This is a genomic window from Methylorubrum rhodinum, assembly GCF_014199935.1.
In the GTDB taxonomy this organism is placed as follows: domain Bacteria; phylum Pseudomonadota; class Alphaproteobacteria; order Rhizobiales; family Beijerinckiaceae; genus Methylobacterium; species Methylobacterium rhodinum.
Window position 1 is genome coordinate 1 of record NZ_JACHOP010000006.1, and the last position, 57,671, is coordinate 57,671.

The following is a 57,671-nucleotide window of genomic DNA, read 5'->3' on the forward strand; positions in this document are numbered from 1 at the left end:
TCCGCACTCGTTTTCTGACCTCGCCGCATGTCCGACTCCTTCGGTCCTGGCTGATCCTCTCAATCAGCCCGGTCCAAAGCCAGCCGGTCAGGTCAGCTGCCGAAGGATCGACGACCCAGCGGTGGCGGCCAAGCTTCTCGCTGCTTTCGATGCCCTTGCGGGCGATGCGCGGGACGATCCCTCGCGCCCAGCACTCCTGCCGACGTGCCTTGGCATCGTAGGCCTTGTCGGCGTGCAGCTTGTCGGGGCGTCGGCGCGGCCGTCCGCGCCGGCCTGTCCTCACGGGCGGGATGGCATCGAGGGTCGGGGCCATCTGCGGGCTGTCGTGCCGGTTGGCGTCCGTAACCGCAGCCCATCTCGGCCGGCAGCATTTCCCAGGGCAGGCCCGAGCGCAGCACGAACAGAATGCCGGTCAGCGCGGCACGGTTTTCGATCGGAGGCCGGCCCCCTTTCGGGCGCGGACGGGGCGGCGGCAGAAGCGGAGCGATCTCGGTCCAGAGATCGTCGGGAAGCAGAGGTCGAGCCATACCTCACCGACGCAACACCGACCGCTTCGTGCCGTTCCGTTAGGCGCTCTTAGCTGCGTCCAGCCTGACGCATTGACGATTCTGCAAGCTTGACCATTCATAACGATCATGCGCGTGAAATCGGACAGACTGGACAGTCTACCGCGCGGTCATCGCCATGGCCACGCTGTACGCGCTCGCGCTCCAGGTTTTGCTCGGCAGTCTCCTCAGTCAGGCTGCAGTAGATCCACTTCATACCCTCTGCCTGGCAGACGCGGCGCAGAGTGACGCCCCAGTCAAAATCCCTCCCGCGCATCGCTAGCTGTGAGCTTTCAGGAGGTTGCCGTTCATGCGCTGGAGCGCGGCTGGATCGAGGAGGGTGACGTCGCGTCCGTGCGTGGCGATCATCCCGTCGCGGCGTAGGATGGTGAACGCGCGGCTCACGGTCTCGCTCGAGAGGCCGAGGTAGTCCCCGATGTCGGTGCGCGACATCGGCAACGCGATCGATCGACCGGCCGAACCCCGGTCCATGAGGTCGATCAGGAAATACGCGAGCTTCTGCGTGGCGCTGGCGCGGCCGAGCGCCGCGAGATCCTGGGCGCGCTCCGTCATCCGCAGCAGCCACGACAGGAGTTCGTGCGCGACCTGTGCGTCCGATGCCGCAAGCGCGTCCAACCGGGAGCGGGAACAGCAAACGGCCCGTGTCTCGCTGACCGCCTCGGCCGACGAGGCACGCAGCGGGCCCCGCTCCAGCCCGAAGAATTCCCCGGATCGATAGAACCCACGCACGATTCGATTACCATCGCGACCGACGTTGACGGTACGGACCGTCCCGGCAGCGACCCAGTAGACGGAATGTCCGACATCGCCTTCGGCGTAGAGGGTCATGCCGGGCGAGACGTGTTCGACGCGCCCGAGGGCGGCGATGCGAGCGAGCGGAGGGTCGACGGCGGCCCGAGTTATGGCGGGTGGCCACGTCGGGAGAGCGCCGGGAGCGGGCACGACGCGACCATACTGCAGCATGATGCTCTCCTCTCGCGAGCCTCATAGATCGAGCATCGCGGCCCTTCGGACCATTCGGACGGCACCTAGGGAGTGTCCCTGACTCATCGCGCCATCCGCGCGGGACTCTTGCCCAAGACACCGCCCGATATCGGCCAACGGGCCCGAACGCGACGCCGGCCGTCGATCCGGGCGCGACCGAATCTGCCGGAACTGATGCGCGTCAGTGCTGCGATGCCCTGTCCGATACTCAGATGGGCCAGGACCGCTCCGCCGACTTTCCGGGAGATCCAGGATGGGACAGATCTTAGCGCCAGGTGTCACGGCGCCCGATTTCACGCTTCACGTCACGCCGGACCAGACTCTCTCGCTCGGAGATCTGCGCGGACGGTCCGTGATCCTGGCGTTCTATCCCGCGGATTGGAGCCCCGTCTGTGGCGATCAGATGGCGGTCTACAATCAAGTCTTACCTGAATTTCGGAAGTACGACGCGGACGTCATCGGGATTTCCGTCGACAGTGCCTGGTGCCATCAGGCTTTTGCCGAGGCGCGCCATCTTCATTTTCCGCTGCTCGCGGACTTCGAGCCGAAGGGTGCGGTCGCCCGGCAATACGGGGCCTACCGCGACGGCGACGGTGTCTGCGAGCGGGCGCTGTTCGTCGTGGATCGCGAGGGACGCGTCTTCTGGAGCTACCGCTCCCCGATCGCCGTCAACCCCGGTGCAGACGGCATCCTCGATGCGCTGGATCGGCTTGAAACTCAGGAGACAAGCGATGGCCGAACTCAGAGTGCCGGTTTCGGCGGCTGACCATGTCCGGGGTGGTGCCTTCGGGCGGGTGGTGCTCGTCGAGTACGGCGATTACGAGTGCCCCTATTGCCGCCTCGCGCATGTCGAGGTCCTGCAACTCGGCAGGCACTTCGGCGACGACCTCACCTACGTGTTCCGCCATTTCCCGCTTACCGAAATCCACCCGCTCGCGGAGCCGGCGGCCGAGACCGCTGAGTTCGCGGGGGCCCAAGGTCGGTTCTGGGAGATGCACGACGCGATCTACGCGCATCAGGATGAGTTGAGCTTGCCGCTCCTCTTACGCGCAACCCGGGCCCTCGGCCTGCCGGAGCGTGATGTCGAGGTCGCCCTCGAGGCGAAGACTTACGCCCCGAGGGTCGCGCAGGACTTTCTGAGCGGCGTTCGGAGTGGCGTCAACGGGACGCCGACCTTCTTCATTAACGGCCGCCGGCACGATGGTCCGTTCGACTACCAGCACCTGGCGGCGGCCATTCAGTCGGTGCGTTCCAGGCCGTAGCGCGCGGGGCGGTGACGGTCAGGCGCCTCGCCGTGCCGGCGTCTGCCGGCTCCACACGCTGTCGCGCGAAGGTCTCAAGCGCCCGATCAACGCGAACACGGATGCGTCCCGGCAAAACTGATCCGCGTCATGTCCACGGATGACGCGGGCGGTAGCATCGGCACCACGCAACCTGCCGCCCACCGTGAGCGACAGCGAGCCGGCCTCGATCTCGATCGGTCTGCACTGCGTAGACAGGAAGGAATGGCTCCCATGGCGAAGGCGATCGGTATTGATCTCGGCACGACGAATTCATGCGTCGCCGTGATGGACGGCAGCAAGGCCAATGTCATCGAGAACGCCGAGGGCGGCCGCACGACCCCGTCGGTGGTGGCCTTCACGGAGTCCGGCGACGTTCTGGTCGGCCAGCCGGCCAAGCGACAGATGATCACGAATCCGGAGAACACCGTCTTCGCCATCAAGCGGCTGATCGGGCGGCGTTTCGACGACCCGGTCACCGAGAAGGATATTGGGATGGTGCCCTACAGGATCGTCTCCGGGCGGAACGGCGACGCCTGGGTCGCGATCAAGGGCAAGACGTACAGCCCGAGCCAGATCTCCGCCTATATCCTGCAGCGCATGCGGGAGACCGCCGAGCTGAAGCTCGGTCAATCCGTGACGCAGGCGGTCATCACGGTTCCGGCCTACTTCAACGACGCCCAGCGTCAGGCCACCAAGGATGCCGGCAGGATCGCCGGCCTCGAAGTGATGCGCATCATCAACGAGCCGACGGCGGCCGCGCTCGCCTACGGCCTCGACAAGAAGGGCAGCGGCCGCGTCGCGGTCTACGACCTCGGCGGCGGCACCTTCGACGTCTCGATCCTCGAGATCGGCGACGGCGTCTTCGAGGTGAAATCCACCAACGGCGACACCTTCCTCGGCGGCGAGGACTTCGACAACCGCGTGGTCGAATACCTGAGTGCCGAGTTCAGGAAGGAGCAGGGCATCGACCTGACCAAGGACAAGCTTGCGCTCCAGCGCCTCAAGGATGCCGCCGAGAAGGCCAAGATCGAGCTGTCCTCGGCGACCCAGACCGAGGTCAACCTGCCCTTCATCACGGCCGATCAGGCCGGGCCGAAACATCTGAACATCAAGCTCTCCCGCGCCAAGCTCGAAGCCTTGGTCGACGACCTGATCAAGCGCACGATCGGTCCGTGCCAGGCCGCGCTGAAGGATGCCGGGCTGCAACCGTCCGACATCGCGGAGGTCGTCCTCGTCGGCGGCCAGACGCGGATGCCGAAGGTGCAGGAGGTGGTCCAGACCCTGTTCGGGCGCGAGCCCCATCGGGGCGTCAATCCCGACGAGGTCGTGGCCATCGGTGCCGCGATCCAGGCGGGCGTCCTCCAGGGCGACGTCAAGGACGTGCTGCTCCTCGACGTGACCCCCCTGTCGCTCGGCCTCGAAACGCTCGGCGGCGTGATGACCAAGCTGATCGAGCGCAACACCACCATCCCGACGAAGCGCAGCCAGACCTTCTCGACGGCGGAGGACAACCAGAGCGCCGTCACGGTCCGGGTCTTCCAGGGCGAGCGCGAGATGGCGGCCGACAACAAGCTGCTCGGCCAGTTCGACCTCGTCGGCATCCCGCCGGCGCCCCGCGGCACGCCGCAGATCGAGGTGACCTTCGACATCGATGCCAACGGCATCGTCAACGTGGCCGCCAAGGACAAGGCCAGCGGCAAGGAACAGCAGATCCGCATCCAGGCCTCGGGCGGGCTGGATCAGAGCGAGATCCAGCGCATGGTGCGGGAGGCCGAGGCCCACGCGGAGGAGGACAGGCGCCGCCGGGACCTGGCCGATGCCCGCAACCAGGCCGATGCCGCGATCTACACCGCCGAGCGCAGCCAGGAGGAGGCGGGCGAGCGCGTGCCGGGCGACCTGAAGACCGAGCTGCAACAGGCGATCGCGGCTCTGCGCGAGGCGATCGGCGGCGAGGCCGTCGACCGCATCAGGCAGGCGACCGAGCGCCTGTCGCAAATGGCGCAGCGGCTGGCCCAGGTCATGAGCGTGCCGCCCGAAGGACCCGGTGCCGAAGCGAACGGCGGCGGGAGCGGCCCGCGGCCGGATGTCGTCGACGCGGAATTCGAGGAGCACGGCCGCCAGGACCAGGGTGCGCGCTAGCACAGCTTCGTACGAGGCGTCGCGGCGCGAGGTCACCACGCCCGAACAGATCAAGTGACCTCGCTTGGCTGTCAGCGTCCATCATCCGAGGTGAGCGATGCAGATCGACACGTACACCGATCAACTCACGGGCGCGATCCAGGCCGCCCAGAGCCTGGCTCAGCGCAGGGGCCATCAACGGCTCACGCCGCTCCACCTCCTGAAGGCGCTGCTCGACGACGCGGACGGCTTGGGGCAGCGGTTGGTCCGGTCCGCGGGCGGCCGCCCCGAGGCCCTCGCGTCGGCTCTGGAGCGCGATTTGGCGAAGCTTCCGAGCGTCGGGGGCTCTGGTGCCGGCCAGATCTTCATGGCGCCCGAAACCGCGCGCCTGTTCGAGCGAGCCGAGGCGCGGGCGCGGGCGGCCGGGGACGGGTTCGTCACGGTCGAAACCCTGCTGCTTACCCTCGCCGAGACCCCGGACGGTCCGGGCGCGCTCATCCGAGAGGCGGGCGCGACGCCGGAAGCCCTCGAGGGCGCCATCGCCGAGCTTCGGAAGGGGCGCCGGGCCGACAGCGCGTCGGCCGAGGACAGCTACGAGGCTCTGCGGAAATACACGCGGGATTTCACCGAGGATGCTCGCCAGGGCAAGCTCGATCCGGTGATCGGACGCGACGGGGAGATCCGGCGCAGCGTCGAGGTTCTCTCGCGCCGGACGAAGAACAATCCCGTGCTGATCGGCGAGCCGGGCGTCGGCAAGACCGCGATCGTCGAAGGGCTCGCCCAGCGCATGGTCAACGGCGACGTGCCCGATACCCTGAAGGATCGCCGTCTCCTGTCCCTCGATCTCGGGGCTCTTCTGGCCGGCGCGAAGTATCGGGGCGAATTCGAGGAGCGGTTGAAGGCCGTCCTTCAGGAGGTCTCGGCGTCCGGCGACGTCATCCTGTTCATCGACGAGTTGCACACACTCGTCGGCGCCGGAAAGGCCGAGGGGGCGATGGATGCCTCCAACATGCTCAAACCGGCGCTCGCCCGAGGCGAGCTGCACTGCATCGGCGCCACCACCCTGGATGAGTATCGCAAGAACATCGAGAAGGATGCCGCGCTCGCCCGCCGCTTCCAGCCCGTGTTCGTGGGCGAACCCTCCGTCGAGGAGACGATCTCCATCCTGCGCGGGCTGAAGGAGAAGTACGAACTCCATCACGGCGTGCGAATCACCGACAGCGCGATCGTCGCGGCCGCCACTTTGTCCCACCGCTACATCGCGGACCGGTTCCTGCCCGACAAGGCAATCGACCTCGTCGACGAAGCCGCGAGCCGGCTCCGGATCGCGGCGGAGTCCAAACCCCGCGAACTCGACGAGATCGACCGCCGGGTGATCCAGCTCAAGATCGAGCGGGAGGCCCTGAGGAAGGAGACCGATCCGGCCGCTCGGGAGCGCCTGAAGACGGTCGAGAACGATCTGGCCGCGCGGGAAGCGAAGCAGGCCGAGCTGACGGCCGAATGGGAAGCCGAGAAGGCGACCCTCGCGGAGATGAAGCAGATCAAGGAACAGGCCGAGCAGGCCCGGATCGAACTCGAGCAGGTGGAGCGGCGCGGCGACCTGACCCGCGCGGGCGAACTCCTCTACGCCGTGATCCCGCAACTGGAGAAGCGCCTCGCGGACGCGATGCAGGCGGGCCGGGGCCGGCTGATCAAGCAGGAGGTCACGGCCGAGGACATCGCCGCCGTGGTCTCGCGCTGGACGGGCATTCCCGTCACGCGGATGCTCGAAGGCGAGCGCGACAAACTGATGGCGATGGACGACAAGCTGGGCCAACGCGTGGTCGGCCAGGAACCGGCGGTCGTGGCCGTGTCCGACGCGGTTCGGCGGGCCCGCGCGGGCCTGCAGGACCCGAACCGGCCGATCGGGTCCTTCCTGTTCCTCGGACCGACCGGCGTCGGCAAGACCGAACTGTGCAAGGCGCTGGCCGAATTCCTGTTCGACGACGACAGGGCGATGCTGCGCGTCGACATGTCCGAATTCATGGAGAAGCACGCGGTCTCGCGGCTCGTCGGCGCTCCGCCCGGCTATGTCGGTTATGAGGAGGGCGGTGTCCTGACGGAGGCGGTCCGGCGGCGGCCCTATCAGGTGATCCTGTTCGACGAGGTCGAGAAGGCGCACCCGGATGTGTTCAACATCCTGCTGCAGGTGCTCGACGACGGGCGGCTGACCGACGGACAGGGCAACACGGTCGACTTCCGCAACACGATCATCGTCCTGACCTCGAACCTCGGCGCCGAGTTCCTGGCCGCCCTGATGGAAGGCCAGCCGGCCGAGGCGGCCCGCGAGCAGGTCATGGAGGTCGTGCGCCGCGCGTTCCGGCCCGAATTCCTCAACCGCCTCGACGAGATCATCCTGTTCAACCGGCTGGGCCGCGGCGACATGCGCCGGATCGTCGACATCCAGCTCGAAGGCCTCGAACGGCGGCTGGCCGAGCGGACGATCGCCCTGCAGGTCGACGCGGCGGCCAAGGACTGGCTCGCCGATGCCGGCTACGATCCGGTCTACGGCGCGCGGCCCCTCAAGCGCGTGATCCAGCGCCACCTCCAGAACCCGCTGGCCAGGATGCTGCTGACGGGAGCGATCAAGGACGGCGAGCCGGTCCCGGTTTCGGTCCTCGACGGCCAGCTCGCCGTCGGGAGCACGAGCCTGGCTCAGGCGGCCTGACATCCCCCGTGGCGACAGGAGGCCTGGAATGGCCGAGAAGTCCTTGGATCAAGCGAGTGCTTCGCCCGCCTCCGGCCCCTCACCGCCGCCGGATGCCGGCGCGGCGAGCGCGACTCCGCAGTCGGGAACCGACGCGACCGCAGCCCTGCAGGCCGAGAACGCGGCCCTGCAGGACCGCGTCCTGCGGGCCCTGGCCGAGGCCGACAACACCCGGCGTCGGGCGGCGCGCGACGTGGCGGATGAACGCCTTTTCGCCGTGACGGGCCTCGCCCGAGCGCTCCTGCCGGTGCTGGACAACCTGCGCCGGGCCATCGCCGCGTCGGAGCAGCCGGCGTCGCAGGGCGCCTCGCTCATCGAGGGGGTGCGCGCCACGGAACGTCTCCTGATCGGGGCGCTCGAAGGCGTCGGCGTGCAGCGGGTCGATGCCCGCGGTGCTGCGTTCGACCCGTCGCGGCATGAGGCCATGATGGAGGTCGATGATCCGGCGACCGTGCCCGGGACCGTCCGTGACGTCATGGAGGACGGCTACCTCCTCCACGATCGGCTGCTGCGCCCCGCCCGGGTGACCGTGACTCGTCGCGGCCCGGCCCGGGACGATCACGTCGAGGCCAATCCCTAGGACGGCGTCCGCAACGGGTGCGGGCTTCGCCACGCGACGGCGCAGGGAGGAAGCGTTGAGCGACGATCCCTATGCGATTCTGGGTGTGGAGCGCGATGCCTCCCCGGAGCAGATCCGGAAAACCTACCGGAAGCTTGCGCGCAAACTGCATCCGGACCTGAACCCGGGCAATACGGAGGCGGAAGAGCAGTTCAAGAACGTGTCGCGGGCCTACGACCTGTTGAACGATCCGGAGAAGCGCGCGCGCTTCGATCGCGGCGAGATCGACATCTCCGGCGTCGAGCGGCCCCGACAGCGCTACTATCGCGACGTCTCGGAGCCATCCGCCGACCATGCCTATGCGAGCGACGCGGGCTTTGCGGATTTCGATACCGACGACCTCCTCGCCGAGATCTTCGGAGGCCGGGGTCGGTCGAATGTCCGGCGGCGGGGCGCCGATGTCCATTACCAACTCGACCTCGATTTCCTCGATGCGGTCAACGGCGCCACCCGCCCGCTCACCCTGCCGGACGGCACGACGCTCGATGTCCGCATCCCGCCGGGCACGCGCGAGGGCCAGACGCTGCGCCTGCGCGGCAAGGGTGAACCGGGTCGGAACGGCGCGCCGCCGGGCGATGCGCTGATCGCGATCGGCGTCCGCCCGCACCCGGTCTTCCGGCGCGCGGGCGACGACATCCATTTCGAACAGGGCGTTCCTCTGCACACGGCGGTGCTCGGCGGCCGGATCGCCGTGTCGGCCCCGGCCGGGCCCCTGACCCTGACGATCCCGAAATGGAGCACGTCCGGCACGGTGCTTCGCCTCAAGGGCAAGGGCGTCCCGCGGTCGGGCGGGACCGCGGGGGATGCCTACGTCACGCTGCTGATCGCGCTTCCGGACAAGCCCGATCCGGAACTCGAACGCGCGATCGCCGCGTGGCATCGGCCGGTGTGAAGAGGGGGGACGGTATGGACACGCGCGAATTCCAGGCTCGGTCGGACCTCAACGCCGACACGCTTCAGATCTGGCTCGAGAGCGGCTGGCTCCGGCCGGCGTTCCGGGAGGGCGTCCGGCACTACGTCGAGATCGACGTGGCCAGGGCCCAATTGATCGGGGATCTGCGGCACGATCTCGGGATCAATGACGACGGCATCGCGGTCGTGCTCGACCTCGTCGATCAGGTCGGCGGCTTGCGGCACGTGCTGCAGGCGATTCTCCGGGCCTTGCGGGCGCAGCCCGACGTCGTCCGTCGGCAGATCATCGAGGCTTGCGCGGTGCGGGGCCGATCCTGACGCCGAACTGACCGGCGTCAGGGCCGCGATGCGGCTGACCGGCCAATCCTACGCGACCGACGTTGCGAGCCGACCGGATCCGGAACGGCGGTCACGTCCGCGTTCTCTGGGACTCTCCGGAAGGAACAGGCAGATGGTCAAGTTCGCACTTCTCGTCGTCCTGAACGCCAAGCCCGGAAAGGAAGCGGCGGTCGAGGCGTTCCTGAGGGCAAGCCAACCCGTCGTTCAGGACGAGCCCGGAACCGTCGCATGGTTCGGCCTGCGCATGGGCCCGTCGACCTTCGCAATCTTCGACGCTTTTCCCGACGAAGAGGGACGGCAGGCCCACCTGTCCGGCCGCGTCGCGGCGGCCCTGATGGAGCGAGCCCCCGATCTGTTCGCCTCGACCCCGCAAATCGAGAAGCTCGACGTGCTCGCGGCCAAAATGCCTTGAGGCGCTCCGACGAGGAGATCGTCGGAGAGGATCGAGCGATCAGGACATCGAGCGAGGCCTTGGCGCCGGGCGATCGCACCGCGCCTCACGCGCCTGTCGGCGCAAGCACCCGAGGACACACCGCCATGGCACGGGTCGTGAGGTTTCATCGGACCGGGGGACCGGACGTGATGCAGTTCGACGATCTCCCGGTCGGTGATCCGCAGCGCGGGGAGCTGCGGGTCCGCATCGAGGCGATCGGTCTCAACCGCGCCGAAGCGATGTTCCGGTCGGGTGCCTATCTCGAAACGCCGCGCCTGCCCGCGCGCCTCGGCTACGAAGCCTCCGCCACGGTCGAGGCCGTGGGCGAGGGCGTCGACGGCTTCGCGCCGGGCGATGCCGTCAGCGTCATCCCGGCCTTTTCCATGAACGATTACGGCGTCTACGCCGACACGGCCATCGTGCCGGCTTATAGCGTCGTCCAGCGCCCGGCCGGCGTCTCGGTGATCGAGTCGGCGGCGGTATGGATGGCCTACCTCACGGCCTGGGGGGCGCTCGTCGACATCGGTCGTCTCGGGCGGGGCGACGCGGTCATCATCCCGGCAGCGTCCTCGAGTGTCGGGCTCGCCGCGATCCAGATGGCCAACTGCGTCGGCGCGATCCCGATCGCGACGACCCGAACGCGTGCCAAAGCGGCGGCGTTGCAGGAGGCAGGCGCCGCCCACGTCGTCGTCACCTCCGAGCGGGATCTCGTCGCCGAGGTCGCCCACGTGACCGGCGGCAAGGGCGCGCGCCTCGCGTTCGACCCGGTCGGTGGACCCCAGGTCGAGACGCTCGCCCAGGCGATGAGCCGCGACGGCGTCATCGTCGTCTATGGCGCCCTCGCGACCGCGCCGACACCGTTTCCGGTCATCGCCGCCATGCAGAAGGCCCTGACGCTGCGCGGCTACACCCTGTTCGAATTCATCCGCGACCGGGAGCGGCTGGCCCGCGCCTCGGCCTTCATCGAAGATGGGCTCGCCGGCGGAGGCCTCAAGCCGATCGTCGCGAAGACATTCCCGCTCGACGCGATCGTTCAGGCTCACGTCTACATGGAGTCGAACGAGCAGTTCGGGAAGATCGTCGTCACAGTCCCGCACTGACGCCGCGCTCCTCTCATCAGCCTGAGATTCGCTGCACGGGAGCGCTGCTCGCCGTCCTGCGGTGCGGCGCGCGATGCCCCGAGCACGGCTTCTGTTGAAACCAGCCGCCGACGATGGCTCGCACCCGCCGTAACGCGAAATGGGTTGGCGGCACCCGGCGTCCCTACTTGTCCGGCAGAGAGGTGCGTCCCGACCTCGTTGGGACGCACCTCTCGGCTCTTGTTGTGTTGCGCTCTTTATCGCCGACCCGGCATCCGCTCCGGCGGCGAGCGCATCGGCCCCTGCACGAGCAAGATCCATCGCTAAGATCTTGCTCCTTGATGTTTTAGTTTGAAGCTGAGGGCTGGCAGGTATAACGTATGCCGATGCGTTTCCGAGCGTATAGACGGGCCGTGACGATGAAGTTCCAGCGAACGAATTAAATCTGTCTTCTCATCCAACTTTCGATTGTTGGGAGAATTGATCTTCAACCTATCCGCTGGCGCAAATCGCTTTGCAGAAAGAGGCCCTGAACGACTTCTGGACGGCGTGCGAGGATGGCATGCGATCCCTGTGCGGCGGATGGAAGGGCTATGACTCCCAGAGCGTCGGCATTGCCTTCCGGAACCCCGCTCGCTTTCCTTAACGGCGGCGGCGAACTCGGCGCCCTGATGCGTGCGAAGGACTGGTCGGAGACGCCGCTCGGATCACCCGAAACTTGGTCAGGAAGCATCAAAACAGCCATCAGCATTTGCTTGAACTCGCGATTCCCGATTCTGATTTGGATCGGTAAAGATCTCAGAATTGTCTATAACGATGCTTACATTCCATTTTTTGGGGGAGCCAAGCATCCGGCCATGCTCGGTGAACCGGGTCGAATCGCCTGGGGCGAGATCTGGCCGGCGATTGCTTCGATGCACGACGAGGTGGGGGCCGGTCGGGCAACGTGGGTCGAACATTACCAGATGTTCTTCGCCCGAACGGTGCCGCACGAGGAGGTCTACGTCACCTTTGGATACAGCCCGATCCTCGATGAAAACGGCCGTCGGATCGAGGGCGTCTTCTGCGCTTGCTACGAAACGACCGAAGAAGTCGTTCGAGAGAGGCGGCTTTCGACCTTGCGTCACCTGGGCGCGCGGAGTGCCGAGCATCGGACCGTCGAGATCGCTTGCCGCGAGGCGGCCGAGGTTCTGGACGGCAATCCCCTCGATATCCCGTTCGCGGCCCTCTATCTCTCGAACGAAGAGGGAGGCGGAGCACGCAGGGTCGCCGGCACACGACGGCTCGGCGAGCGCGCGGCATTTCCGGCGGTCCACCCGATCCGCGATGTGGTTGCGGCGGATGGCCCCTGGCCGCTCGGCCTCGTCGCCGAGACGGCTCGAGCGGCGGAAGTGACCGATCTTCCGAGCCGCGGCTGCCAAGTCACGACGCCTCTCTGGTCCGACCCGGTCGAAACGGCGTTCGTCCTGCCGTTGAAGAACGCCAACCACCAGAGGCCGGCGGGCTTCCTCATCGTCGGGGTCAGTCCGCGGCGGATCATCGATGCGGGCTACCGCAGTTTTCTCGACCTCGTGGCCGGACATATCGCGACGACCATCGCGGACGCCCGCGTCCTGGAGGAGGAACGCCGGCAGGCCGAGACGTTGGCGCAGCTCGACCGGGCCAAGACGGCGTTCTTCTCCAACGTCAGCCACGAGTTCCGCACCCCTCTCACGCTGATGCTGGGTCCACTCGGGGAACTTCTGGCCAAGCCCGAGGGTGCGCTCGCCCCCGATGCCCGCGTGCTGGCGACGGTGGCGCATCGCAACAGCCTCCGCCTGCTCAAGCTCGTCAATACGCTGCTCGACTTCTCGCGCATCGAAGCGGGCCGGGCCCAGGCCTGCTACGAACCTTGCGACCTCGCACGGTACACGGCGGAACTGGCCTCGAGCTTCGGTTCGGCCTGCGATCGCGCCGGCCTGCGGCTCGACATCGTCTGCGATCCGCTCCCGGAGCCGGTCTACGTGGATCACGACATGTGGGAGAAGATCGTTCTCAATCTTCTTTCCAATGCCTTCAAGTTCACCTTCGACGGCGGCATCGCCGTTCGTCTGGAGGCCGCGCCGGGAGGCGCCGCGTTGCGGGTCAGCGATACAGGTGTGGGGATACCCGCTGCCGAACTGCCGCGCGTGTTCGAGCGCTTCCACCGGGTCGACAACCGAAAAGGCCGATCGCACGAGGGGAGCGGCATCGGCCTCGCGCTGGTGCAGGAGTTGGTGCGCCTGCACGGGGGCACCATCACGATGGAGAGCCGAGAGGATCACGGCACGTCCCTGACGGTCCTGGTGCCGTTCGGGACGGATCATCTCCCCGCCGAGTGGATCGGCGGATCGCGCAGCCTGTCCTCGACAGCGAGCCGAGCGGAGGCTTTCGTCGAGGAAGCGCGGCGCTGGCTTCCGGGGCCGGCCGAGGAGCCGGCCGAGGATCGGTCGCCCGTGGTGGAGGACGCGCAGGCCGCCGCTCCGCCGACCGAGGCGTTGGACGCCCGCATTCTGCTGGCCGACGACAATGCCGACATGCGCAGCTACCTCGTTCGCTTGCTGACGGGACAAGGTTGGGTGGTCGAGGCGGTCGCCGACGGCGAGGCCGCGCTGGCGGCGGCAAGGCGGCACCGACCCGATCTCGTCCTGTCGGACGTCATGATGCCCGGGCTGAGCGGGCTCGGGCTCGCGGCCGCCCTGCGGCGGGATCCACACTTCACCGAGGTGCCGATCCTCCTGCTGTCCGCTCGGGCGGCCGAGGATGCGCGCGTCGAGGGGCTCGGGATGGGGGTCGACGACTACCTCGTCAAACCCTTCTCCGCGCGCGAGCTTCTGGCGCGGGTGAAGACGCACCTCGTCCTGGCGGGGTTGCGCCGTACGGCGGCCGCGCGGGTGCGCCGGAGCGAGGCGCGCCTGCAGGCTGCCATCGATCTCGTCGGCCTTTCGCCCTACAGCTGGGATCCTGCCACGGGCGCCCTGGAATGGGATGCGCGGCTCAAGGCCATGTGGGGCCTGCCGCCGGACGCCCATGTCGATCAGGACGTGTGGTGGTCCGCCATCCATCCCGAGGATCGGCCGCTGGTCGAGGAGGCCGTCGGCCGCTGCATCGACCCTGCCGGGGATGGTGTCTACCACGTCGAGTATCGCGCGATCGGAATCGAGGATTCGGTCGAACGCTGGGTCTCCACCTACGGACGAACCACGTTCGAGAACGGCCGACCCGTGGAGTTCACCGGTGCCGCGCTCGAGGTGACCGAGCGCAAGCGTGCCGAGGCGGCCCTGCGCGAGAGCGAGGAGCGCTTCCGGCGCTTCGCCGAGCATACGGCCGACGTGCTCTGGCTCGCCGATCTGGAGAGCGGAGGCATCGACTACCTCAGCCCGGCTTTCGCGCAGGTCTGGGGCATGCCGGCCGACGACATGCCGGATATCGCGAGCTGGCTGATGAGCGTTCACCCCGAGGACCGCGACGCCGCCGCGCAGGCGGTGGAGCGCGTCGGCGGCGGCGAGACGCTCGTGCTGGAGTACCGCATCCAGCGCGCCTCCGACCGAGCCGTGCGCCGCATCCGCGACACCTTCTTCCCGATTCCGGACCTCGACGGACGGATCCGGTCCGCGGGTGGGATCGCGCAGGACGTCACCGTCGACACGGGCCTGCGCGCCTACGTGGTCGCGGACGGGGACGACGCCCGGCGTGGCCTCGTCGGCACCTTGCAGGCCGCCGGTTACGAAGTCCGCGCCTTTGCCAGTGGGCAGGCCTTCCTGAAGATGGCGGGTTCGCTGATACCGGGCTGTGTCGTCTTCAACCTCGGCGACGCGGGCGGTCTGGCCGTCCTGAGCGAGTTGAGGGCGGCCCGCGCACATCTCCCCGTGGTGGCGCTCGGTACGAGCGGGGGCGATGTCGGTTTCGGGGTCCGCGTCATGAAGGCGGGCGCGGCCGACTTCCTCGAACTCCCCTGGACACCGGAGAGCCTGCTGTTCGCGGTGAGAACGGCGCTCGCCGCGCTCCGCGCCGAGGCCGATCGGGCGCGCGGGGGCGACGAGGCCCGGAGCCGGATCGCGGGGCTTTCGGGGCGCGAGCGCGAGGTGCTGGAGGGCTTGCTTGCCGGTGGGACCAACAAGACCATCGCCCGGACGCTGGGCCTGAGCCCCCGCACCGTGGAGATCCACCGCGCCCGGGTCATGGAAGCGCTCGGCGCCCGCACGCTGCCCGAGGCCGTTCTCCTCGCGACCGCCGCCGGCGTGCGTCCCGCCGATCACGGCGGCAACGCGCGCGAAGCCCGGCACCCCAGCGGGAAACCGGCCGCCAGAGGCCCACCGATCACGGGCGAACGCTAAAGGTATCCGGCCTCGAACTCCGCAAGCTCGCGCAGCCGCCGCGGCGCGAGGATCCGCAGACGGCGGTCCCGCAGCGAGATCAGGCCGTCGCGCCGCAGGGTCTGCAGCACGCGATTCACGTGCACACTGGAGAGGCCGAGCGTGTCGGCCAGATCCACCTGGGTCAGAGGCAGATCGAATTGGCCGTCCGAGACCTGGCCGATCGATCCCAGACGTTCCAGAAGCTCGCACAGGAGATGGGCCGTTCGCTCGAGACCCGAGCGCATGCCGATATTCGCGATCCATTCGTGGGCCGTGGCCTCCTCGGCGAGCCTTGCGTGCTGCAAAGCGAGCGCGATGCGGGGATGGAGGCCGAGCAGATCGAGGTAGACCGCCCGCGGGACCTTGGCGATCCGGCATCGGGTCAGTGTCTCGATCGCGTGGTCGAGTGGGTAACCGTGGAGCGCACCGCGATCGCAGAGGTCGCCGGGGACGAGGTAGGCGATGATCTGCCGCTGGCCGGACATCCGGCGCTTGCACCGGCTGGCGAACCCGGCGAAGACGATGAGCGCGTGGTCGGCCACGCCTGCCTGCTCCAACAGGACGGTATGCCGCTCGACCGGCCGGGCATAGCCGGTCAGGCCCGCGAGCGCCGCCCGATCCTGCTCGGTCAGCGGGGCGACGGCATCGAGCTTGCGCGCCAGCGCAGAGGCGAGGCCGTCGTCTCCCGGCGCCGGGGCCGGATGGGGCCGCAGGCGAGCGCCCCCGGACACGGTGGGATTGATCTCGCAGATCGGGGCGGTCATCTCCATCTGGCTTCTCCTTCAGGATGATGGACCATTCTCCCGGCGGCGCGCGGCGGGTGCATCCGGTTCGTTTCTAAGGAACGCTCCAATCCGCGTGCCGCGATGGCCCCGCTGGGGTCGGTCGCCCGACGGGCTTCCGCCCGGAAGAAGGCCTTCCTCGATCCCGATCGCCTCGGCCAGTTCCGGCCGAATGCGTCCCTGAAAGAAGTTCCCATCGCGCTACGGAGAAGACCGTAGGCATCGACCGGATAGTGCGATGGCCGGCAGCGTGTACTCCTTTGGCCTGGCAAACGACTTCAGGTCAGGAGAGCGCGATGCGAGCAGTCGTCTACAATGGTCCGCGCGATGTGGCAGTGCAGAACGTGCCCGATGCGCGGACCGAGCGGCCGACCGACGTGCTGGTGCGGATCACGAGCACCAACATCTGCGGCTCCGACCTGCACATGTACGAGGGCCGGACCGACTTCCCGCGCGGCGGCGTCTTCGGGCACGAGAATCTCGGCCAGGTGACCGAGGTGGGCAGCGCCGTCGATCGGGTGAAGGTCGGGGACTGGGTCGCCATCCCCTTCAACATCGGCTGCGGTTTCTGCAAGAACTGCGAGCGCGGCTTGAGCGCGTACTGCCTGACCACGGCCGATCGCAGCGTCCTGCCGAACATGGCCGGCGCCGCGTACGGCTTCGCCGACATGGGGCCGTATCGGGGCGGCCAGGCCGACCTGCTGCGTGTCCCCTACGGCGACTACAATTGCCTGAAGCTGCCGCCGGACGCGGAGGAACGGCAGAACGACTACGTGATGCTGGCCGACATTTTCCCGACCGGCTGGCACGCCACCGAACTCGCAGGACTCCGTCCCGGCGAGTCGATCGTCATCTACGGGGCCGGCCCGGTCGGCCTGATGGCGGCCCTCTCGGCGATGATCAAGGGCGCCTGCATGGTGATGGTGGTCGATCGACATCCCGACCGCCTGCGCCTCGCGGATTCGATCGGGGCCGTGCCCATCGACGATTCGAAGGGCTCCCCGGTGGACCAAGTGCTGGCCTTGACGAACGGCGTCGGGGCCGACCGTGGCTGCGAGTGCGTCGGCTACCAAGCCCACGATCCGCAAGGTCACGAGCATCCCAACATGACCATGAACGACTTGGTCAGCTCGGTGAAATTCACCGGCGGCATCGGCGTGGTCGGCGTTTTCACGCCCCAGGATCCGGCCCCGCAGGATCCGCTCTACAAGGAGGGCGAGATCGTGTTCGACCACGGCCTCTTCTGGTTCAAGGGGCAGACGATCGGCGTCGGCCAATGCAACGTGAAAGCCTATAACCGGCAACTGCGCGACCTCATCTCGACCGGCCGCGCGAAGCCGTCCTTCATCGTCTCCCACGAGTTGCCGCTGGGAGAGGCGCCGAAGGCCTACCGGCACTTCGACGCGCGCGACGATGGCTGGACGAAGGTGATCCTCAAGCCGGCCGCCTGATCGGCCAGGTCGACTTGCCGGCCGGGCGGGCATCCGTTCGCCCGTCCCATCCGCCATCGCGCCGGACGGGCGCGCACGCGAGGATGCCATGCCGATCTACGACTACGCGTGCGACGCGTGCGGCCCGTTCACGGCCATGCGGCCCATGGCGCGTTTCCGCGACCCCTGTGCCTGCCCGGAATGCGGCGTCGGGGCCTCGCGGACGGTTCTGAGCGCGCCGGCCCTCGTCCGCGGCAACGCAGGCCGCATCGCCTGCGCGGCGACAGAGCCGCGTGCGAATCCCGCGCCCCGGGCTTCGTCGGCCCACCCCGCGGGCTGCGGCTGTTGCGTGCGCCGCTTGCCGCTCCCGGGCGCCCTGTCCGCGGGCGGACGGGTCTTCACGGCACACGGACCGATCCGGCGCGGCGGTCCGTGACGGCGCCCGCACGCGGGTGCCCCGCATCGCGCGCAACCCCAGTCTTCCCGAGGAACGATCATGGCTTCCGACACCCTCAACGGCCTGACGGTCGCAATCCTGATCACCGACGGTTTCGAGCAGGTCGAGATGACCGAGCCGCGCAAGGCGCTCGATCTGGCCGGTGCCGAGACGCAGATCGTGTCGCCGAAGGACGGCGCGGTGAGAGCCTGGAACTTCACGGAATGGGGCGACCAATTCCGGGTGGACAGGTTGCTGAACGAGGCTCGCCCCGATGAATACGACGCGCTGCTGCTGCCCGGCGGCGTGATCAACCCCGACACGCTTCGAACGATCCCTGCAGCCGTCGCGTTCGCGAAGGGCTTCTTCGACGCGAGCAAGCCCGTGGCCTCGATCTGTCACGGTCCCTGGACCATCATCGAGGCGGGCGCCGCGCGCGGGCGCCGCCTGACCTCCTGGCCGTCGCTCCGAACCGATCTCGAGAACGCGGGGGCCGATTGGGTGGATGAACAGGTGGTCGTGGACCTGAACTTGGTCACCAGCCGCATGCCCGACGATATACCGGCGTTCAATCGGGCGGTGACCACGCTGTTTTCAGGCGCATGCGGGGGCGTTCGGCCCGCGTGAGCCGAGACGACCGCGCTCGATCGCTCGACGACGGGTCGATTTGGATCATCATCGAATCGATCGAGCGCTCGACCTCGGCGAAAGGCGTCCGACGTCGAGGATGCTCTTACGCGTGCCGGAGGGATCGAGCTGGAGCGTTCGGCCCCTCGACGTCCGCGTCGAGAGGCTCCGAAACCAGCCAAGAAGGCGTGCGCCCCATCCGGTCATCGATTGTCGAGATACGCTTTCAGGCGCTCGGCCGTCGGACCGGACGAGGCCGGGTTCTGGCCGGTGATAAGCAAGCCGTCCCCGACCACGTACGGCGCCCAGTCGCCGGCCTTGGAGAACACGCCCCCCTTCCGCTTGAGCTCGTCCTCGACGAGGAAGGGGACGATCGCGGTCAGGCCCACGGCTTCCTCCTCGGTGTTCGTGAAGCCGGTGACGGCCTTGCCCGCGACGAGCGGCTTGCCGTCGGGGGCCTCGGCGTGACGCAGCACGCCGGGGGCGTGGCAGACGAGGGCGACAGGCTTGCCGGCCCGGAGCGTCGTCTCGATCAGCCGGATCGAGGCGGGGTCCTCGGCCAGATCCCAGAGCGGACCGTGTCCGCCGGGATAGAACACCGCATCGAAGCCCTCGTGGGTGACGCCGTCCAGCCGGACCGTGTTCGACAGGGCGGCGTCGGCTTCGCCGTCCGCCTCGAAGCGTCGGGTCAGGTCGGTCTGAAAGTCCGGCTCGCTGCTCTTGGGATCGAGCGGCGGTCGCCCCCCCTTCGGCGAGGCAAGGACCACCTCCGCACCGGCATCCTTGAACACGTAGTAGGGTGCGGCCAACTCCTCCAGCCAGAAGCCGGTCTTGCGGCCGGTGTCACCGAGCCGGTCATGCGAGGTCAGCACCATCAGCAACTTCATCGTCATTCTCCTGGGTCAGCCTGGATCTGTCGTTCGTCCGCTTGCGAGCGGGTCGGGCGCGGCGGGCGGCCATCCCTTCGGTGGAACGCTCGGCGGTTGTCTCGTGCACTCGGTTGGTTTCGGTTCTGCGCTGCCACCCTCGGAGCGGGGAAGCGAGGCTGGCAGCCCGCGCAGCGTCCGCTCCCGGCTTTGGAGTTGACGCTCGAAGTGGTGCCGCACGAAATCGACAAGAGGTCACCCGCAATGCTAGGGTAACGCGCCCTATTCCGGGTCGGCATCGAGCGCCTCCCTCAAATACGGCGCCGTGCGGCTCGCCTTGGCTTCCGCCACCCGCTCGGGCCGTCCGGCCGCCACGATGGTGCCGCCGCGGTTTCCGGCGCCGGGCCCGACATCGATGACGTGGTCGGCACCGGCCATGACGCGCATGTCGTGTTCGACCACGACGACCGTGTTGCCGGCATCGACCAGACCGTCGAGCTGGAGCATCAGGCGGTCCACGTCGGTCGGGTGAAGCCCGGTCGTCGGCTCGTCGAGGACGTAGAGCGTGCCGCCGCGCTGGCCCCGCTGCAGCTCGGTCGCGAGCTTGATGCGCTGGGCCTCGCCGCCGGAGAGTTCGGTCGCGGGCTGGCCCAGGCGCAGGTAGCCGAGGCCGAGATCGCGCAGCACGGCGAGCGGGCGCAGCACCGAGGGCTCGTCCGCGAAGGCCGCGCAGGCGCGCTCGACGGTGAGCCCGAGGACGTCCGCGATGGAGAGCCCGTTCCACGTCACCTCCAGCGTCTCCGGCGCATAGCGCGTGCCGTGGCAGGTCGGGCAGGGGGCGTAGACGCTCGGCATGAACAGCAGTTCGACGCTGACGAACCCCTCGCCCTCGCAGGCCGGGCAGCGGCCCTTGGCGACGTTGAAGGAGAAGCGGCCGGCGTCGTAGCGGCGCCGCCGCGCCTCGGGGGTGGCGGCGAACAGCTTGCGGACGGCGTCGAACAGGCCGGTATAGGTTGCGAGGTTCGAGCGCGGCGTGCGCCCGATCGGCTTCTGATCGACCTTCACGAGGCGCCGGACCGCCTCCATGCCGCCGACGATGCGCCCCTCGGTCGGACCGGGCGCCTCGTCGAGCGGGTCTTCCGGCTCGTCGTCGGTCTCGACCGCCCGCCCGAGGCGGTCGCCGACGAGTTCGAGCAGGGCTTGGGACACGAGGCTCGACTTGCCGGAGCCCGAGATGCCGGTCACGGCGGTGAGGCATCCGAGCGGGAACGCGGCCGAGACCCCGTTCAGGTTGTTGCGGACGATGCCTTCCAGGCGCAGCCAGCCCGTGGGCGCGCGCCGCGGGCGCCGGTGCGGCTCGGCGAGCCCGAACAGGTGTTTTCGCGTGCGCGAGGCCTCAATGTCGCGCAGGCCTTCGGGCGGGCCGCTGTAGAGCACGGTGCCGCCATGCTCGCCCGCGGCCGGGCCGACATCGACGAGCCAGTCGGCCCGGCGCATCGTGCCGATGTCGTGCTCGACCACGAACAGCGAGTTGCCCGCGGCGAGCAGCCCGGCCAGCGCCTCGTGCATCGCGTCGCCGTCGGCCGGATGCAGCCCGGCGGTCGGCTCGTCCAGCACGTAGGCGACGCCGAAGAGCTGCGAGCGCAGTTGCGTGGCCAGCCGCAGGCGCTGCAGCTCGCCCGAGGACAGGGTGGTGGTGACCCGGTCGAGCGACAGGTAGCCGAGGCCGAGTTCCGTCAGCGTCCCGATCCGGTCGATCAGGTCGGCGGCCAGCCGCTGGGCGGCGAGTCGCTTCTCGATCGAGAGGTTGGGCGTCACCCGCACGTCCGGCGCGCCCGCATGGGCCGAGGCGCCCGCGGCGGCGCGCCGGGCGCGGTCCTGCCGGCCCGCATCGCGGTCGAGCGTCGCCGGGATCGTGTCCTCGTCGGGCAGCCGGTCCTCGGCCGCCGGGCGCATCGCCTCCGCCAGGTCGGACAGCGTCATGCGCGACAGCTCGCCGATGTCGTAGCCGGCGAAGGTGACCGAGAGCGCCTCGGGCTTCAGGCGCTTGCCGTGGCAGGCCGGGCAATCCTCGCTCACGAGGTAGCGCGCGGCGCGGCGGCGCATGAGGGCGCTCTGCGAGTTGGTGAAGGTGCCGAGCACGTGGCGGCGGGCGCTCGTGAAGGTGCCCATGTAGCTCGGCTCCAGCCGCCGTCGGCGGGCGGCCTGCGTCTGTTCCGGGCTGAGCCCGGCATAGACCGGCTCCTGCGGCTGCTCGTCGGTGAACAGGATCCAGTCCCGCAGCGCCCGCGGCAGGTCCTTCCAGGGCGTGTCGACATCGACGCCCCGGCTGACCAGGATGTCGCGCAGGTTCTGCCCGCCCCAGGCCTGCGGCCAGGCCGCGACCGCCCGCTCGCGGATCGTCAGCGACGGATCGGGCACCATCGAGGCTTCGGTGGCCCGGTAGACCCGCCCGAGCCCGCCGCAGGACGGGCAGGCACCCTGGGGCGTGTTGGGCGAGAAGTCCTCCGCGTAGAGCATCGGCTGGCCCGGCGGGTAGGTGCCGGCGCGCGAGTACATCATCCGCACGAGGCTCGACAGGGTGGTGACGCTGCCGACGGAGGAGCGGGCGCTCGGCGTGCCGCGCTGCTGCTGAAGGGCGACGGCCGGAGGAAGCCCTTCGATCGCGTCGACATCGGGCACGCCGACCTGATCGATCATCCGCCGCGCGTAGGGCGCGACCGACTCGAAGTAGCGGCGCTGCGCCTCGGCGTAGAGGGTGCCGAAGGCCAGCGAGGACTTGCCCGAGCCGGACACGCCGGTGAACACCACGAGGGCGTCGCGCGGCAGCTCCACATCGACGTCGCGCAGGTTGTGCTCCCTGGCGCCCCTCACCGTGACGTAGCCCGGCCGTCCCGCGCCGGATCGAGCGATCCTGACCGGTTCTCTGGGCTTCGGCTGGTCCATCAAACCTTCCCCTTGCTGCGTCCTCTCCCGAGGGACACCGGATTTCGCCACCCCGGCTGGGGGTACAGGCGCACGGATACGACCCACCGCACGCTCATCGGAGAATCGCTTCCCCGGACGAAGTCATGCGGGGCGTCAATCGCGCGAAGGAGACTCGGATCCGCACCGCTCTCAGAGCCTCCTGCCCGCGCGCGTGAACAGCGCCAGCAGATGGTGTCGGCTGGCCGGCCAGGGTAGCGGGATGCATCCTAAGTGAGATGCCGGAGGGGCAAGCGCTCGCGTCGTTGTTGCGGGAGCCGCCCCGATCGTCGCCGGCAGCGCCACGGCCATCCCCGGGAGAACGCGAAGCCCGCGCCATCGTCGCGCAAAGTGAGAAATCGGCGGGATGCATTCGGCGGATCGCCGAAAGCTCGCCGGCTGGCGCAGCCGGCGAGACCATCCTTAGGGACACCCCCTATCAACCAGGGGGCTCCAGCCGACGTTTGCCCATCGCGACCATGTCAGGAAACGGTGGGTCTGTTCGGAGCCGGTCGCTCCGCATCATCATCATGCGAGCCCGCCCGTCGCAGCACTCTGACCAAGGGGGTGACCCATGGCCGATCGACACTGCTATGGCGGAACACGCGACCGAACGGGGCCTCATCGCAGTTCGGCCGGCTCGCATGAGCACGCCGGGCCCGGCTTCGGCGGAGTCGGATGGGCGCTGGCCGGTGCCGCTGGCGTGGCGGCACTTGCCGTCCTCGGCGCCCAGCGGCTCGATCCGGCGCATCGAGGGCGCGCGCGAAAGGCCGACGCTGCAAACGGCAGAAGCGAGGAGCCCGAGGTCGAATATTCCATCACGATCGAGCGTCCCGCCGACGAACTCTCTCGGGCTTGGCGCGATCCGGCGACCCTCCCGCGCATCATGGCGTTCCTGGCCGAGATTCGCCCGACGGGAGACGGACGGAGCGAGTGGCGCGCCGAAGGCCCGCTCGGCCGGAGCCATGCCTGGAGCATGCAGCAGATCACCGAGGAGCGGCCCGGCGAACGGATCCGCGCGAGCGCGGAGGGCGGCGGCGCCCTGGTCACCGAATGCGACGTCCGCTTCCGCCCCGCTCCGGGCGATCGCGGCACGGTCGCCACGTTGCGCGTCCGCTTCGATCCGCCCGGAGGCATGCTCGGCGACGTGGCGGCGCGCCTCTTCAAGGGCGTCGTGCCGAAAGAAATCGCGTCGAAAGCCCTGCACGCTTTCAAGAGCCTTGTCCTGACCGGCGAGATCCCCACCACCGATCGCCAGCCGGCCGCCCGGCGCGACTCCCACTAGAGCTGCGCCCGACCACGTTGGGTCGGGACGCAACTCTCGGTCTTTGTTGTGTCGCGCATTCTTTCGACGAACCGGTGTCCACTTCGTCGGAATGCGCTCTGAGGAGCATGGCCCATGCGCGCGCTCTACTGGAACGGCGTCAACGACCTGCGCGTCGGAACCGTCAAGGATCCCGAGATCGTCAATCCCCGCGACGCCATCCTGAAGGTCAGGTTGTCGACCACCTGCGGCTCGGACCTGCACTTCATCGACGGCTACATTCCGACCATGAAGGCCGGCGACGTGATCGGTCACGAGTTCATGGGCGAAGTCGTCGAGGTCGGCCCGGAGGTGAAACAGGTGAAGAAAGGCGATCGGGTCGTCGTCCCCTCGTTCATCGCCTGCGGGGAATGCTGGTATTGCCGGGAAAAGCTGTTTTCGCTCTGCGACTGCACGCACCCGAAGCCGGAACTGCAGGAGCCGCTGCTCGGATACCCGACCGCCGGCATCTATGGTTACACGCATGCCTTCGGGGGATATGCGGGATCTCACGCCGAGTATATCCGCGTGCCGCATGCCGACGTGGACTGCTTCAAGGTGCCCAACGGCGTCGCGGACGAGACGGCCCTGTTTCTCTCCGATGCCGCACCGACGGGCTACATGGGCGCCGATTTCTGCGGCATCCGGCCGGGCGATACGGTCGCGGTCTGGGGCTGCGGCGGCGTCGGCCTGATGGCCCAGCAGAGTGCGCGGCTGATGGGCGCCGAGCGGGTGATCGCGATCGACCGCTTTCCCGAGCGGCTGCGGATGGCACGCGAGCACGCCGGGTCCGAAACGATCGACTACACGCACGTGCACAGCGTCCTGGAGGCGTTGAAGGAGATGACGGGCGGGCGCGGGCCGGATGCCTGCATCGACGCCGTCGGGATGGAGGCGCATGGGACCGGATCGCCATACGCCTACGACCGCGTGAAGCAGGCGCTGCGTCTGGAGACGGACCGAGGCCAGGCCTTGCGCGAGGCCGTGATGGCCTGCCGCAAGGGCGGCACGCTGTCGGTGCTCGGCGTCTACGGGCTGATCGACAAGTTCCCGATGGGCGTCATCATGAACAAGGGCCTGACCGTGCGGACCGCCCAGCAGCACGGGCAGGCCTACATGGACCGGCTGCTGGCGCACGCCGAGAGGGGCGAACTCAACCCGGCCTACCTCGCCACCCACCGCTTCTCGCTCGAGGACGGACCGCGCGGCTACGACATGTTCAAGCACAAGACTGACGGCTGCGTACGCGCGGTGTTCGCGCCGTAGGATGGGCAACTCGGCTCAAATCCGTTTGTGGCGAGCTTCGAGCAATGGGTCACGGGGTAACGGTCGCAGCGGACGGACGAATTTTCTCGAATGTCCGCGCTGGCGCGGAGACGCGCCCGCTCCCGTCGCCGACATCACGGGGAATGGGATGGGCATCGGCTCGGAAGGTGGGAACCGGCTTTCGGAAAAAGCCGATGCGGCACACGAATTCAGAGCATCGTGCCGGATCCGCTATCCGGCACGATGCTCTCGGATCGAGCCTTCGAGGCCTGCCGGCGCCGCGGGGTCGGCGCCTTGTTCACAGGAGGGAAAAGCATGGAGCGGCGCCCGTTCGGTCCCGTGCCGCGCGACGTTGCGGTGATCGGTCAGGGGACTTGGTACATCGACGACGCGCACCGGCCTACCGCCGTCGCTGCGCTACGCCGCGGTCTCGACCTCGGCATGAGCCACTTCGACACCGCCGAGATGTACGGCGACGCCGAAATCGTGGTCGGCGAGGCGATCGCTGGCCGACGCGACGCGGTGTTCCTCGTCTCCAAGGTCCTTCCGGGCAACGCTTCGCGGGCCGGGACCGTGGCGGCCTGCGAGCGCTCGCTCGCACGCCTGCGCACCGACAGGCTGGACTGCTATCTCCTGCACTGGCCTGGTCCGCACCCGCTCGAGGACACCTTCGCGGCCTTCGAGCGACTCCGCGATCAGGGCAAGATCCTGTCCTGGGGGGTGAGCAACTTCGACGTGCCCGACCTCGAGGCCGCATGGAAAGCCGGTGGCAAGGGCCGGATCGCCTGCAATCAAGTCCTATACCATCTGGAGGAGCGCGCGATCGAGCACGCCGTGCAGCCCTGGTGCGAAGCGCACGGCGTCGCCGTGGTCGCCTACAGCCCCTTCGGTCACGACACCTTCCCCGACCCAGGCACGCCGGGCGGCCGCCTGTTGAAGAGTATCGCAGCCAACCACGGCGCGACCGCGCGCCAAGTCGCGCTCCGGTTCCTGGTGCGGCGGCCGTCCGTCTTCGCGATCCCCAAGGCGTCCAGCCCCGAGCACGCCGCCGACAATGCGGGCGCCGGCGCGCTCTCGTTGACGGACGCCGAGCTCGCCCGGCTCGACGCGGCCTTCCCGCTGGGGAAACGGCCGCGCCGGCTTCCCATGCTGTAGGCCCGCGATGACCGTTGGACGGGAGCAGGCGCTCATGCGTGGCCCGTCCTGGCCATCGGGCTGCCCGCCCTGGTCCGAAGGACGACGCTCGTGAGGACGTCTCGCTCGCCAGGATTTCAGTGCGGCGACAAGGAGCGCATCGCGATGCATCCTCAAGTTCGGGTCTTCGGGTCGGTACTGATGCTGGCAATCGTCCTGGACGTAGTCCTGACGCTGCTCCTCGTCCGCAGTGGACGAGGCCTCCTCGGCCCCAAACGCCCACGGTGGCGTCGATCGCGCGAGGAAGAACGAGACATCGCCTTGCCGCCCATCCGGCGGCGGGTCCTGGGGGCTGCCAAGATCGATCGGATCGCGGAGACGGACGGCGATGCCTGCGCGCGCGAAGCCGCTGCGGCGATCGAAGCGGTCCTCGACCGGCGGTGTCCGGAGTTGAAGCGCTCGTTCTGGAAGGCCGTCGAGAAGCACTATCGACTGGACAACGAGCCCCGTCGGCGGCTCCCGGCGGCACCGGGGCCGAGCCCGGAGGCTCGGACGCCGGGCTCATCCCGACAAGGGCTGCCCTCCGGACGAATCTCAGGAGCCGGGGCGGCGACGGCCGGTTCGCGGTCGGCGGGCTCCTCGCGGTGCACGGAGGCTTGGACAGGATGATCACGGTATCCGTCCTCGAACGCGCGTTGGGCGCCCTCGTGATGGGGGTCGTCCTCCTCGACGTCTTCATCACCGTTCTCTACGCCCGCATCGGGACCGGTCTGATCGCCGGGCGGGCGGCGCATCTCGCCTGGCTGGCCTTCCACCGCGCTGCGGAGGCGGCCGGGACGCACCGCGGGGCGGTCCTGTCGTTCTGCGGACCGGTCATCCTCCTCCTCTTCGTCCTGCTCTGGGCCCTCGCCCTGACGCTCGGCGCCGGGCTCATCATCCATCCCGGTCTCGGGACGGGCGTGCAGGCGGGCAACGGCCCAACCCCCACGGATCTCGTGACCGCGCTCTATGCCGGAGGCAGCAGCATGGCGATCGTCGGGGCCAGCGATTTCAAGCCTACGACCGATGCCTATCGGCTCGTCTACCTGGCGAATTCGCTGATCGGGATGTCGGTAACCTCGTTGGTCCTGACCTACGTCATGCAGGTCTACGGCGCCCTGCGACAGCGCAACACGCTCGGCCTTCGGCTCCGCATCCTCTCGGCGGAAACCTCCGACGCGGGCGAGTTGCTGGCCCGGCTCGGCCCCGGCGGGCAGTTCAGCGCAGGCCACAGTCACCTCACCTCGCTCGGCGATGCGATGGCCGAGATGAAGGAAACCCACCACTTCTACCCGGTGCTGTTCTATTTCCGTTTTCAGGAATCCTACTATTCGGTCTCGGCGCAGGCCCACCTCGCTCTCGACACCGTATCGCTGATCCGCAGCACGCTCGCGGGCAAGGATACGGTATGGTTGCAGGAATCTGCGGCGGTCGAGTCGCTCTGGCGCGTGGCCCAGATGCTGGTCGTCACTCTCGAAACGACCTTCCTGCCGGGGGATCCGCCGCTCGCGAAGACCGTGAATCCGGATGAGCGGCAGTGCTGGCACGCCCATTGGGAGGCGGCCGTGTCCCGACTTGCCGAGGCGGGCATCGCAGTCGCCCGCGAGGAGGCGGCAGCGCAGGCCTACATCGACCTGCGCGCGCAGTGGTGGCCGCACATTGCCCGGCTCGCCCCCGCCATGGCCTATCGAAGAGAAGACATCGAAGCGCACGGACTGGCGGTTTCTTAGCATTACAGTTGCGTTTTTGTTGAGGTTCTGACTCGCTGCGGCACCATGATTTGCGCATCATGGATGTCGACGACGTCGATCGAGACGACACTGGAACTGTGGGCCTCGTCCCTGCGTGAGGTGAAGGGTCGTATGCGGCCCCTGTCCACGCAGGAGCGGGTTGCCGCCTCGGCCGGGGCGTTCCTGGATGGGCTGCTCGGCCCGGAGCGGCGCAAGACCGGCTGGATGCGGGCCGAAGCTGCGGGGGATCCCGGCCCCTGGCGTCAGCAGGCCGTGCTCGGTCGCGGGCGCTGGGATGCCGATGCTTTGCGCGATGTGGTGCGGGCCTACGCCTTGGATCCTGACCCGCAGGCCTGGCCTTGCCGCATGTCCGACTGTTTCAGTCCCGGCTGATCCACTCAATCAGCCCGGTCCAAAGCCGGCCGGTCAGGTCAAGTCGATATGAGGGGCGTATCGTCCCGGCGGGCGTGGATGTCCTTCCAGCCCAGCCCGGATTTGCATAGGGCGCGGAACATGTCGTCGGCGTTGAGCCAAGGGCCTTCGATGTCGTCACCGAACGGGCCGGCGGAGTGGAACGGGAAGGGGTAGGTGGCGGGACCGCTCAAGGTCTCGATCGTATGGTTCGCGTATTTCACATTGACCGAACGCCCATCGACCAGCTTGAACGACTGGTATGCAGGCTCGGCAACGAGGATGCCGAAAACTTCAGCATGATGTATCTCGGCGGAGATGTAAGGCGGCTTCACCGAGGCAGCGAACAGCTCGCGCAGGATCTGGGCATCGAAGTGCTCGATATCGACTTTTATGTAATAGGGATCGCCATGTTGCTCAACAATGTTTGACGGTGTTCGTGGGTGAAGCTCGATTTGTTGGTACTGATCGACCGTTTCCGCGCTCGGGCGCGGAAACGTACTGAGAACATGATTTTTCTTGTGAACATAGAACGGCACTTTGTCGGTGCCTGGCACGTCCGATAGCACGCAGTTCTCGACGGCAAGCCGGCCACCGGCAATTTCCCCGGCAAATCGCGCTTTGATTTTATCTGTGAGAACGGGGTTTGCCTCTACGGCCACGACGAAATCAGCCTTCAGCAGGTAATATGGCAGATCGTCTCCGTTGTTTGAGCCGAAGTCATAAATAACCTTGCGTTTCGACATGGCATCGCCCCTATTTTTCGAGATGCGGCTCGCTGCGGACGGCCGTCGGAGCGGCGTAAGGCGAGCCGGACCCCACGAAGCCTGCCCCTGGTTACCTAGCAACATGGCGGAATCCTAGGCCAGATTCATGCCTCGAACTCATAACCGGGCTTCGAACCACCGACGTTCGATCCTGATCCAGGCAAGGAACCAGGGGCGACACGCCCCTGCAACTGGCCTTTCCCCTGAATAGTGGTCCTCCCTGAGATATGGGTTCGAGCCATGTGGAGGATGTTTCCATGTGACGAAAGAAGCATACGGTTGAAGCGATTGTTGCAAAGCTGCGCAAAGTCGATGTTGAAAGCGCCAATCAGTTCATAACATATTATAGCTTTATTTTGTATTGAGGCATGTCTGCCTATTTATGCACATTTAAGGAAATTCAGTCGGAGTCAAGTGCGATCTCAAATTGGTTCCATCGTAGCACTCATTCTGTTCCCGGCCTGCTTCTGGATGTGTCTACGGTGGCCTCGGATCGAGTTGCCAAAGTAATGCTTGGCCAGCGGGTCGCGTACAAGGTCGCCGTCCGCCCCCTTCTGGATCAGGTCGATCAGGGTCATCCTGTCGTCGGTCATCGTCGTCTCCGGTCAGGTTCAAGCTTCGCAACTCGAACCCTATCCGAAGTCCGGCGATGGCCACCTCTGCGGTGGGCCGCTCCTCCACCGCTCATGGGGACACGACCGAGGTCTGGTCCGGACGCTGCAGACGCAGCACCAGCTCGATCAACGCCTCGCGGCTGAGACGCTCACGATCGGCCCGTCCCATCCTGCGAGGACATCAGCCAAATCCAGCCCGCGCAGGGGGCAAGACCCGTCCCGGCAAGAGGCGCCTCCCCGCGCGCAACTGCCAACCAACACAACCCTTGGGTCATTTCCTCGGGGCCTTTTTGTCGTTCTTTCGGTCGTCGCCGCTGCAACGAAAAAATCGCTGTATCGCTTGACGGCGCGGCAAGCCGGAGCTTTGTCCCGGAGCAGAGCTTCACCCCCGCCGCCATCCCTGTGAGATCGTTTGCCATGACGCCGCCCCGCGACGGTTCGGCCAAGCCGACGGGATCGAAGCCGTCGGGATTTCGGCCGCGCCGGCCCGGCCCGCCCCGGCCGCCGAGCCATACGCCGCGAGAGGGGAGGGACCATGTCGTGCTCTACGGCTGGCATCCGGTCTCGCAGGCGCTCGCCAATGCCGGGCGCCGCTTCCACCGCCTGCTCGCGACCGAGAACGCCCTGATCCGGCTGAACGAGGTGCTGCCGAGCCTGCCGGTCGAGCCCGAGATCGTCCGCCCCGGGGCGATCGACCGCCTGCTCGGACCCGACGCCGTGCATCAGGGGCTCTATGCCGAGGCCGATCCGCTCGAGGCGCCCGCCCTCGACGCCATGCCGGACGATGCGCTGCTCCTGGCCTTCGACCAGATCACCGATCCGCACAATGTCGGCGCGATCGTGCGCACCGCCGCGGCCTTCGGCGTCACCGCCATCGTGACGACGGCGCGTCACTCGCCGAACGCCACCGGCGTGATGGCGAAATCCGCCTCCGGCGGCCTGGAGCACGTGCCGCTCGTCGTGGTGCGCAACCTCGCCGAGGCGCTGATCGAACTGGGCGAGCGCGGCTTCACCCGGATCGGCCTCGATTCGGATGCCGGCACGTCCCTCGACGGCGTCCGGCCGCGCCGCCCCGCGGTGCTGGTGCTCGGGGCCGAGGGCAAGGGCCTGCGCCAGCGCACCCGCGAATGCTGCGATGTCCTCGTGCGCATCGATGCGGTCGGCGCGATCCGCAGTCTCAACGTCTCGAACGCGGCGGCGATCACCCTCTACGCCCTGACCCGTCCGGCCTGAGGCCGGCCGCGTTCCGGATCCCCCTCGGACCCGGTCAGAGGATCTGCGGCAGCGAGGTGAGCAGGCGCAGGAGGTCGCGCAGGTTCCTCGCCCCGGTGCGGGCCAGGATCAGCGCGAAGTAGGAGCGGGCCGTCGAGGTCGCGATGCCGCGCTCGGCTGCCGCCTCCTCGAAGGTGCGGCCGGCGAGCAGCAGGAGGCAGAGTTCGGCCTGGGCCGGGCTGACGCCGAAGAGGCGCACCAGCGTCCCGGCATCGAGGCCGGGCGGGGTGTCGTCGCGGGTGAGGCAGACCAGGGCGTGGCTGCGCTCCTCGTGGCGGGTCGGCGTGACCAGGATCGACAGCCCGGTGCCGTCGGGGCAACGGGCCCGCATCGCGCCGGGCTGGCCCTGGAGCGCGGAACGCACGAGCGCCTGAAGGGTGCGCCCGTCCTGCGGGGCGCCGACCGTCAGGCCGCCGCCGCGCGGGCCGAGGCCGATCAGCCCCGAGGCCGCGAGTTCGCCCGCCGCCGCGTTCAGGGTCCGCACCCGCGCCTCGCCGTCGCAGACCACGACGGCGAAGCGCACGGCGTCGAGGGCGGCGCTCCGGGCCAGGCCGACCTCGCGCTCCGCCTGGATACGGCCGCGCAGGCTGAGGGCCGCCTTCAGGTGGATCGCCAGATCCTGCAGCACCGCCCGATCGGCCTCGCCTAGGAAACGCTGGGTCTCGCTGCGGTTGAGGGCGAGGGTGGCGATGGAGCCGGGTTCGAGGTCGAGCACCAGCCCCATCGGCCGTACCATGCCGAAATGGCGGGCGAAGTCGTTGTAGAACTCGCTGCGCAGAAGCCCCGCCTCGTCGACCGTGTCCGAGCCGAGATAGACCCGGCCCGGCGTCTTGCGGGAGGCGGTCCACGGATCGAGCGTCCGGTAATACTGGAGATAGGGCTCGACCGACTCGGCGATGTCGGCGGTCTGTATGATGTCGACGATGCCGCCGCGGTCCACGAACCAGATCCCGGCACTGTCCACATCGAGATAGGTGCGCAGCGTATAGGCGATGCGGCTCAACCCGTCGGGCTCGGACGCCGCACCGTAGATGGCGGCGATCACCTCGTCCCTCGACAGTGTCGACACGATGCGTTCCCCATCCGCAACAGTCGGAACCGCAAGTCGCGGTCATTGAACCGTTTCACGCCGGCCCCCTCAGAAGTGAGGGTGCGTATCCGGTCGTGGCACGGTATGCCGAGTTCGAGACCGGCGGAAGTCACCGGATGTCGAAAACGGTGGCCGAGACCGTTCGTCACATAGTCTTCGTGGTTCAGCCCCGGCTCCGCCTATCTCCGGACACTTTCCTGGGGATGGAGAAATGGCTTCAATGCCGATGGCGATGATGGCTTCCGAGTGTATGAGTGGCGAGCGGAACGGATTTCAGCCGAACGCCGGGCGTTAACGAACAAAACCAAGTCCGTGGGTGGGGGATTGCGATGGCGACGCTGCCGAAAGATACAACTTATATTTATCTGAACGCCGCCAATGAAGTCCGGATGAAGATCGAGTGGCTGTCGGCCGCGTCGAACATCGTCTACTTCCGCCCCGACGGCCGGCCGGCCCCGGCCGGGAGCTACCCGCCGGCCGACGACGCCGTCGGCTTCAAGCTCTACGCCGACGGCAGCCTCGCCCGCTACACGAGCCTCACCAAGGACGGCGGCCTGACGTCGATGTCCTTCGATCCGCCGACGGCGCAGACCAAGCAGACCTTCGGGCCCGACAGCTCCTACTCGCACGGCCGCCTGACCTCCGCCCAGACGCTCGAGGTCCGATCCGACGGCACGAAATACGAGGTCGTCAAGACGTTCGAGAACGGCAACCTGAAGACCTACACGCTCAAGGAGATCCCGACTCCGTCGAGCACGGGCACGCCGCTCAAGCTCGAAGGCACCCTCTCCAACGGGGTCTCGACCCTGACGCTGACGAGCCCGGTGCTCGACAGCCCGCTGAAGGTCAGCGCCTCGGGCTTCCTCAACGGCATCATCAGCAACCTCAACTTCGCGCAGCTCGTCGGAACGGACGGCGCCAGCATCATCTCCCGCGACGGCGCCGGCCTCATCGGCCAGGACGGCGGCTCCCTCATCGGTCAGGACGGCGGCTCGCTCATCAACTTCTCTCCCGCCGCGCTCATCGGCAACGACGGCTCGACCCTGATCGGCAACGACGGCAGCACGCTGCTCAATCTCGGCGGGGGATCGGCCTCGATCCTGTCGGCGAACTTCGCGATCAACAACGGCGCCTTCATCGCCAGCCCCAGCGCGCCCTTCGCGGCCGGTGCGGCGCTCGGCGCGACGTTTGCCGGCAACGCCATGTCGATGATGCGGGGCTACAGCGTCCTCTCGACCAAGAGCTTCCAGATTCCCGTCGGCGGCAAGGGCGACGACACGCTGACGGGCGGCGACGGCGACGACGTGCTGCGCGGCGATCTCGGCGCCGACGCCCTCGACGGCGGCGCGGGCAACGACACGCTCTACGGCGCCGACAGCGATTTCATCCGCAACGGCAGCTTCGAGACGGTCTTCAACCCGACCTTCGACGCCAACGGCTACGGCTACAACACGCTCGACGGCTGGACCGTGACCCTGCCGGCCGGCGGGAACCTCGAACTGTACAGGCAGGGGGTCGCCGGAACGCCGGCCGACGGCAAGTACGGCGTCGATCTCGAAGGCAACCTGATCAACTCCAACGTCGCCATCTCGCAGGTGGTCGGCGGCCTTCTCGACGGCCAGACCTACCGCCTCGCCTTCAACGCCGGCAAGGTGTCGGCCCAGGCCCAGGCCCGCCTCGAAGTCACCTTCGGCGGGCAGAAGCTCAACTGGACCATCGACGGCACGACGAAGTCCTACATCGATCCGACGACCGGCACGACGACCTACTTCATCGATCTCACCGGAGGCACCGGCACCGGCGCCGACAAGAACCGCCTCACCTTCCGGGAGATCGGCACCGGCGACACCGAGGGCACCCTCCTCGACAAGGTCCGGATGTACCGGACCGAAGCCGGCGCGCCCCAGGCCGGCGACAAGGACCCCTACGCCGACGGCAACGACGCCTTCGTCCCCGGCACCGGCTCGGACACCGTGTACGGCCATGCCGGCGACGACGTCGCGGTCTTCTCCGACATCGGCCCCGGCACCGACCAGTTCGACGGCGGCTCGGGCACCGACCTCCTGGTGATGGACTGGTCGAATTCCACGACGCAGATCAAGTATCTCGATCTCGTCCACAACACCGTCCGGAACCTCTCGCCGACCATCGGCCAGGCGCGCAGCTACGAGCGCGACGGCGCAGGCTTCAACGAACCCAAGCAGGAGCTGTTCTTCACCGGCGTCGAGCGCTTCGTCCTGAAGGGCGGCACCGGCGGCGACACGCTGGTCGGCGGCGAATTGAAGGACCTCCTCGTCGGCAACGGCGGCAACGACACCCTGATCGGCGGCGGCGGCGCCGACGAGATCGACGGCGGCGAAGGCTTCGACACCGCCGTGATCACGCTCTCGGGCAACGGCAAGAACACGATCGATCTCAAGAAGGTCCAGAACGGCGGCACCATCACCCTCTCGGACGGCACCAAGCTGACCTCGATCGAGGCGATCTCGCTCGAATCCGGCGACGGCGACGATTTTCTCGACGTGCGCGGCACCGTGCCGAACCCGACAGGCATCTCGCCGAACGAGCCGTCCTACCCGACCGCCCAGACCACCTTCGAGGGCCGGGGCGGCAACGACACGCTCGCGGTCGACCTCGCCACCTCCGGCGACCCGCAGCCCTTCGGCGTCGGCGGCGCGAACTTCGACGGCGGCGCCGGCACCGGCGATCTCCTGATCATGGACTGGTCCGCGGCCCGGCGCGACATCGTCCGCGACGGCAACAGCTACAAGTCGCTGTGGTACATCTCGAAGACCGAGAACCACAGCGAAATCCCGATGTACTACACGACGCGCTTCGAGAACGTGGAGCGCTTCGACCTGACCGGCGGCACGGGCAACGACACCCTGTTCGGCGCGGCCGGCAACGACCGCATCAAGGTGATCGGCGGCAACGACACCGCGACGCTCGGGGCGGGCATCGACACGCTGGTCCTGGACTATTCGGGCACGCCCAACAGCGGCGTCGGCGTGCGCATGGATGGTGCCGTGACCGGCAAGATCACGGAAGGCTATGGCGGGCGCTTCTACCAGGGGAACTCGAACACCGACGTCCGCTTCAGCGGCGCAGAGCATTTCGAGCTGACGCTCACCGGCCTCCGCGACATCGTGGTCACCGGCGACGGCGACGACAGCGTCGCCGCGCTCGACGGCGCCGACGACATCTTCACCGGCAAGGGCGTCGACACCATCGACGGCGGCACCGGCATCGACCGCTGGTCGGCCGACAAGTCGGCCATGACCACCGCACTCGACCTCGACCTCTATCGCTTCGGCATCCAGGCGACCTACACGGTCAAGCGGGAGACCGCGACCACGACCGGCACCGCCACCGTGAGCGGCATCGAGGCGCTCGGCAACGGCACGAACGATCCGTTCAAGTCCGGCTCGGGCAACGACGTGATCGTCACCCGCGGCGAGATCCTCGACGACCAGATCGCCACGGGTGCCGGCACCGACCGGGTCAAGGTCGCCGGCGGCAACGATCGGGTCGATCTCGGCGCCAACCTGACGGGAACGGCCGATACGCTGGTGATCGACTACTCGGCCACGCCCTTCAGCGGCGTCGGCGTGCGCATGGACGGAGCGGTTCAGGGCACGCTGGCGACCGGCTATTCCGGGCGCTTCTATCAGGGCAACGCGGACACCGGCGTCGTCTTCGCCGGCGCCGAGCGCTTCGAACTCACCCTGACCGGCCTGAGCGACATCGTGGTCACCGGCGACGGCGACGACATCGTGCGCAGCCGCGGCGGCAGCGACACGCTCACCACCGGCAAGGGCGTGGACATCGTCGAGGGCGGCACTGACGCCGACGGCAGCCGCGGCTTCGACCGCTGGGCGGCCGACAAGTCGGCGATGACCGCCGATCAGGCCATGGTGCTCGACCTGACCAAGACCGGCCTCCAGGCGACCTACATCGTCCGCAGCGAGACGACCAAGCTCGCCGGCACCGGCACGGTGACGGGCATCGAGGTCGTGAGCCTGTCGACCGGCGAAGCGGCCGACCGGATCACAACGCTGGGCGAGGGCGCCGACGACGACGACGTCATCGCGACCAACGGCGGTGCCGACCGGGTCAAGGTCGCGGGCGGCACCGACAGCGTCGCCATGGGCGCGGGCATCGACACGCTGGTGGTGGACTATTCCGGCACCGCCAACAGCGGCGTCGGCATCCGCATGGACGGTGCCGTGACCGGCAAGATCGCGGAGGGCTATGCCGGGCGCTTCTACCAGGGCAATTCGAGCACCGACGTCCGGTTCAGCGGCGTCGAGCATTTCGAGCTGACGCTCACCGGCCATCGCGACATCGTGGTCACCGTCGACGGCGACGACAGCGTCATCGCGCTGGCCGGCGACGACGATCTCTTCACCGGCAAGGGCGTCGACACCGTCGACGGCGGCACCGGCCTCGACCGTTGGTCGGCCGACAAGTCGGCGATGACCGCCGCGCTCGACCTCGACCTCAACCGCACCGGCGTGCAGGCGACCTACGCGGTCAGGAGCGAGGTCACGAACGGCGTGGCGACCGCGACCGTGCAGGGCATCGAGGCGCTCGGCAACGGCACCGGCGACCCGTTCAGGTCCGGCTCGGGCAACGACGTGATCGTCACCCGCGGCGAGATCCTCGACGACCAGATCGCCACGGGTGCCGGCACCGACCGGGTCAAGGTCGCCGGCGGCAACGACTGGGTCGATCTCGGCACCAACGTGGCCGGCACGGCCGACACGCTCGTGTTGGACTATTCCGCCACGCCCAACAGCGGCGTCGGTGTCCGCATGGACAACGGATTCCTCGGGACGCTGGCGACCGGCTACGCCAGCCGCTTCTACCAGGGCAATTCGAGCACCGGCGTCACCTTCGCCGGCGCGGAGCGATTCGACCTCACCCTGACCCAGCACGCCGACATCGCCCGCACCGGCGACGGCGACGACGTCGTGCGCGGCCGCATGGGCAGCGACTTGCTCGAAACCGACAAGGGCGTGGATACCATCGACGGCGGCACCAACGAGGACGGCAGCCGCGGCTTCGACCGCTGGGCGGCCGACAAGTCGGCGATGGCCGCCGATCAGGCCATGGTGCTCGACCTGACCCAGACCGGCATCCAGGCGACCTATTCCATCCTCAGCGAGACCACGAAGGCCGTCGGCACCGCCACGGTGTCGGGCATCGAGGCTCTGAACCTCATCACCGGCGCGGGCGCCGACCGGATCACGACCCTGGGCGAGGGCGAGGACGACGACGACGTCATCACGACGGGGGGCGGTGCCGACTGGGTCAAGCTCGCGGGCGGCAGCGACAGCGTCATTCTGGGCGCGGGCATCGACACGCTGGTGGTGGACTATTCCGGCACTGCCGACAGCGGCGTCGGCATCCGCGTGGACGGCGGGATCGCCGGTACGCTCGCGGGGGGCTACAGCGGGCGCTACTATCGCGGCAACGCGAACACCGGCGTCAGCTTCAGCGAGGTCGAGCATATCGAGCTGACGCTGACGGGCCATCGCGACATCGTCGTCACCGCCGACGGCGACGACCGCGTCACGGCGCTGGCCGGCGACGACGACGTCTTCACCGGCAAGGGCGTCGACATCGTCGACGGCGGCACCGGCCTTGACCGCTGGTCGGCGGACAAGTCGGCCATGACCGCCGCGCTCGACCTCGACCTCAACCGCACCGGCGTGCAGGCGACCTACGTCGTCAAGCGGGAGACCACGAACGCTACCGGCACCGCCACCGTGCGCGGCATCGAGGCGCTCGGCAACGGCACCAACGATCCGTTCAAGTCCGGCTCGGGCAACGATGTGATCGTCACCCGCGCCGAGATCCTCGACGACCGGATCGCCACGGGGGCCGGCAACGATCGGGTCACGGTGGCCGGCGGCAGCGACTGGGTCGACCTCGGTGCCGGCACGGCCGACACGCTGGTGCTCGACTACTCGGCCACGCCCGACAGCGGCGTCGGCGTGCGCATGGACGGAGCGGTTCAGGGCACGCTGGCGACCGGCCATTCCGGGCGCTTCTACCAGGGCAACGCGAACACCGGCGTCGTCTTCGCCGGTGCCGAGCGCTTCGAGCTCAAGCTGACCGCCAAGGACGACATCGTGGTCACCGGCGACGGCAGCGATCTCCTCGACGGTTTCACCGGCAACGACACGCTGACCGGCGGCAAGGGCGACGACACCTACATCGTCGATGCCCAGGGCGACCGCGTCGTCGAGAGTGCGGAGGGCGGCACCGACACGGTGCGGACGAGCGTCAGCTACATCCTCGAATCCGGCCAGGAGATCGAGGTCCTGATGACGACGAACGTCTCGGGCAAGGGCGCGATCAACCTGACCGGCAACGAGCGGGTCAACAGCCTGCGCGGCAACGCCGGAAACAACGTCCTCGACGGCGGCATCGGCGCGGATTCGCTGACGGGTCTGGGCGGCGGCGACACCTACTACGTCGATGTCGTCGGCGATAAGGTCTACGAGGCCAGGGGCGGCGGCACCGACATCGTCAGGGTGGCGGCGAGCGCCGCGACCTACGGGCTACTGACAGGCCAGGAGATCGAAGTCCTGGCCGCTTCGTCCGCCACCGCGACGACCGCCCTGAACCTGTCCGGCAACGAGTTCGCCCAGACGATCACGGGCAATGCCGGCGCCAACATCCTCAAGGGATGGGGCGGGGCCGATCTCCTCGACGGCCGCGGAGGCCTCGACACCGCCGACTACCGCGAGAAGACCGCGGCGGTTGCGGTCGCGCTCAACGGCGGCACCCGGGTGACCGTGACGGTGGGAGGCGTCGCCGAGGACCGCATCGTCAACATCGAGAACGTCACGGGCGGCACCGCAGCCGACACGCTCACCGGCGACGGCCTCGCCAACGTCCTCGACGGCTGGACCGGCGCCGATACCCTCAGAGGCGGTCGCGGCAACGACACCTATGTCGTCGACAACGCGGCCGACAAGGTGATCGAGGCGGTCGGCGGCGGCATCGACACGGTCAAGGCGAGCGTGTCCTACACCCTCGCCGCCGGTCAGGAGATCGAGGCCCTGTCCACGACGAGCGACACCGGCAAGGGGACGATCAACCTGACCGGCAACGAGCGGGCCAACAGCCTGCGCGGCAATGCCGGCAACAACATCCTCGACGGCGGCCTCGGTGCCGACCGGCTGACGGGCCTCGGCGGCACCGACACCTACCTCGTCGATACCGCCGCCGATCAGGTCTACGAGGCCAAGGGCGGCGGCACCGACACCGTCAGGGTCGCGGGCAGTGCGGGGAGCTACGCGCTGCTCGCCGGCCAGGAGATCGAAGTCCTGACCGCATCGTCCGCCACCGCGACGACCGCCCTGAACCTGACCGGCAACGAGGGCGCCCAGACGATCACGGGCAATGCCGGCGCCAACATCCTCAAGGGAGGGGGCGGGTCCGACCGTCTCGATGGCGGCGGAGGCCTCGACACCGCCGACTACCGCGAGAAGACCGCCGCCGTGGAGGTCGCCCTCAAGGGAGCCGTCGCCGTGGGCGTGAAGGTCGGCACCGCGATCGAGGACACGATCCTCAACATCGAGAACGTCACGGGCGGCATCGCGGCCGACAAGCTGACGGGTGACGGCCTCGCCAACGTCCTCGACGGCTGGACCGGTGCCGACACCCTCGCGGGCCTTGCCGGCAACGACACCTATGTCGTCGACAATCTGGCGGACAAGGTGATCGAGGCGGTCGGCGGCGGCATCGACACGGTGCTGGCGCGCGCGAGCTACGCGCTCGCGGCCAATCAGGAGATCGAGGTCCTGGCCACCGCCGCCCCGACCTCGACCGCGGCGCTCAACCTCACCGGCAACGCCTTCGCCCAGGCGATCACCGGCAGTGCGGGCGCCAACATCCTGACCGGCGGCGGCGGTGCCGACCGTCTCACCGGCGGGCTCGGACGCGACAGCTTCGACTTCAACGCGAAGACCGACACCGGCACGACGGCGACGACCCGCGACGTGATCCTCGACTTCAAGCAGGGCGAGGACCGCATCGATCTCTCGACGATCGACGCCAACGGGACGCTCGCGGGCGACGGGTTCGAGTTCCTCGCCAAGGCGGGCTCCGCCTTCACCGGCAAGGCGGGCCAACTCACCTTCACGGTGGAGAACCCGACCGGCACCGTCAACGACCGCACGATCATCCAGGCGGACATGGACGGCAACAGGATCGCCGACTTCCAGATCGAGCTGAAGGGGCTCTACACGCTGACCTCCGCCGACTTCGTGCTCTGACGCGACGGCCTCCGGACCGTCGGGCCCGGGGGCGCTGCCCGGTGGCACGATGGTTCCGGTTCATCCTGGGCGACGGATCGCTCTCATCCGGTTCGGCAAATCGGAGAGGGCCGGCCGGATCGGGATGGACCGAAATCCACCCGTATTGACCGCCCCTGAATCCTGAAGTAGAAAAATACTGCGTGACGCAACCGGATTTGATCGCTCAAGTCGTCCGACTTTGAACGTCAGGTTCGTTGCAGCGCATGATTTGAGGCGGCCGTTTGACGACCGGTGATGAATACGCGCCCGCTGCAGCATAGCAGTCGGGCCCCGATTGCGATCACGGAACCCTAGATCTTCTTGGGGCGATACGATTGGTGTCAGTCGTATCGCCCCTTTTCCTGTTGGCGGGGCATTGCCACCGGCCCCAGGATGGCGGGGCCGTCGGCCCGATGCTAAGCCGAAGCCGAGCTTGTCCGCGATTCGGCGCCGTCCGGCGGCTCATGGCCCATCGCCGCGTCGGCGGAGGTCGGAACGGGGCGCCCTGAGAGACGCCTCGTCCCATGACCGCTTCGCGGGAGATCGAGCTGAAGCTGGATTGCGATGCGGCGGATCTGGCGGCGCTCGCCGATCACCCGCTGCTCCACTCCCCCGACGCGGGCCATGTCACGCTGCACGCCACCTATTACGACACCGATGCGGGCGACCTGCGCGCCGCCGGTCTGGCGCTGCGGGTGCGCCGAGAGGCCGGCCCGGACGGCGAGCGCGTGATCCAGACCGTGAAGGCCGGGGCCGACGGTGCCGGCCTGTTCGACCGGGCCGAGTGGGAGCGGACGATTCCCGGCCCCGCGCCGGACCGCGCCGCGCTCGACGACACCCCGGCGGGCGATGTGCTGAAGGAGGTCGGCGAGCCGGAAATCGCGGCGCGCTTCTCCCTCGTGATCGAGCGCGCGTGGCGGCCGGTCCGCTACGGCGCCTCCGCCATCGCGGTGACGCTCGACCGCGGCCGCATCGAGACGGTGCGGGGCGACCTGCCGGTCTGCGAGGCCGAACTCGAACTCACCGAGGGCGATCCGGCCGACCTGTTCGCCCTGGCCCAGGCCCTGTGCGAGACCGTGCCGCTCCGCCTCGGTGCGCTGGCGAAGGGCGAGCGCGGCGAGGCCGTTCTGGCGGGGCGCCTCGACCGGCCGAGCAAGGCCGACCGGGTCGCGCTCGATCCGGGGACGACGGCCGGCGAGGCCTTCGCGGCGGTGGCGCGGGCCTGCCTGCGCCATCTGCGCCTCAACGAGGCGGTGTTCCTGGAGAACCGCGATCCGGAGGCCTTGCACCAGATCCGCGTCGCGCTGCGGCGCCTGCGTTCGGCCTTCACCCTGTTTCGGCCGGTCCTCGCCGCCGATCCGAGGGCGGCGACCCTGCGCGACGAGATCAAGCGTGTCACCGAGCCGTTCGGGCGGGCGCGCAACCTCGACGTCTTCCTCGACGAGACGCTGGCGCCGGAGATCGAGCGGCGGCCCGAGGAGGCCGGCCTGCACGATCTGCGCGCCCTGCTCGGGGCCGAGCGGGAGCGGGCCTACGCGGCGGTGCTGGCGATCCTCGACGGCGCTGCGTGGCGCGGGCTCGTCATCGATTGCGTCGCCTGGATCGAGGCCGGCCCCTGGCGTGGGCCCGCGGGCACGCCCGAGGGGGATCGCGCGGCGGAGGATTTCGCGGCCGACGTGCTGGAGCGCCTGCGCCGCCGCATCAAGCGGCGCGGACGCCATCTCGACCGGCTGGATGCGGAGGAGCGCCACCGCGTGCGGATCGAGGCGAAGAAGCTGCGCTACGGCGCCGAGTTCTTCGCCGGCCTCTATGCCCACAGGCGCAAGGACCGGAAGCGCCACAAAGCGTTCGTGGCCGCGCTCGCGAAATTGCAGGACCATCTCGGCGCGCTCAACGACATCGCCACAGCGCATGAGATCGGCGCCGGCCTCGCCCCGCCGGAGCGCGGCGCCGCCGACGGCTTTCCCGATCCGGCCGCGGCCCTGTTCTCCGCCGGGCTCGTCGCGGCGGATGTCGAGGCCCGGACCCGGTCCCTGCTGGCGGCGGCGGCGCAGGCGCACGAGGACCTGCTGGAGGTGTGCCCGTTCTGGCGCTGATCAGGAGGGCGCCAGCCGGGCCGCCACCTCGTTCCGGCGCAGGAACGGGACCGAGAAGGGCGGGTCGTAGCCCATGAAGAAGGGCGGCGCCTCCGTCCGTTTGCCCGCGGCGTCGAGCACCTGGGTCAGGATCGCGGCCTGCCGCGAGCGCGCCTCCGCCGTGGCGCTGCCGGAGAAGCGCAGCACCGCCAGCCGCTCTGCCGGAATGCGGACGATGCGCACGCCGGCCTCCGTCGGCTCGGGCGGCCCCGCCTCGGCGACCGTCTTCGGCAGATAGAAGCGCATCGTCCCGCCCGCGCCCTGCTCCACCGGCACCGTCATCGCGATCAGCCGCCCTCCGCTCTCGACCGGCGTCGTCATGGCGATGCGGTCGCCGCCCGTGTTGGCGCCGGTGATGTAGCGAAAAAGCCGACCGAACGCTTCGCCGTCCTGCTGGCCCTTCGCATCGGTCTCGACCGCGACGCGCGGCTCGTAGGCGCGCAGCTCGACGCCGCGGTCGAGCCGCTCGACGACGGCGTAGCGCGGCTCCTCGTAGGTCGCGCGGATGCCCACGACCGAGAGGGCCGATTCGAGGAGGGTGACGAGGTAGTAGAAGAACTTGTCCAAGGGGCCCGTATCCGCGGTTCGCGATGCCGACAGAGAAGACCGCAGGCCCGGCGACGTTCCGGCGGTCGGTCAAGGCACCGCATGGCGCATCCCCGCCGCATCGGCTCTTGTCGGGTTCAGGCCCACAGGAGACGGATATGGCCCACGTCCTCGTCATCGGCGCCAGCAAGGGCATCGGCCTGGAGACCGTGAAGGCGGCGCTCGCCGCCGGGCACCGCGTCCGGGCCTTCGCCCGCTCGGCGGCCGACATCGCCGTCTCCGATCCCGGACTGGAGCGGTTCTCCGGCGACGCCCTGAAGGCCGGGGACGTCGCCGCTTCCCTCGACGGGATCGACGTCGTCGTGCAGGCGCTCGGCGTGCCGGCCTCGAAGCTGCTCGGGCCGGTGAGCCTGTTCTCGGAGGCGACCAACCTGCTTGTGCCGGCGATGGAGCGGGCCGGAATCCGGCGCATCGTCGCGGTGACCGGCTTCGGCACCGGCGACAGCCGCGAGGCGATCGGCCTGCTGCAGCGGGTGCCGTTCCGCCTCGTCTTCGGCCGCGCCTACGACGACAAGGACGCGCAGGAGATGCGCATCCGCCGGAGCACCCTCGACTGGACCTTCGTCCGCCCCGGCGTGCTGACGCCCGGAACCGCGACCGGCCGCTACAAGGTGCTGAGCGAGCCGAAATCCTGGCGCAACGGCCTGATCGCGCGAGCCGACGTGGCGCATTTCATTGTCGGCGAGATCGACCGTCCGGCACACGTGAAGCGGGCGGTGGTGCTCGTCGGCTGACCGTTCGGGGCCGGCGGCGAGGGGGCAGAGGGGAAGGAGCGCCGTTCCGGCGCGATGGAGCGGCGTGCCGCCCCTTCCGTGCGACCCGTGTGCCGGCCGCGGCTGGTGGACCGGCGCCTACTTGTCGAGGGCGTTCTCGACCGCGTCCTTTGCCTTGCCCTTCTCCTGCTGGGCCTCGCCCCGCAGCTTCTGGGCTCGGCCCTCGGCCTTGAGATCCTCGTCGTCCGTGAGGTTGCCGACGCCGCGCTTGGCGCTGCCGACCGCCTCGTTGCCGAGGCCCTTCAGCCGATCGACCGCGCCCGCCGTGGTCGGCGTGTCGTCGGCCAGAGCCGAGACGGATGCCGCCAGCGCGAGGCCGAGGAAGGCGCCGCGAACGGCCGTGATGCGGATGCTGCTCATACGCTGTCTCCCGAAGTACGAGGGGAGGGCGGTCTTACCGGCCGAGGTGGCGTGCGCAATGGTACGCCTATACCGGATCGAGCCATCGTGACCGGCCGGGCCGCCGCTCACTTCTTCGGCTCGGAGCCGAGATAGACGTATTCGGGGGCGGCGCGGAGCTGATCCTTGTCGGTCTCGATGAGCGCGTCGAGGCCCCCGCCGTCCTTGCGCGACAGCTTCAGGGTCTCGGGGGCGACGGCGACGTATTTCGCGTTCAGGCCGAGGAATCCGCCGACGCTGACGACGTAGGACTTCACCGCCAGCTTGCCGTCGAACACGATGTCGGCGACCGAGCCGATGCTCTCGTTGGCGCCGTTGCGGATGGTCGTCCCGATCAGCTTCGAGGCGACCACGTCCTCGGGGGCCTGCGCGACGAACTTCGCCCGGAGGTCGTCGTTCAGCGTCGCCGGCTGAGCCGCGACGGGGCCCGGCTCCTGCTTGGGCGCCTGGGCCGGTTCCTGCGCCATCACCGGCGCGGCGGCGAGTAGCGGAAGGACGTAGAGCAGCGGGCGCAGTGTCATCGGGTCGTGGTCCTCGTCTGGATCAAGGGGCGGATGGGAAGCGGAACTGGGGAAGGATCGGCTGCGGGGAGCCGCGCGCGTCACCCGATCTGCGCGGGTTCGACAACCGGAGGATGACGGAATCGGCATCGCGCCCCGTCCAGCCCGCCGTTCCCGTGCAGCCCGCTTCTCCCGTTGCTGCGCCGCGGCATGAACGGATCACGCGCAGATCGGTTCCGTGCGGGTCCGGCCGCAGTTGCACGCTGCGGTCGCCGGGCGCGTTGTACCGGCGCCCCATCCGGTCGTCGGAGGGCGCCTTCGGAATCGTGAGAGACGCGACGGCGAGGTCCATCGGGCGCGGGGCGTTCTCGCCGGGAAAGGCGCGCTCGCGGGTCGCGAAGCCCATGCCCTCGGCTGCGCTGGCCGAAGCCTCTGCCCGGCAATCCGAAGACAGGGCGGCTGGCGCGGTTGCGGCCTCGGAACGCCCAAGCGGCCTCCGACCCAAGGCCGGCCAACCTTCTGCCTGCACTCGGCCCAACGGACCCGAAAGCATTCCGGATGTCGAACCCGCCCCAGCGAGCCGGTCCCCTGTGGCCCGCGATCGAATCGGCTCAAGGGCCAAGACGCCGTCCATTGGTAGAGCCCGGTGGCTCGGCCTCTACGGTCGCACGCTGTCCTCAGACTGTCCTGGTTCGCTCGCGGCGCGTTCAGCAGGGCACGAATACCGATCGGCGATGACCATGACGCATCGCCGATTGTCCGCGCGACGGCGCATCGGCGGTCGTCCGCCGGACGCATGGAACAGGACCGTCGGTCCTGATCCATGCCGCTTGGTATAAGTCATTGCAAATACTGGCGACCCCGGTAGGGCTCGAACCTACGACCTGCCGCTTAGAAGGCGGCTGCTCTATCCAGCTGAGCTACGGAGTCGGGGTGCCGGGCCTCAGAAGCCACGGCAACCGCCGCCGGTCAAGCGACGGCCCCCAAACCCGTCGATCCCCTCAATCCAAGTGGTTGCCGTAACGCTCGACATGGGCGGCCAGCCCCAGGCCGTGCTCGCGCACGAGGCGCTCGGCGAGGTCGGCGTTGCGGGCCTCCAGCGCCTCGATGATGCGCACGTGCTCGAGGATCGAGTCCGAGGCGCGGTCGCCCTGACGGAGCGCCGTGTTGCGGATGCCGCGGACATGGACCAGCAGGTTGCCGCACAGGTCCTGGATCACCGCGCAGCCGCCGAGCCGGATGATCTTCTGGTGGAAGCGGATGTTGGCTTCCGAATACTCGTCGAGATGATCGGCGGGCCGGCCCTCGAAGAATTCGGGGAAGGAGCGGCGCAGGCAGGCCAGATCCTCCTCGGGCGCATTGGCGCAGGCGAGCCGGGCCGCCATGCTCTCCAGGGCCGCCCAGGCCTGGATCATGCCGACGATCTCGCGCTTCGTCTTCTTGACGACGAACACGCCGCGGCGCGGCTCGTTGCGCACGAAGCCTTCCTGCTCCAGCACGGTGAGCGCCTCGCGGATCGGCGTGCGCGAGACGCCGAGCGTCTGCGACAGGCCGCGCTCGTCGAGGCGGACGTCGCCGGTCGCGCCGTAGATGTCCATGTTGGTGATGGCGGATTTCAGCGCCTCGTAGGCCAGCGTCCGCAGGCTGGTGGCCGGCACGATCGGCTTGATCGAGAGATTTTCCATCGCGTCCGATTCGACCTTCGCGTCCGAGGGATGCTTGTCCGGGCGGAGGGGACCGCGTGGGCCAAGCTTGTCGCCTCCCGATGTGGAACACAAGGAGACGATTGTCACGAGTCGGGGAGGGTTCAGGCTTGTGTGCAGCTTTGCATGCGGCGCAGCCCACACCCCGATTTGTTGACGACTGGCATTTGGTATGCCAGAAACCAGAGACGAAGTCGACAGCGTCGTGGTCGCCAAGCGCAGGACGCCATCCTGTCCGACCGGTGAGGCTGCGATGCCGGCTTCGTGCAGCGGCCCGCAGGGCGACGCCATCGCCCGCGCGCCGACACCGAAAAGAAGCTTCCTGGGAGGGGACCTCGCGATGGGCAAGGCTCTCGACGGCGTGCGCATCCTCGATTTCACGCATGTCCAGTCCGGTCCGACCTGCACGCAGCTGCTGGCGTGGTTCGGCGCCGACGTGATCAAGGTCGAGCGGCCCGGCGCGGGCGACGCGACGCGCCAGCAGCTTCAGGATATCCCCGGCATCGACAGCCTCTATTTCACGATGCTGAACCACAACAAGCGCTCGATCACCCTCGACGCCAAGACGGCCAAGGGCAACGAGATCCTGTGGCGGCTGATCCGCGAATGCGACGTGCTGGTGGAGAACTTCGCCCCCGGCGCGCTGGAGCGGATGGGCTTGACCTGGGACAAGCTGCAGGCGGCCAATCCGGGGCTGATCCTCGCCTCGGTGAAGGGGTTCGGGCCCGGCCGCTACCAGGATTGCAAGGTCTACGAGAACGTCGCGCAATGCGCAGGCGGCGCGGCCTCCACCACCGGTTGGCGCGACGGGCTGCCGATGGTCTCGGGCGCGCAGATCGGCGATTCCGGCACCGGGCTGCATCTGGCGCTCGGCATCGTCACGGCGCTCTTCCAGCGCACCCAGACCGGCAAGGGCCAGCGGGTCGATTGCGCGATGCAGGACGGGGTGCTCAACCTCTGCCGGGTCAAGCTGCGCGACCAGCAGCGCCTCGGCGAGGGCCCGCTGATGGAATACAGCCAGTACGGCGAGGGCGTGCCCTTCGGCGACGCGGTGCCGCGGGCCGGCAACGATTCCGGCGGCGGCCAGCCGGGGCGCATCCTCAAGTGCAAGGGCTGGGAGAAGGACCCCAACGCCTACATCTACTTCATCACCCAAGGGGCCGTCTGGGGGCCGATCTGCGACATCATCGGCGAGCCGGACTGGAAGACCGATCCGGCCTACGCGACCCCCAAGGCGCGCCTGCCGCATCTCAACGAGATCTTCACCCGCATCGAAGCCTGGACGATGAAGCACGAGAAGTTCGAGGCGATGGAGATCTTGAACGCCTACGACATCCCGTGCGGGCCGATCCTGTCGATGCGCGAGATCGCCGAGGACGAGGCCCTGCGGGCCAACGGCACGGTGGTCGAGGTCGAGCATCCGACCCGCGGGCGCCACCTCACCGTCGGCAACCCCATCAAGCTCTCGGCGAGCCCGACCGAGGTGACCCGCGCGCCGCTGCTCGGCGAGCACACCGACGAGATCCTGCGCGAGGTGCTCGGCTGCTCGGACGCCGAGATCGGCGAGATTTTCGGGTCCGGTGCCGTCGGCGCCGTCCACCGCATCGCAGCCGAGTAGGCCCGCCCCCGCGCCGCCGGGTCGTATTCGCCGCTCCACGCCCCATATGAAGGGAGACCCTCCGCGCGATCCGGTGCCTTGGGTGAGACACTCGGCAGGACGAGCGGAGGCGCCTGATGGCCCAGATCAACAACAACGGTACGGCCCGATCGGTAACGACCAAGGACTTCAACGAGCGCGTCAAGCGCGCGCTCGTCGACAAGCGCGATCCGCAGCCGAGGGCGAAGCCGGCCCCGCGCCGCTTCCAAACCGCCACGCGGGCCTCGGCGAACTGAACCCTCTTCCGGATCGAGGAAGCGGCTCCCGTTCGCGGAGCGTCGCCGTTCGAAAAGCCGAGGTCGTGATTGGGCTCGGACGCCCGCGACCCCGACGAACGCATCCGTCGGCTCGCGGCCTCTGTCCGGGTGAAGCCTTCGGCCAAGTCGGAGTCTGACGGCGATGGCCGGCCCCCCGGCAGGGCCGCATCGGCCCTGTTCGGATCGTCTGGAGCCGGTGTCGATTGCGATCGCGTAACGGACCATGGGGCCGAACGCGGCCATGGCCGCACAGTCGCCGCGCGGCCTGCGAATTGCCCTGACGGCGGGCCGGCAACCTGGAACGACACTCGGGAATTTCTCCGACCGCGAAGCCCGAATGCGGCGCGATTCCGCAGCGCCTACCTTTGAGCCGAAAGCGATGTTCGGCGGGCTCGCGGAGCCCGATCGACACCCTCCCACACGAACGGTCGTGCAGGCGCGCCGGACCGGCGGACCTTGACATCCGCGCTCGTTGGTATACCAGATACCAGAAGACAAGACGCTCGGATCGCGACGGAACGGACCGGCGCGCCAGCGCGGCAACGGGAGGACGAGCGATGTCCGACGACGCCCTGGCCTATCTGGTGGAAGCCTTCGGTCACGTCTCCGAGGCCGAGATTCTCAGCTTCCTCGACGGCACCGCGCTGATCGCGCCGCCGGCCTCCGATATCGACGAGGCCGTGCCTGCGGCGACCGTGCCGGCGATCTCGCCGGAGCCGGCTCGAGCCGCTTGAACGGAGCGGCTGGCGGCGCTGCGGATCACCGGTCCTGCGCGAACCAGATCCCGGCATTCATGACGCCGTCGGGATCGAAGGCGTTCTTCACGCCGGCCAGGAGCGCGAGGCGCGTTTCGTCGCTGTAGCGGGCGAGCAGATCCCGCTTGAACCGACCGATCCCGTATTCGGCGCTGAAGCTGCCGCCGAGTTCCGCCGCGAGGGCGTAGAGATCGTGCGCGATCCCGGCCTCGATGGCGCGGGTGAAGGCGAGGCGATCCTCGCCGGGCGGCACCACCAGGTTGTAGTGGATGTTGCCGTCGCCGACATGGCCGTAGAACGAGAGCCGCACGCCCGGCAGGCGCTCGGCCAGGAGGGCGCCGCCCCGTTCGAGGAAATCGGCGATCCGCGAGACCGGCACGGCGATGTCGTGCTTGACCGAGCCGCCCGCATGCTTCTCGGCCTCGGGGATCGTCTCGCGGATGGTCCACATCGCCCGCCGCTGCGCCTCCGACTGGGCCAGCACGGCATCTTCGAGGAAGCCACGTTCCAGCAGCTCTTCGAGGGTTCCGAGCAGCACCTCTTCGAGCGGAATGCGCGCCGAGGAGGATTGCAGTTCGAGGAGGACGGCCCCGCCGGGACCGGCCTGCAGGCCGGGATCGGCTCCCCGCATCTCGCCGACGAGGGCGAGGGAGGCGGCGGAGATCAGCTCGAAGGTCGAGGCGAGGTCGGCCGTCTCCCGCCGGACGGTGGCGGCGATCTCCGGGACGGGGGCATCCGCCGCGAGCTGGAGCCACGCCGTCGCCCGATGGGCCTGCGCCGGCCACAGCTTCAGCACCACGCCGGTGACGATGCCGAGCGCGCCCTCGGCGCCGATGAAGGCCTGCTTGAGATCGATCCCGATGTTGTTCTTGCGCAGGTGGCGCATGTCGGAGAACAGGCTGCCGTCGGCCAGGACCGCCTCGATCCCGAGCACGAGATCCCGGGTCATGCCGTAGCGCAGCACCTGAAGGCCGCCGGCATTGGTGCCGATATTCCCGCCGAGCCGGCAGCTCCCTTCCGAGCCGAGGCTCAGGGGAAGGAACAGGCCGTGCCCGGCCGCCGCGGCCTGCGCCTCGGCCAGGATCGTGCCGGCGTCGCAGGCCAGGGTGAACCCGAGCGGGTCGACCGACCGGATCCGCGCCATCCGCTCCAGGCTGACGACGCATTGCCGCCGTCCCGGCTCGGGGGTGGCGCCGCCGACATAGCCCGTGTTGCCGCCCTGGGGCACCAGACCGAAGCCCCCGGACCGGGCAAGCCGCACGAGGCCCTGGACCTCCTCGACCGTGCGCGGGCGCAGCACCGCAGGCGTCGCGCCCTCCATCAATTCGCGATGGTCGCGGCAATAGGGCCGGATCATGCCGGGCTCGGTCAGGACGCCGGTCGCACCGAGGAGGGCGCGGAACGGCTCGAGGTCATCGCTCTGGGACATGGTCGGCTCGGGCGGTCGGAGGGGGCGGTCGGCGGCAGGACCGCGTCCGATCCGTGCGGCCGTCCCCGCCTGCGAGGGCGTAATCCCCAATGGGCCCTCCGTCGAGTGCGTCGCGCCCGGGGGCCGGGCCTACGAGGGACCGATCACCGCGTATCGGTGTCTGCGGCCGCGGCTCGCGGCCCCCAGGCGCCCAGCGTCGCGAGGTTCTCGGGCGCCAGCGTCTCGTCGAGTTCGGGCAGATCCGCGGTCTCCGAACGCGGGGCGATGCCCGCCGCCGCGAGCGCCCGCGCCATCGACGGGTCCGCGCGCATCGCGGCGAGCCGCGTCCGGTCGAGGGCGGCGAGGCGGCCGCGCTCGAACCGGGCATAGACCCGGCCGCTGTCGCGCTCGGCGAAGCGCACGGTCTTGAGCCGGCGCAGGATCGCCCGCAGGAAGGCGGCGTCGCGCTCCGGCTCCGTCCCGCCGCGATGGACCTCCTCGGGGCGGCGCGCGCCGATATCGATCCGGCGGTAGCGCTCGATTGCCATGAGGGCGCGCGCGTCGAGGATCGTCATCTCGCCGTTCCGGCCGAAGGCGATGGTGAGCGGCCGCGCGCCCTTCGGCACGCCGTTGTCGAGGAATTCGAAGAACACCGCCCGGTCGCGGCGCAGGGCCCAGGTGAAGAACAGCCGCGGCATGCCGGTGAAGGCCTCGACGTTGTGGGCGAGCAGATCCTCCACCGCCTTGTAGCGGCCGAACTCCTCGCCCCGTTTCCAGGCCCGCTCCACCGTCTCCTCCGGCGGCGTCACCATGAACTGCAGGTAGACCCGCTGGCCGAACCGGGTCAGCAACTGGCCGGTGCCGTCCCCGTCCGGCTCGGTCGAGAAGCTGTCGAAGCGGAAGCGGTCGATCAGCAGGTGCGACAGGCGCCCCGCCGCCGCCTTGGCGGTGATGTGCCGGTCGAGCTTGGCGTCGACGATCTCGACCTCGTGGCCGGCGAGCGGCCCGGCATAGCGGCGCTGCTCGCCCAGACCGTCGTAGTCGAGCAGGAACTTGCGCCAGACGTCCGGGGTGACGACGGCGAAGTCGGTCCAGCCCGCGCCGATCCGACCGGCGAGGTCGCGCTGGTAGGGCCGGATCGTGCTCTTGCCCGAGGCCGAGGCGCCCTTCACCGTCATGACCACCGGCTCGGACTGGGGTGCGAGCTGCCGGTAGCCGTGGGCCTGCACCACCTCCGCCATCCACGGCTCGATCAGCGCGCCGATGCGGCGGCTGCCCTCGCGGTTGGCGATGAGGATCAGGGCGAGCCGCGCCAGCAGGGCGCGATCGCGGATCAGCGTGCCCTGCCGGGCGATCACCGCGGAGACGACCGTGCGCAAAGCGTCGCGCACCGCGCCTTCGAGCCCCTCCTCGCAAGGCGTGTCGCGTCGCGCATCGAGCCGGGCGAGCGCCCGCGCCTGCCAGTCGCCCTGATGGGGCGGGAGGCTGCGCTTGGGCGGCAGCAGGCCGAGGAGCCGCCGGGGCGGGGGCGGCTCCGTGGGCTCGTCGAGAAGGACGAAAAGTTCGTGCGCGAGCAGCGCCTCGGCCTCGGCGCGCACGGCCTCGAGGGCGGCCTCGACCTCCGCCATCCGCGGGGCGACGCCCTTGCGCAGGATCGTGGCGACCATGGCGCGGAAGTTGACGCCGAGATCGGCATAGACCTCGCCGACCGGCACCGAGAGGTCGGCCATCACCCGGATCAGCACCTCGTGCACCGCGAGCCGTTCCGCCCGGAACGGGGCGAGGCGGGTCGCGGGCAGGCCGCAAAGATCGGACAGTTCCAGGATTTCGGCGAGCGGCAGCGCCACGTTCTCGGGACGGAACAGCGTGGCGAGCGGCGTCAGGGCCCGCGGCAGGCCGGGTTCGAGGCCGGGATTCCAGGCGTGGAAGGCCGGCTCGCTCCCCTGCTCGGTCACGGGCGCCGGGGAGGCCATCGATCGTCCTCCCCGAATGACAAAGAATCAGGCCGCCGAGGCGGTGTCGATCGCCTCGAAGCGGATCTGGTAGCGGTCGTCCCAGAGCGTGTCGGCCCGCGTGGTCCACTCGGCGTCGAAGAACAGCTTGGCGCAGAAGGTGCTCTTGAAGATGCACACCGCGATGATCCGCTCGTCGAGCACGCGGATGTGGCGGCTCTCCAGCCCCGCGGCGATGCCGAGGCGCGGCAGCATGTCGACGCTCGACATCCCGAACTCGTTCTCGCCGGGAAACACGATCGGGCATTCGACGACGGCCAAGTGCTTCATCTCGTGCGTCATCTCGGGGGCCTGTTGCGACGGGGACGGGGAATCGGTGGTCATGAGGCGGCTCCTGAGCGCTCGCCCGCGGGTTCGCCGGTCCGCGCTCCGGCGCAATCCCAGATGCTCAGGATGGCGCTGACGCGGCAGGAATCCATCAGGGCGATGTGATCGACCTGCCGGTCGCAGAAGGCGCGCAGGCGCTCCTGCGCGGAGGCGCCGACATCGACGGCGGGAAAGTCGTGATCGGTGATGAGCCAGACGCTGCGCCCGTAGACGTCCGGTCCGTCGGCCGCGACCGCGCGGAAGACGTCGCGCTGCGTCAGGAGGCCGATCACCGGCGCATCGACCGTCTCGCTTTCGACCACGACGAGGGCACCGGTGCTGGGCTGGGCGAGCAACTGCATCGCCTCCGCCACCGAGCGATCGCGGTGGATGGTGCGGATGCGGGCTTCCTGGCGGGCTCCGTCTCGATGCACGGCATCTCGGCCCATCGCTGCAGGCACGGCGCTCCTCCGGTCGGGACGCTCTGGCGGCGTCCATCCTCCGACTCTGGTATACAGAATACCTGTTGTCAATTCTGGATTTTGAATTATGGTGCCGCTCGGCCGGGCAGCACGAACGAGCCGACGGTTTAATCCGACTTCTGCCGAATTAACTTGCCGGCTTCCCGCCCGCCTCCGCACGCCCCGTTCCCGGGGTGGGGGCCACCGGCCGACGCAGCCCGGACAACCGGGCGCATCACCTGGAGAGACGTCCATGTCCACATCCCTCGCGCCACCCGCGTCACCCCCCGTGAACCGCTGGCTTCAGCTCGTCCTCGGCATCGTCTGCATGTGCATGATCGCCAACATGCAGTACGGCTGGACCTTCTTCGTCAACCCGATCCAGGAGCGCCACGGCTGGGACCGCGCCGCGATCCAGGTCGCCTTCACGATCTTCGTCGTCACCGAGACCTGGCTGGTGCCGATCGAGGGCTGGTTCGTCGACAAGTACGGCCCGCGCGTCGTCACCCTGGCCGGCGGCCTGCTCTGCGGGCTTGCCTGGGTGATCAACGCCTACGCCGACTCTCTGTTCATGCTCTATGTCGGCGCCGCCATCGGCGGCACGGGCGCGGGCGCGGTCTACGGCACCTGCGTCGGCAACTCCCTCAAGTGGTTCCCGGATCGCCGCGGCCTCGCGGCGGGCCTCACCGCCATGGGCTTCGGCGCGGGCTCGGCGCTGACCGTGGTGCCGATCCAGGCCGTGATCCACCACTACAGCTACGAGCACGCCTTCTTCTGGTTCGGCCTCGGCCAGGGCCTCGTGGTGATGCTGGTCGCCCTGTTCCTGTCGGCCCCGAAGAAGGGCGACGTGCCGACCATCGCCCGCGTCAGCCAGAGCCGGCGCGACTACGCCCCCTCCGAGATGGTCCGCACCCCGATCTTCTGGGTGATGTACGCGATGTTCGTGATGATGGCCGCCGGCGGCCTGATGGCCACTGCCCAGCTCGGCCCCATCGCCAAGGACTTCCACATCGCCGACACCCCGGTGAGCCTGCTCGGCATCACGCTGCCGGCGCTGACGTTCGCCGCCACCATCGACCGGGTGCTCAACGGCGTGACGCGTCCGCTGTTCGGCTGGATCTCCGACCATATCGGCCGCGAGAACACGATGTTCCTCTCCTTCGGCATCGAGGGCGTCGGCATCTACATGCTGAGCCGGTTCGGCCAGGACCCGTTCATGTTCGTGATCCTCACCGGCCTCGTGTTCTTCGCCTGGGGTGAGATCTACTCGCTGTTCCCGGCGACCTGCGGCGACACCTTCGGCTCGAAGTATGCCGCGACCAACGCCGGCCTGCTCTACACGGCCAAAGGCACCGCGGCGCTGATCGTGCCCTACACCAGCGTGCTGACCACGATGACCGGCTCCTGGCACGCGGTGTTCCTGGCGGCGGCGGCTCTGAACATCATCGCGGCGTTCATGGCGATCTTCGTCCTCAAGCCGATGCGCCAGGGCTACACCAGGGCGCAGGCCGCGGCCGAGGCCGAGGTGAAGCCGGTGACCGCCCACTGACGGGAGATGACCCGGCCGGCACATGCCGGCCGGTATGGACGACGCGCGCCGCGGCGGAGACGCCCGGCGCGTTTTTCGTGAGACGGTCAGAAGTTGCCGGACGGCCTCGACGCCACCGCTCAGGGACGACCGCGCAGGGAGGCCGGCTGACCCGGCAGCGCAAGCCGAAAACCGGTCTCCCGGATCGTCTCTCCCTCGATCCGGTACACGCCGAGACTGCGATCGGTGTAGTTGCCGATATAGACGTAGTCGCCGCTCGGGTCGAAGGCGATGCCCTGGACCACCGCGCCGGCCGGGGCCTCGCTCAGATAACGCAGCCGTCCCTCGGGCCCGATCCCCACGAGCACGGCGGCGCTGCCCGGGGTGTAGGCGGGGCTCGCCTGCGGCGCTGCGGAGCCCTTCACCACGGCGATGGCCGCCCGGCGCCCGTCGGGGCTTATCGCCAGGGTCTCGGCGGTGTCGCCGATCCCGATGTGATCGAGCACGACCGGCCGCGCGGTGCCGGCCCGAAGCAGCGCGACCGTGTCGACATGGCCGTCGCTCGGCGCCGGGCCGGTGTTGCCGGAGAGCGCGAAGGCCCCGTCCGGCGTCACCTCCAGCCCGTAGGTGCCGGGGCCGACCGGCATGTCGAGGGCGGGATCGTGCCGCCATTGTCCGTCCGCGAGGGTGAGGATTCCGACCGTGCCGGCCTTGTTCTTGGCGACGTATGCCCGCCGTCCGTCCGGAGCGAGGGCGACCGCGGCGGCTTCAGCTCCGACATCTACCTCGGCCACGACGCGCACGCTTCGGCCCGAGATCGCCAGGACCGACACGCTGCGGCCCTCGCGGTTGGCCACGAGCGCGACATCGCCGGCCTTGGAGATCGCCAGGCCCGAGGGCTGTCGGCCGACGCGAATCGTCTCGATCAGCGCGGGCGGCTCGGCGGCGAGATCGATCACGTGCAGGCGGTCGTCTCCTTGCGCCCACCAGCTCTCGCCCTCCTGCCGCATGGTCACGGGGCTGGTGACGAGGCCGAGGCGGCCGTCCGGCGTGATCTGCAGGTTGGTCGGCGGCCCGTAGACGGACGTATCGAGCCCGAGCACGTGGGCCAGCCGCGGCCGGGCCGGGTCCGCGATGTCGATGACGGCGAGTCCATCGTGTCCGTTCGGCCCGTTCACCGAGCCCTCGGCCCGGAAGAAGGTCTTCCCGTCGAGGCCCGCGATCAGGAAGGAGCGCTCCTCCGCCGCCCGGGCATCCCCGGCGAACAGCAGGGCCACCGAGAGCAGGCCTGCCTGCCAGCATGGACCCACCGGCTTTACCTCGCCCTTGCCGAACATGCCGCGATGGTCCTCCCGCACCGAAAACGGACGATGATCCAACAGGATGCCCGTCTGGGGATCTTGCCGCGAACGTTCGGCCGGTGGTGCCATCCATACGAAATGGTGCTGCGCCGCGCACCGGCGAGAGCAAGGCCGCGTGCCCCATCGCTCGGGCGTCGGGCATGACAGCACGTGCGAAACGCTTTTTTATTCCTGGTATATTGTATGCCTTGCGCCATTGTGCATGATGCCGCCCCGAGGGGCCGAACCGGACACCACAAGAGGAATACCGGGATGGAACGCCAGACGGCACGCGAGGCGGCGCAGGACGCCCCCTCCGCCAAGTGGTGGCAGCTCGCCTTCGGCGTGCTCTGCATGGCGATGATCGCCAACCTGCAATACGGCTGGACGCTGTTCGTCGATCCGATCGACCAGACCCACCATTGGGGTCGCGCCGCGATCCAGCTCGCCTTCACCATCTTCGTCGCCACCGAGACCTGGCTGGTGCCGGTCGAGACGTGGTTCGTCGACCGCTACGGCCCGAAGATCGTGGTCTGCTTCGGCGGCGTCATGATTGCCCTGTCCTGGGTGCTCAACGCCTACGCCGACTCGCTCTTCCTGCTCTACACGGCGGCTGTGATCGGCGGCATCGGCGCCGGCTCGGTCTACGGCACCTGCGTCGGCAACGCGCTGAAGTGGTTCCCGGACCGCCGCGGCCTCGCCGCGGGCGCCACCGCCGCGGGCTTCGGCGCGGGGGCCGCCGTCACCGTCGTGCCGATCGCCAAGATGATCGCCGCGCACGGCTACGAGCAGGCCTTCCTCACCTTCGGCCTCGGCCAGGGCCTCGTCGTGGTCGCCCTGTCGTTCCTGCTGCGCAAACCCTCGGTCGCCGTGCCGGTGACGCGCAAGAGCCTGCGCCTGCCCCAGACCAAGGTCGACCGCACCCCGAAGCAGGCGGTGCGCACCCCGGTCTTCTGGACCATGTACGCCATGTTCGTGATGGTGGCCTCCGGCGGCCTGATGGCGGCGGCGCAGATCGGCCCGATCGCCCACGACTTCCACGTCGCCGACGTGCCGGTGAGCCTGTTCGGCCTGCAGATGGCCGCGCTGACGCTCGCGATCTCCCTCGACCGCATCCTCGACGGCTTCGGCCGTCCGTTCTTCGGCTGGGTCTCGGACACTATCGGCCGCGAGAACACGATGTTTATCGCCTTCACGATCGCGGCGACCGCCTGCCTCGTCCTGTACGGCTACGGCCGCAACCCGTACGTCTTCGTCTTCGCGACGGCGGCCTATTTCGCGGTGTTCGGCGAGATCTACTCGCTGTTCCCGGCGACCTGCGGCGACACCTTCG

43 protein-coding genes, 1 tRNA gene and 2 pseudogenes (1 of these 46 running past the window's edge) are annotated in these 57,671 nt (G+C 68.9%); 27 read left to right on the forward strand and 19 right to left on the reverse strand.

Annotated features, from left to right (window positions below; all coding sequences use genetic code 11):
- Both HNR00_RS09145 and HNR00_RS09150 read right to left on the reverse strand, forming a co-directional pair.
- Positions 1–527 (reverse strand): annotated as a pseudogene (locus HNR00_RS09145) (transposase); the annotation flags it as partial.
- A 297-nt stretch (positions 528–824) separates the two neighbouring features.
- Positions 825–1,529: a Crp/Fnr family transcriptional regulator gene (locus HNR00_RS09150; RefSeq protein WP_281383301.1), complete on the reverse strand. Its 705-nt coding sequence runs from the start codon at positions 1,527–1,529 to the stop codon at positions 825–827.
- 274 nt (positions 1,530–1,803) lie between these two features.
- Between HNR00_RS09150 and HNR00_RS09155 the strand changes: the two genes are divergently transcribed.
- The 10 genes from HNR00_RS09155 to HNR00_RS09200 all read left to right on the forward strand — a co-directional run bounded on the left by HNR00_RS09155 (position 1,804) and on the right by HNR00_RS09200 (position 15,434).
- Positions 1,804–2,316 carry a redoxin domain-containing protein gene (locus tag HNR00_RS09155; RefSeq protein WP_183568273.1) on the forward strand — a complete coding sequence of 171 codons (513 nt, stop codon included), beginning with the start codon at positions 1,804–1,806 and terminating at the stop codon, positions 2,314–2,316.
- On the forward strand, positions 2,282–2,812 hold the full coding sequence (locus tag HNR00_RS09160; protein WP_183568276.1) for a DsbA family protein: 531 nt from the start codon (positions 2,282–2,284) through the stop codon (positions 2,810–2,812). Before HNR00_RS09155 ends, HNR00_RS09160 begins: the two co-directional genes overlap by 35 nt.
- Before the next feature lie 252 nt (positions 2,813–3,064).
- Positions 3,065–4,972 carry a molecular chaperone DnaK gene (dnaK, locus tag HNR00_RS09165; protein WP_183568279.1) on the forward strand — a complete coding sequence of 636 codons (1,908 nt, stop codon included), beginning with the start codon at positions 3,065–3,067 and terminating at the stop codon, positions 4,970–4,972.
- Between the two features lie 97 nt (positions 4,973–5,069).
- Complete coding sequence (gene clpB / locus HNR00_RS09170; RefSeq protein WP_183568282.1) at positions 5,070–7,658, forward strand: ATP-dependent chaperone ClpB; 2,589 nt, start codon at positions 5,070–5,072, stop codon at positions 7,656–7,658.
- 28 nt (positions 7,659–7,686) lie between these two features.
- Positions 7,687–8,277, forward strand: a complete 591-nt coding sequence (locus HNR00_RS09175; protein WP_183568285.1) for a nucleotide exchange factor GrpE — start codon at positions 7,687–7,689, stop codon at positions 8,275–8,277.
- Between the two features lie 55 nt (positions 8,278–8,332).
- Positions 8,333–9,208 carry a DnaJ C-terminal domain-containing protein gene (locus tag HNR00_RS09180; RefSeq protein WP_183568288.1) on the forward strand — a complete coding sequence of 292 codons (876 nt, stop codon included), beginning with the start codon at positions 8,333–8,335 and terminating at the stop codon, positions 9,206–9,208.
- Positions 9,209–9,222: 14 nt separating this feature from the next.
- Positions 9,223–9,546 carry a MerR family transcriptional regulator gene (locus HNR00_RS09185; protein WP_183568291.1) on the forward strand — a complete coding sequence of 108 codons (324 nt, stop codon included), beginning with the start codon at positions 9,223–9,225 and terminating at the stop codon, positions 9,544–9,546.
- Between the two features lie 28 nt (positions 9,547–9,574).
- Positions 9,575–9,979: a putative quinol monooxygenase gene (locus HNR00_RS09190; RefSeq protein WP_446685657.1), complete on the forward strand. Its 405-nt coding sequence runs from the start codon at positions 9,575–9,577 to the stop codon at positions 9,977–9,979.
- Positions 9,980–10,104: 125 nt separating this feature from the next.
- Positions 10,105–11,100: a zinc-dependent alcohol dehydrogenase family protein gene (locus HNR00_RS09195; RefSeq protein WP_183568294.1), complete on the forward strand. Its 996-nt coding sequence runs from the start codon at positions 10,105–10,107 to the stop codon at positions 11,098–11,100.
- Between the two features lie 572 nt (positions 11,101–11,672).
- Positions 11,673–15,434 (forward strand): response regulator, encoded by a 3,762-nt coding sequence (locus tag HNR00_RS09200; protein ID WP_183568297.1) that lies wholly within the window; start codon positions 11,673–11,675, stop codon positions 15,432–15,434.
- On the opposite strand, the gene HNR00_RS09205 is transcribed toward HNR00_RS09200, so the two are convergent.
- Complete coding sequence (locus tag HNR00_RS09205; protein WP_183568300.1) at positions 15,431–16,225, reverse strand: Crp/Fnr family transcriptional regulator; 795 nt, start codon at positions 16,223–16,225, stop codon at positions 15,431–15,433. The genes HNR00_RS09200 and HNR00_RS09205 overlap by 4 nt on opposite strands.
- Positions 16,226–16,533: 308 nt before the next feature.
- Between HNR00_RS09205 and HNR00_RS09210 the strand changes: the two genes are divergently transcribed.
- The 3 genes from HNR00_RS09210 (at position 16,534) to HNR00_RS09220 (ending at position 18,730) form a co-directional block, all read left to right on the forward strand.
- Positions 16,534–17,688 carry a glutathione-independent formaldehyde dehydrogenase gene (locus HNR00_RS09210; RefSeq protein WP_183568303.1) on the forward strand — a complete coding sequence of 385 codons (1,155 nt, stop codon included), beginning with the start codon at positions 16,534–16,536 and terminating at the stop codon, positions 17,686–17,688.
- Positions 17,689–17,776: 88 nt separating this feature from the next.
- Entirely contained in the window at positions 17,777–18,103 is a 327-nt protein-coding gene (locus HNR00_RS26035; RefSeq protein ID WP_183568306.1) for an FmdB family zinc ribbon protein, read from the forward strand.
- Between the two features lie 60 nt (positions 18,104–18,163).
- Complete coding sequence (locus HNR00_RS09220) at positions 18,164–18,730, forward strand: type 1 glutamine amidotransferase domain-containing protein (protein WP_183568309.1); 567 nt, start codon at positions 18,164–18,166, stop codon at positions 18,728–18,730.
- Between the two features lie 203 nt (positions 18,731–18,933).
- On the opposite strand, the gene HNR00_RS09225 is transcribed toward HNR00_RS09220, so the two are convergent.
- Complete coding sequence (locus HNR00_RS09225) at positions 18,934–19,617, reverse strand: type 1 glutamine amidotransferase domain-containing protein (protein WP_183568312.1); 684 nt, start codon at positions 19,615–19,617, stop codon at positions 18,934–18,936.
- 261 nt (positions 19,618–19,878) lie between these two features.
- On the reverse strand, positions 19,879–22,542 hold the full coding sequence (locus HNR00_RS09230) for an excinuclease ABC subunit UvrA (protein WP_183568315.1): 2,664 nt from the start codon (positions 22,540–22,542) through the stop codon (positions 19,879–19,881).
- Between the two features lie 592 nt (positions 22,543–23,134).
- Here HNR00_RS09230 and HNR00_RS09235 point away from each other — a divergent pair.
- The 5 genes and pseudogenes from HNR00_RS09235 to HNR00_RS09255 form a co-directional block, all read left to right on the forward strand.
- Positions 23,135–23,845, forward strand: coding sequence for an SRPBCC family protein (locus HNR00_RS09235; protein ID WP_183568318.1), 711 nt, complete (start codon positions 23,135–23,137; stop codon positions 23,843–23,845).
- Positions 23,846–23,959: 114 nt separating this feature from the next.
- Positions 23,960–25,129 (forward strand): zinc-dependent alcohol dehydrogenase, encoded by a 1,170-nt coding sequence (locus HNR00_RS09240; RefSeq protein ID WP_183568322.1) that lies wholly within the window; start codon positions 23,960–23,962, stop codon positions 25,127–25,129.
- Between the two features lie 315 nt (positions 25,130–25,444).
- On the forward strand, positions 25,445–26,284 hold the full coding sequence (locus HNR00_RS09245; RefSeq protein ID WP_183568325.1) for an aldo/keto reductase: 840 nt from the start codon (positions 25,445–25,447) through the stop codon (positions 26,282–26,284).
- A 644-nt stretch (positions 26,285–26,928) separates the two neighbouring features.
- Positions 26,929–28,032, forward strand: coding sequence for a two pore domain potassium channel family protein (locus HNR00_RS09250; RefSeq protein ID WP_183568328.1), 1,104 nt, complete (start codon positions 26,929–26,931; stop codon positions 28,030–28,032).
- A 45-nt stretch (positions 28,033–28,077) separates the two neighbouring features.
- A pseudogene (locus tag HNR00_RS09255) lies at positions 28,078–28,371 on the forward strand (IS701 family transposase); the annotation flags it as partial.
- Positions 28,372–28,463: 92 nt separating this feature from the next.
- On the opposite strand, the gene HNR00_RS09260 reads toward HNR00_RS09255, so the two are convergent.
- The gene (locus HNR00_RS09260) at positions 28,464–29,189 is read right to left on the reverse strand and encodes an FkbM family methyltransferase (protein WP_183568331.1); all 726 of its coding nucleotides are present in this window, start codon (positions 29,187–29,189) and stop codon (positions 28,464–28,466) included.
- Between the two features lie 443 nt (positions 29,190–29,632).
- Positions 29,633–29,803, reverse strand: a complete 171-nt coding sequence (locus tag HNR00_RS09265) for a hypothetical protein (protein ID WP_183568334.1) — start codon at positions 29,801–29,803, stop codon at positions 29,633–29,635.
- A gap of 438 nt (positions 29,804–30,241) precedes the next feature.
- Here HNR00_RS09265 and HNR00_RS09270 point away from each other — a divergent pair, with 438 nt between their 5' ends.
- A complete protein-coding gene (locus tag HNR00_RS09270) occupies positions 30,242–31,057 on the forward strand; it encodes a TrmH family RNA methyltransferase (protein ID WP_183568337.1) in 816 nt (271 codons plus the stop codon).
- Positions 31,058–31,091: 34 nt separating this feature from the next.
- Here HNR00_RS09270 and HNR00_RS09275 read toward each other — a convergent pair whose 3' ends face one another.
- Entirely contained in the window at positions 31,092–32,165 is a 1,074-nt protein-coding gene (locus HNR00_RS09275; protein WP_183568340.1) for a GAF domain-containing protein, read from the reverse strand.
- Between the two features lie 410 nt (positions 32,166–32,575).
- Between HNR00_RS09275 and HNR00_RS09280 the strand changes: the two genes are divergently transcribed.
- Positions 32,576–40,477 (forward strand): hypothetical protein, encoded by a 7,902-nt coding sequence (locus HNR00_RS09280; protein ID WP_210306386.1) that lies wholly within the window; start codon positions 32,576–32,578, stop codon positions 40,475–40,477.
- A gap of 545 nt (positions 40,478–41,022) precedes the next feature.
- Complete coding sequence (locus tag HNR00_RS09285) at positions 41,023–42,594, forward strand: CYTH and CHAD domain-containing protein (RefSeq protein WP_183568346.1); 1,572 nt, start codon at positions 41,023–41,025, stop codon at positions 42,592–42,594.
- Here HNR00_RS09285 and HNR00_RS09290 read toward each other — a convergent pair whose 3' ends face one another.
- The gene (locus HNR00_RS09290) at positions 42,595–43,200 is read right to left on the reverse strand and encodes an SOUL family heme-binding protein (protein WP_183568349.1); all 606 of its coding nucleotides are present in this window, start codon (positions 43,198–43,200) and stop codon (positions 42,595–42,597) included.
- Between the two features lie 137 nt (positions 43,201–43,337).
- Between HNR00_RS09290 and HNR00_RS09295 the strand changes: the two genes are divergently transcribed.
- Positions 43,338–43,973, forward strand: a complete 636-nt coding sequence (locus tag HNR00_RS09295) for an NAD(P)-dependent oxidoreductase (protein WP_183568352.1) — start codon at positions 43,338–43,340, stop codon at positions 43,971–43,973.
- Between the two features lie 117 nt (positions 43,974–44,090).
- Here HNR00_RS09295 and HNR00_RS09300 read toward each other — a convergent pair whose 3' ends face one another.
- From HNR00_RS09300 to HNR00_RS09320, 5 genes are all read right to left on the reverse strand, one after another.
- Positions 44,091–44,372: a CsbD family protein gene (locus tag HNR00_RS09300; RefSeq protein WP_183568355.1), complete on the reverse strand. Its 282-nt coding sequence runs from the start codon at positions 44,370–44,372 to the stop codon at positions 44,091–44,093.
- 107 nt (positions 44,373–44,479) lie between these two features.
- A complete protein-coding gene (locus tag HNR00_RS09305; protein ID WP_183568357.1) occupies positions 44,480–44,932 on the reverse strand; it encodes a PRC-barrel domain-containing protein in 453 nt (150 codons plus the stop codon).
- Between the two features lie 22 nt (positions 44,933–44,954).
- A complete protein-coding gene (locus tag HNR00_RS09310; protein ID WP_183568360.1) occupies positions 44,955–45,317 on the reverse strand; it encodes a hypothetical protein in 363 nt (120 codons plus the stop codon).
- Positions 45,318–45,764: 447 nt separating this feature from the next.
- Positions 45,765–45,841: transfer RNA gene (locus HNR00_RS09315), tRNA-Arg, on the reverse strand.
- Positions 45,842–45,912: 71 nt separating this feature from the next.
- Positions 45,913–46,596 (reverse strand): GntR family transcriptional regulator, encoded by a 684-nt coding sequence (locus HNR00_RS09320; protein ID WP_183568363.1) that lies wholly within the window; start codon positions 46,594–46,596, stop codon positions 45,913–45,915.
- A gap of 358 nt (positions 46,597–46,954) precedes the next feature.
- On the opposite strand from HNR00_RS09320, the gene frc reads away from it, so the two are divergent.
- From frc to HNR00_RS09335, 3 genes are all read left to right on the forward strand, one after another.
- The gene (frc, locus tag HNR00_RS09325; RefSeq protein ID WP_183568902.1) at positions 46,955–48,232 is read left to right on the forward strand and encodes a formyl-CoA transferase; all 1,278 of its coding nucleotides are present in this window, start codon (positions 46,955–46,957) and stop codon (positions 48,230–48,232) included.
- Between the two features lie 116 nt (positions 48,233–48,348).
- The gene (locus tag HNR00_RS09330; protein ID WP_183568366.1) at positions 48,349–48,507 is read left to right on the forward strand and encodes a hypothetical protein; all 159 of its coding nucleotides are present in this window, start codon (positions 48,349–48,351) and stop codon (positions 48,505–48,507) included.
- A gap of 578 nt (positions 48,508–49,085) precedes the next feature.
- Complete coding sequence (locus HNR00_RS09335; RefSeq protein WP_183568369.1) at positions 49,086–49,262, forward strand: hypothetical protein; 177 nt, start codon at positions 49,086–49,088, stop codon at positions 49,260–49,262.
- Between the two features lie 25 nt (positions 49,263–49,287).
- Here HNR00_RS09335 and HNR00_RS09340 read toward each other — a convergent pair whose 3' ends face one another.
- From HNR00_RS09340 to HNR00_RS09355, 4 genes are all read right to left on the reverse strand, one after another.
- A complete protein-coding gene (locus HNR00_RS09340) occupies positions 49,288–50,712 on the reverse strand; it encodes an FAD-binding oxidoreductase (protein WP_183568372.1) in 1,425 nt (474 codons plus the stop codon).
- Between the two features lie 143 nt (positions 50,713–50,855).
- On the reverse strand, positions 50,856–52,664 hold the full coding sequence (locus tag HNR00_RS09345; protein WP_183568375.1) for a DEAD/DEAH box helicase family protein: 1,809 nt from the start codon (positions 52,662–52,664) through the stop codon (positions 50,856–50,858).
- Between the two features lie 27 nt (positions 52,665–52,691).
- On the reverse strand, positions 52,692–53,027 hold the full coding sequence (locus HNR00_RS09350) for a hypothetical protein (protein WP_246390478.1): 336 nt from the start codon (positions 53,025–53,027) through the stop codon (positions 52,692–52,694).
- A complete protein-coding gene (locus HNR00_RS09355) occupies positions 53,024–53,443 on the reverse strand; it encodes a CBS domain-containing protein (RefSeq protein ID WP_312886025.1) in 420 nt (139 codons plus the stop codon). The genes HNR00_RS09350 and HNR00_RS09355 overlap by 4 nt, the downstream gene beginning before the upstream one ends.
- 280 nt (positions 53,444–53,723) lie before the next feature.
- On the opposite strand from HNR00_RS09355, the gene oxlT (HNR00_RS09360) reads away from it, so the two are divergent.
- Positions 53,724–55,019 (forward strand): oxalate/formate MFS antiporter, encoded by a 1,296-nt coding sequence (gene oxlT / locus HNR00_RS09360; RefSeq protein WP_183568378.1) that lies wholly within the window; start codon positions 53,724–53,726, stop codon positions 55,017–55,019.
- A 119-nt stretch (positions 55,020–55,138) separates the two neighbouring features.
- Here the strand turns inward: oxlT (HNR00_RS09360) and HNR00_RS09365 are convergent, their stop codons facing one another.
- A complete protein-coding gene (locus HNR00_RS09365) occupies positions 55,139–56,335 on the reverse strand; it encodes a YncE family protein (protein WP_246390480.1) in 1,197 nt (398 codons plus the stop codon).
- A 276-nt stretch (positions 56,336–56,611) separates the two neighbouring features.
- Between HNR00_RS09365 and oxlT (HNR00_RS09370) the strand changes: the two genes are divergently transcribed.
- Positions 56,612–57,671: the 5' portion of an oxalate/formate MFS antiporter gene (gene oxlT / locus HNR00_RS09370; RefSeq protein ID WP_183568381.1), read on the forward strand. The gene runs 248 nt beyond the window's last position; the window shows 1,060 of its 1,308 coding nt (coding positions 1–1,060); its start codon is at positions 56,612–56,614; its stop codon lies off the right edge, out of view.

Coding starts and splice junctions, on each gene's coding strand:
- HNR00_RS09175 (WP_183568285.1), top strand. CDS start 7,687: ATGGCCGAGAAGTCCTTGGATCAAGCGAGTGCTTCGCCCGCCTCCGGC.
- HNR00_RS09200 (WP_183568297.1), top strand. CDS start 11,673: ATGACTCCCAGAGCGTCGGCATTGCCTTCCGGAACCCCGCTCGCTTTC.
- HNR00_RS09205 (WP_183568300.1), bottom strand. CDS start 16,225: ATGGAGATGACCGCCCCGATCTGCGAGATCAATCCCACCGTGTCCGGG.
- HNR00_RS09270 (WP_183568337.1), top strand. CDS start 30,242: ATGACGCCGCCCCGCGACGGTTCGGCCAAGCCGACGGGATCGAAGCCG.
- HNR00_RS09230 (WP_183568315.1), bottom strand. CDS start 22,542: ATGGACCAGCCGAAGCCCAGAGAACCGGTCAGGATCGCTCGATCCGGC.
- HNR00_RS09210 (WP_183568303.1), top strand. CDS start 16,534: ATGCGAGCAGTCGTCTACAATGGTCCGCGCGATGTGGCAGTGCAGAAC.
- HNR00_RS09340 (WP_183568372.1), bottom strand. CDS start 50,712: ATGTCCCAGAGCGATGACCTCGAGCCGTTCCGCGCCCTCCTCGGTGCG.
- HNR00_RS09330 (WP_183568366.1), top strand. CDS start 48,349: ATGGCCCAGATCAACAACAACGGTACGGCCCGATCGGTAACGACCAAG.
- HNR00_RS09320 (WP_183568363.1), bottom strand. CDS start 46,596: ATGGAAAATCTCTCGATCAAGCCGATCGTGCCGGCCACCAGCCTGCGG.
- oxlT (WP_183568378.1), top strand. CDS start 53,724: ATGTCCACATCCCTCGCGCCACCCGCGTCACCCCCCGTGAACCGCTGG.
- HNR00_RS09190 (WP_446685657.1), top strand. CDS start 9,575: ATGCGGCTGACCGGCCAATCCTACGCGACCGACGTTGCGAGCCGACCG.
- HNR00_RS09240 (WP_183568322.1), top strand. CDS start 23,960: ATGCGCGCGCTCTACTGGAACGGCGTCAACGACCTGCGCGTCGGAACC.
- HNR00_RS09310 (WP_183568360.1), bottom strand. CDS start 45,317: ATGGGCTTCGCGACCCGCGAGCGCGCCTTTCCCGGCGAGAACGCCCCG.
- clpB (WP_183568282.1), top strand. CDS start 5,070: ATGCAGATCGACACGTACACCGATCAACTCACGGGCGCGATCCAGGCC.
- HNR00_RS09235 (WP_183568318.1), top strand. CDS start 23,135: ATGGCCGATCGACACTGCTATGGCGGAACACGCGACCGAACGGGGCCT.
- HNR00_RS09295 (WP_183568352.1), top strand. CDS start 43,338: ATGGCCCACGTCCTCGTCATCGGCGCCAGCAAGGGCATCGGCCTGGAG.
- HNR00_RS09265 (WP_183568334.1), bottom strand. CDS start 29,803: ATGACCGACGACAGGATGACCCTGATCGACCTGATCCAGAAGGGGGCG.
- HNR00_RS09345 (WP_183568375.1), bottom strand. CDS start 52,664: ATGGCCTCCCCGGCGCCCGTGACCGAGCAGGGGAGCGAGCCGGCCTTC.
- frc (WP_183568902.1), top strand. CDS start 46,955: ATGGGCAAGGCTCTCGACGGCGTGCGCATCCTCGATTTCACGCATGTC.
- HNR00_RS09195 (WP_183568294.1), top strand. CDS start 10,105: ATGGCACGGGTCGTGAGGTTTCATCGGACCGGGGGACCGGACGTGATG.
- HNR00_RS09185 (WP_183568291.1), top strand. CDS start 9,223: ATGGACACGCGCGAATTCCAGGCTCGGTCGGACCTCAACGCCGACACG.
- HNR00_RS09250 (WP_183568328.1), top strand. CDS start 26,929: ATGATCACGGTATCCGTCCTCGAACGCGCGTTGGGCGCCCTCGTGATG.
- dnaK (WP_183568279.1), top strand. CDS start 3,065: ATGGCGAAGGCGATCGGTATTGATCTCGGCACGACGAATTCATGCGTC.
- HNR00_RS26035 (WP_183568306.1), top strand. CDS start 17,777: ATGCCGATCTACGACTACGCGTGCGACGCGTGCGGCCCGTTCACGGCC.
- HNR00_RS09150 (WP_281383301.1), bottom strand. CDS start 1,529: ATGCTGCAGTATGGTCGCGTCGTGCCCGCTCCCGGCGCTCTCCCGACG.
- HNR00_RS09300 (WP_183568355.1), bottom strand. CDS start 44,372: ATGAGCAGCATCCGCATCACGGCCGTTCGCGGCGCCTTCCTCGGCCTC.
- HNR00_RS09220 (WP_183568309.1), top strand. CDS start 18,164: ATGGCTTCCGACACCCTCAACGGCCTGACGGTCGCAATCCTGATCACC.
- HNR00_RS09225 (WP_183568312.1), bottom strand. CDS start 19,617: ATGAAGTTGCTGATGGTGCTGACCTCGCATGACCGGCTCGGTGACACC.
- HNR00_RS09280 (WP_210306386.1), top strand. CDS start 32,576: ATGAAGATCGAGTGGCTGTCGGCCGCGTCGAACATCGTCTACTTCCGC.
- HNR00_RS09245 (WP_183568325.1), top strand. CDS start 25,445: ATGGAGCGGCGCCCGTTCGGTCCCGTGCCGCGCGACGTTGCGGTGATC.
- HNR00_RS09335 (WP_183568369.1), top strand. CDS start 49,086: ATGTCCGACGACGCCCTGGCCTATCTGGTGGAAGCCTTCGGTCACGTC.
- HNR00_RS09260 (WP_183568331.1), bottom strand. CDS start 29,189: ATGTCGAAACGCAAGGTTATTTATGACTTCGGCTCAAACAACGGAGAC.
- HNR00_RS09155 (WP_183568273.1), top strand. CDS start 1,804: ATGGGACAGATCTTAGCGCCAGGTGTCACGGCGCCCGATTTCACGCTT.
- HNR00_RS09160 (WP_183568276.1), top strand. CDS start 2,282: ATGGCCGAACTCAGAGTGCCGGTTTCGGCGGCTGACCATGTCCGGGGT.
- HNR00_RS09350 (WP_246390478.1), bottom strand. CDS start 53,027: ATGACCACCGATTCCCCGTCCCCGTCGCAACAGGCCCCCGAGATGACG.
- HNR00_RS09285 (WP_183568346.1), top strand. CDS start 41,023: ATGACCGCTTCGCGGGAGATCGAGCTGAAGCTGGATTGCGATGCGGCG.
- HNR00_RS09365 (WP_246390480.1), bottom strand. CDS start 56,335: ATGTTCGGCAAGGGCGAGGTAAAGCCGGTGGGTCCATGCTGGCAGGCA.
- HNR00_RS09305 (WP_183568357.1), bottom strand. CDS start 44,932: ATGACACTGCGCCCGCTGCTCTACGTCCTTCCGCTACTCGCCGCCGCG.